47 protein-coding genes (1 of these 47 cut by a window edge) are annotated in these 44,691 nt (G+C 68.6%); 22 read left to right on the top strand and 25 right to left on the bottom strand.

Annotation, left to right across the window (positions count from 1 at the left end; all coding sequences use genetic code 11):
* Positions 1 to 111: 111 nt before the first annotated feature.
* Positions 112 to 969 (bottom strand): LysR substrate-binding domain-containing protein, encoded by an 858-nt coding sequence (locus ITJ49_RS16670; protein ID WP_055957417.1) that lies wholly within the window; start codon positions 967 to 969, stop codon positions 112 to 114.
* A 78-nt stretch (positions 970 to 1,047) separates the two neighbouring features.
* On the opposite strand from ITJ49_RS16670, the gene ITJ49_RS16665 reads away from it, so the two are divergent.
* Both ITJ49_RS16665 and ITJ49_RS16660 read left to right on the top strand, forming a co-directional pair.
* The gene (locus tag ITJ49_RS16665) at positions 1,048 to 2,394 is read left to right on the top strand and encodes an MFS transporter (protein WP_194606678.1); all 1,347 of its coding nucleotides are present in this window, start codon (positions 1,048 to 1,050) and stop codon (positions 2,392 to 2,394) included.
* 150 nt (positions 2,395 to 2,544) lie between these two features.
* The gene (locus ITJ49_RS16660) at positions 2,545 to 3,309 is read left to right on the top strand and encodes an HNH endonuclease family protein (protein WP_194606677.1); all 765 of its coding nucleotides are present in this window, start codon (positions 2,545 to 2,547) and stop codon (positions 3,307 to 3,309) included.
* Between the two features lie 9 nt (positions 3,310 to 3,318).
* Here ITJ49_RS16660 and ITJ49_RS16655 read toward each other — a convergent pair whose 3' ends face one another.
* Positions 3,319 to 3,735, bottom strand: a complete 417-nt coding sequence (locus ITJ49_RS16655; RefSeq protein WP_194606676.1) for a hypothetical protein — start codon at positions 3,733 to 3,735, stop codon at positions 3,319 to 3,321.
* 61 nt (positions 3,736 to 3,796) lie between these two features.
* On the opposite strand from ITJ49_RS16655, the gene ITJ49_RS16650 reads away from it, so the two are divergent.
* The gene (locus tag ITJ49_RS16650; RefSeq protein ID WP_194606675.1) at positions 3,797 to 4,288 is read left to right on the top strand and encodes a MarR family winged helix-turn-helix transcriptional regulator; all 492 of its coding nucleotides are present in this window, start codon (positions 3,797 to 3,799) and stop codon (positions 4,286 to 4,288) included.
* A gap of 8 nt (positions 4,289 to 4,296) precedes the next feature.
* A complete protein-coding gene (locus tag ITJ49_RS16645; RefSeq protein WP_194606674.1) occupies positions 4,297 to 5,310 on the top strand; it encodes an NADPH:quinone reductase in 1,014 nt (337 codons plus the stop codon).
* A 146-nt stretch (positions 5,311 to 5,456) separates the two neighbouring features.
* Here the strand turns inward: ITJ49_RS16645 and ITJ49_RS16640 are convergent, their stop codons facing one another.
* Positions 5,457 to 5,738, bottom strand: coding sequence for a hypothetical protein (locus ITJ49_RS16640; RefSeq protein ID WP_194606673.1), 282 nt, complete (start codon positions 5,736 to 5,738; stop codon positions 5,457 to 5,459).
* A 728-nt stretch (positions 5,739 to 6,466) separates the two neighbouring features.
* The gene (locus ITJ49_RS16635) at positions 6,467 to 7,861 is read right to left on the bottom strand and encodes a sensor histidine kinase (RefSeq protein ID WP_194606672.1); all 1,395 of its coding nucleotides are present in this window, start codon (positions 7,859 to 7,861) and stop codon (positions 6,467 to 6,469) included.
* A 58-nt stretch (positions 7,862 to 7,919) separates the two neighbouring features.
* Between ITJ49_RS16635 and ITJ49_RS16630 the strand changes: the two genes are divergently transcribed.
* Positions 7,920 to 8,420, top strand: coding sequence for a heme-binding protein (locus ITJ49_RS16630; RefSeq protein WP_194606671.1), 501 nt, complete (start codon positions 7,920 to 7,922; stop codon positions 8,418 to 8,420).
* Between the two features lie 301 nt (positions 8,421 to 8,721).
* Here the strand turns inward: ITJ49_RS16630 and ITJ49_RS16625 are convergent, their stop codons facing one another.
* Genes ITJ49_RS16625 through ITJ49_RS16610 form a run of 4 tightly spaced genes read right to left on the bottom strand, consistent with a single transcriptional unit; the run spans position 8,722 to position 12,503 of the window.
* Positions 8,722 to 9,186 (bottom strand): MaoC family dehydratase, encoded by a 465-nt coding sequence (locus ITJ49_RS16625; RefSeq protein ID WP_194606670.1) that lies wholly within the window; start codon positions 9,184 to 9,186, stop codon positions 8,722 to 8,724.
* Between the two features lie 20 nt (positions 9,187 to 9,206).
* Positions 9,207 to 10,052 carry a 3-oxoacyl-ACP reductase FabG gene (gene fabG, locus ITJ49_RS16620; protein ID WP_194606669.1) on the bottom strand — a complete coding sequence of 282 codons (846 nt, stop codon included), beginning with the start codon at positions 10,050 to 10,052 and terminating at the stop codon, positions 9,207 to 9,209.
* Between the two features lie 47 nt (positions 10,053 to 10,099).
* Entirely contained in the window at positions 10,100 to 11,302 is a 1,203-nt protein-coding gene (locus ITJ49_RS16615) for an acetyl-CoA C-acetyltransferase (RefSeq protein ID WP_194606668.1), read from the bottom strand.
* A gap of 10 nt (positions 11,303 to 11,312) precedes the next feature.
* A complete protein-coding gene (locus ITJ49_RS16610) occupies positions 11,313 to 12,503 on the bottom strand; it encodes an acyl-CoA dehydrogenase family protein (protein WP_055957391.1) in 1,191 nt (396 codons plus the stop codon).
* 106 nt (positions 12,504 to 12,609) lie between these two features.
* Between ITJ49_RS16610 and ITJ49_RS16605 the strand changes: the two genes are divergently transcribed.
* Genes ITJ49_RS16605 through ITJ49_RS16595 form a run of 3 tightly spaced genes read left to right on the top strand, consistent with a single transcriptional unit; the run spans position 12,610 to position 15,386 of the window.
* Positions 12,610 to 13,251, top strand: a complete 642-nt coding sequence (locus tag ITJ49_RS16605) for a QsdR family transcriptional regulator (RefSeq protein ID WP_194606667.1) — start codon at positions 12,610 to 12,612, stop codon at positions 13,249 to 13,251.
* A 4-nt stretch (positions 13,252 to 13,255) separates the two neighbouring features.
* Complete coding sequence (locus ITJ49_RS16600) at positions 13,256 to 13,714, top strand: acyl-CoA thioesterase (RefSeq protein WP_370544584.1); 459 nt, start codon at positions 13,256 to 13,258, stop codon at positions 13,712 to 13,714.
* 31 nt (positions 13,715 to 13,745) lie between these two features.
* The gene (locus ITJ49_RS16595; RefSeq protein ID WP_194606666.1) at positions 13,746 to 15,386 is read left to right on the top strand and encodes a long-chain fatty acid--CoA ligase; all 1,641 of its coding nucleotides are present in this window, start codon (positions 13,746 to 13,748) and stop codon (positions 15,384 to 15,386) included.
* An 83-nt stretch (positions 15,387 to 15,469) separates the two neighbouring features.
* Here ITJ49_RS16595 and ITJ49_RS16590 read toward each other — a convergent pair whose 3' ends face one another.
* From ITJ49_RS16590 to ITJ49_RS16580, 3 genes are all read right to left on the bottom strand, one after another.
* A complete protein-coding gene (locus tag ITJ49_RS16590; RefSeq protein WP_194606665.1) occupies positions 15,470 to 16,402 on the bottom strand; it encodes a hypothetical protein in 933 nt (310 codons plus the stop codon).
* 92 nt (positions 16,403 to 16,494) lie between these two features.
* Complete coding sequence (locus ITJ49_RS16585; protein ID WP_194606664.1) at positions 16,495 to 17,007, bottom strand: hypothetical protein; 513 nt, start codon at positions 17,005 to 17,007, stop codon at positions 16,495 to 16,497.
* A 50-nt stretch (positions 17,008 to 17,057) separates the two neighbouring features.
* Positions 17,058 to 17,558: a hypothetical protein gene (locus tag ITJ49_RS16580; protein WP_194606663.1), complete on the bottom strand. Its 501-nt coding sequence runs from the start codon at positions 17,556 to 17,558 to the stop codon at positions 17,058 to 17,060.
* 97 nt (positions 17,559 to 17,655) lie between these two features.
* On the opposite strand from ITJ49_RS16580, the gene ITJ49_RS16575 reads away from it, so the two are divergent.
* Both ITJ49_RS16575 and ITJ49_RS16570 read left to right on the top strand, forming a co-directional pair.
* Positions 17,656 to 18,606, top strand: coding sequence for a patatin-like phospholipase family protein (locus tag ITJ49_RS16575; RefSeq protein ID WP_194606662.1), 951 nt, complete (start codon positions 17,656 to 17,658; stop codon positions 18,604 to 18,606).
* A 111-nt stretch (positions 18,607 to 18,717) separates the two neighbouring features.
* Complete coding sequence (locus ITJ49_RS16570) at positions 18,718 to 19,275, top strand: hypothetical protein (protein ID WP_194606661.1); 558 nt, start codon at positions 18,718 to 18,720, stop codon at positions 19,273 to 19,275.
* 8 nt (positions 19,276 to 19,283) lie between these two features.
* Here ITJ49_RS16570 and ligD read toward each other — a convergent pair whose 3' ends face one another.
* The gene (gene ligD / locus ITJ49_RS16565; protein ID WP_194606660.1) at positions 19,284 to 20,306 is read right to left on the bottom strand and encodes a non-homologous end-joining DNA ligase; all 1,023 of its coding nucleotides are present in this window, start codon (positions 20,304 to 20,306) and stop codon (positions 19,284 to 19,286) included.
* A 169-nt stretch (positions 20,307 to 20,475) separates the two neighbouring features.
* Here ligD and ITJ49_RS16560 point away from each other — a divergent pair, with 169 nt between their 5' ends.
* Both ITJ49_RS16560 and ITJ49_RS16555 read left to right on the top strand, forming a co-directional pair.
* On the top strand, positions 20,476 to 21,543 hold the full coding sequence (locus ITJ49_RS16560) for an ATP-dependent DNA ligase (protein WP_194606659.1): 1,068 nt from the start codon (positions 20,476 to 20,478) through the stop codon (positions 21,541 to 21,543).
* Between the two features lie 51 nt (positions 21,544 to 21,594).
* Positions 21,595 to 22,119: a DoxX family protein gene (locus tag ITJ49_RS16555; RefSeq protein ID WP_084815839.1), complete on the top strand. Its 525-nt coding sequence runs from the start codon at positions 21,595 to 21,597 to the stop codon at positions 22,117 to 22,119.
* Positions 22,120 to 22,228: 109 nt separating this feature from the next.
* On the opposite strand, the gene ITJ49_RS16550 is transcribed toward ITJ49_RS16555, so the two are convergent.
* A complete protein-coding gene (locus ITJ49_RS16550) occupies positions 22,229 to 22,741 on the bottom strand; it encodes a DUF427 domain-containing protein (protein ID WP_055957359.1) in 513 nt (170 codons plus the stop codon).
* Between the two features lie 89 nt (positions 22,742 to 22,830).
* Here ITJ49_RS16550 and ITJ49_RS16545 point away from each other — a divergent pair, with 89 nt between their 5' ends.
* Positions 22,831 to 23,532 (top strand): hypothetical protein, encoded by a 702-nt coding sequence (locus ITJ49_RS16545; RefSeq protein WP_194606658.1) that lies wholly within the window; start codon positions 22,831 to 22,833, stop codon positions 23,530 to 23,532.
* Positions 23,533 to 23,557: 25 nt separating this feature from the next.
* Here ITJ49_RS16545 and ITJ49_RS16540 read toward each other — a convergent pair whose 3' ends face one another.
* Complete coding sequence (locus ITJ49_RS16540) at positions 23,558 to 23,899, bottom strand: DUF1294 domain-containing protein (protein ID WP_194606657.1); 342 nt, start codon at positions 23,897 to 23,899, stop codon at positions 23,558 to 23,560.
* An 86-nt stretch (positions 23,900 to 23,985) separates the two neighbouring features.
* On the opposite strand from ITJ49_RS16540, the gene ITJ49_RS16535 reads away from it, so the two are divergent.
* Both ITJ49_RS16535 and ITJ49_RS16530 read left to right on the top strand, forming a co-directional pair.
* On the top strand, positions 23,986 to 25,041 hold the full coding sequence (locus tag ITJ49_RS16535) for a DUF6177 family protein (RefSeq protein ID WP_194606656.1): 1,056 nt from the start codon (positions 23,986 to 23,988) through the stop codon (positions 25,039 to 25,041).
* 4 nt (positions 25,042 to 25,045) lie between these two features.
* Positions 25,046 to 25,423: a hypothetical protein gene (locus tag ITJ49_RS16530; RefSeq protein ID WP_194606655.1), complete on the top strand. Its 378-nt coding sequence runs from the start codon at positions 25,046 to 25,048 to the stop codon at positions 25,421 to 25,423.
* Between the two features lie 10 nt (positions 25,424 to 25,433).
* On the opposite strand, the gene ITJ49_RS16525 is transcribed toward ITJ49_RS16530, so the two are convergent.
* The 7 genes from ITJ49_RS16525 to ITJ49_RS16495 all read right to left on the bottom strand — a co-directional run bounded on the left by ITJ49_RS16525 (position 25,434) and on the right by ITJ49_RS16495 (position 31,556).
* Entirely contained in the window at positions 25,434 to 26,432 is a 999-nt protein-coding gene (locus ITJ49_RS16525; RefSeq protein ID WP_194606654.1) for a hypothetical protein, read from the bottom strand.
* A 51-nt stretch (positions 26,433 to 26,483) separates the two neighbouring features.
* Positions 26,484 to 27,179, bottom strand: coding sequence for a hypothetical protein (locus ITJ49_RS16520; RefSeq protein ID WP_194606653.1), 696 nt, complete (start codon positions 27,177 to 27,179; stop codon positions 26,484 to 26,486).
* Between the two features lie 230 nt (positions 27,180 to 27,409).
* Positions 27,410 to 27,853, bottom strand: a complete 444-nt coding sequence (locus tag ITJ49_RS16515; RefSeq protein WP_194606652.1) for a hypothetical protein — start codon at positions 27,851 to 27,853, stop codon at positions 27,410 to 27,412.
* Positions 27,850 to 30,495 carry a hypothetical protein gene (locus tag ITJ49_RS16510; protein ID WP_194606651.1) on the bottom strand — a complete coding sequence of 882 codons (2,646 nt, stop codon included), beginning with the start codon at positions 30,493 to 30,495 and terminating at the stop codon, positions 27,850 to 27,852. Before ITJ49_RS16510 ends, ITJ49_RS16515 begins: the two co-directional genes overlap by 4 nt.
* The gene (locus ITJ49_RS16505; RefSeq protein WP_194606650.1) at positions 30,492 to 30,869 is read right to left on the bottom strand and encodes a DUF6507 family protein; all 378 of its coding nucleotides are present in this window, start codon (positions 30,867 to 30,869) and stop codon (positions 30,492 to 30,494) included. The genes ITJ49_RS16510 and ITJ49_RS16505 overlap by 4 nt, the downstream gene beginning before the upstream one ends.
* Positions 30,870 to 30,895: 26 nt before the next feature.
* The gene (locus ITJ49_RS16500) at positions 30,896 to 31,210 is read right to left on the bottom strand and encodes a pore-forming ESAT-6 family protein (protein WP_194606649.1); all 315 of its coding nucleotides are present in this window, start codon (positions 31,208 to 31,210) and stop codon (positions 30,896 to 30,898) included.
* A 10-nt stretch (positions 31,211 to 31,220) separates the two neighbouring features.
* Positions 31,221 to 31,556, bottom strand: a complete 336-nt coding sequence (locus ITJ49_RS16495) for a hypothetical protein (protein ID WP_194606648.1) — start codon at positions 31,554 to 31,556, stop codon at positions 31,221 to 31,223.
* A 221-nt stretch (positions 31,557 to 31,777) separates the two neighbouring features.
* Between ITJ49_RS16495 and ITJ49_RS16490 the strand changes: the two genes are divergently transcribed.
* The 6 genes from ITJ49_RS16490 to ITJ49_RS16465 are packed head-to-tail and all read left to right on the top strand — an operon-like array spanning position 31,778 to position 39,960.
* Positions 31,778 to 32,797 (top strand): FHA domain-containing protein, encoded by a 1,020-nt coding sequence (locus tag ITJ49_RS16490; protein ID WP_194606647.1) that lies wholly within the window; start codon positions 31,778 to 31,780, stop codon positions 32,795 to 32,797.
* 58 nt (positions 32,798 to 32,855) lie between these two features.
* A complete protein-coding gene (locus ITJ49_RS18320; protein ID WP_194606646.1) occupies positions 32,856 to 33,149 on the top strand; it encodes a hypothetical protein in 294 nt (97 codons plus the stop codon).
* Entirely contained in the window at positions 33,146 to 34,504 is a 1,359-nt protein-coding gene (locus ITJ49_RS16480) for an EsaB/YukD family protein (RefSeq protein WP_194606645.1), read from the top strand. The genes ITJ49_RS18320 and ITJ49_RS16480 overlap by 4 nt, the downstream gene beginning before the upstream one ends.
* Positions 34,504 to 35,337 carry a hypothetical protein gene (locus ITJ49_RS16475; protein WP_194606644.1) on the top strand — a complete coding sequence of 278 codons (834 nt, stop codon included), beginning with the start codon at positions 34,504 to 34,506 and terminating at the stop codon, positions 35,335 to 35,337. Before ITJ49_RS16480 ends, ITJ49_RS16475 begins: the two co-directional genes overlap by 1 nt.
* Positions 35,334 to 39,290, top strand: coding sequence for a type VII secretion protein EccCa (gene eccCa, locus ITJ49_RS16470; RefSeq protein ID WP_194606643.1), 3,957 nt, complete (start codon positions 35,334 to 35,336; stop codon positions 39,288 to 39,290). The genes ITJ49_RS16475 and eccCa overlap by 4 nt, the downstream gene beginning before the upstream one ends.
* Positions 39,283 to 39,960 (top strand): hypothetical protein, encoded by a 678-nt coding sequence (locus tag ITJ49_RS16465; protein ID WP_194606642.1) that lies wholly within the window; start codon positions 39,283 to 39,285, stop codon positions 39,958 to 39,960. Before eccCa ends, ITJ49_RS16465 begins: the two co-directional genes overlap by 8 nt.
* 106 nt (positions 39,961 to 40,066) lie before the next feature.
* Here the strand turns inward: ITJ49_RS16465 and ITJ49_RS16460 are convergent, their stop codons facing one another.
* Positions 40,067 to 40,462: a hypothetical protein gene (locus ITJ49_RS16460; RefSeq protein WP_194606641.1), complete on the bottom strand. Its 396-nt coding sequence runs from the start codon at positions 40,460 to 40,462 to the stop codon at positions 40,067 to 40,069.
* Between the two features lie 63 nt (positions 40,463 to 40,525).
* On the bottom strand, positions 40,526 to 41,074 hold the full coding sequence (locus ITJ49_RS16455) for a CGNR zinc finger domain-containing protein (RefSeq protein ID WP_194606640.1): 549 nt from the start codon (positions 41,072 to 41,074) through the stop codon (positions 40,526 to 40,528).
* A gap of 71 nt (positions 41,075 to 41,145) precedes the next feature.
* On the opposite strand from ITJ49_RS16455, the gene ITJ49_RS16450 reads away from it, so the two are divergent.
* On the top strand, positions 41,146 to 42,138 hold the full coding sequence (locus ITJ49_RS16450) for a DMT family transporter (RefSeq protein WP_194606639.1): 993 nt from the start codon (positions 41,146 to 41,148) through the stop codon (positions 42,136 to 42,138).
* Between the two features lie 104 nt (positions 42,139 to 42,242).
* On the opposite strand, the gene ITJ49_RS18315 is transcribed toward ITJ49_RS16450, so the two are convergent.
* Complete coding sequence (locus ITJ49_RS18315) at positions 42,243 to 44,225, bottom strand: prolyl oligopeptidase family serine peptidase (protein ID WP_370544583.1); 1,983 nt, start codon at positions 44,223 to 44,225, stop codon at positions 42,243 to 42,245.
* Positions 44,195 to 44,691: the 3' portion of an N-acetylglutaminylglutamine amidotransferase gene (locus ITJ49_RS16440; protein WP_194606638.1), read on the bottom strand. The gene runs 1,291 nt beyond the window's last position; the window shows 497 of its 1,788 coding nt (coding positions 1,292-1,788); the start codon falls outside the window, past its right edge; it ends in the stop codon at positions 44,195 to 44,197. Before ITJ49_RS16440 ends, ITJ49_RS18315 begins: the two co-directional genes overlap by 31 nt.

The raw sequence follows: 44,691 nt of genomic DNA, 5'->3' as shown, positions 1-44,691 counted from the left end.
GGCCGGGCCCGCCCCCCCCCCCCCCCCCCCCCTGGAGACGTTTTGCGGCGGATCGGAGGCCAACGGCGACGGACGCCCCTGATGACAAGGCGCACGGATCGCGACACGGCGCTACTCCGCCCGCGACACGCCGCGACTCAGGATCGCCGACGTCAGCGCATCGACAGGCTCGCGCGGCGACGACGGATTGGCGACGAGCACGTAGTCGACGTCGCCGAGCCCGGGAAGCGAAAAGCGCACCGAGACCTTGACGAGGTCGGCGGGGATCAACGAGTACGGAAACACTGCGACCCCGATGCCAGCACGGACGGCCGCGAGGATGCCGTTCACGTCACGCGTGTTGCAGGTGATCCGCCAGGTGCGCCCCGCGGCCTCGAGCGCATCGATCGCCATCTGCCGCGACAGGCTCGGCGCCTGATACGTGATCAGCGGTACCGGCTGGTCGGCGTCGAGCTGTAGGCGCTCCTGTGCCATCCACACCATCGGGTCGCCGGCCACCCGTGTGCCGTCTTCGTACTCCCCCGCGCTCTGCTTGACGAAAATGAGATCGAGGTGCCCCGAGGCGAGACGGCGCCGAAGGGGCATCGACTGGTTCACGGTCAGCTCGAGGTTGATCTGGGGGTAGAGCTGGCGGAAGTGCCGAAGGATCCGCGGCAACTGAGTGATTGCCAGATCGTCTGCCGCACCGAAGCGCAGCCGACCCCGCATGGCCGAACCCGAGAAGTAGCTTTCGGCGGAGGCGTGCGCCGCGAGGATCGTCCGGGCGAATCCGGCCATCGCGTCGCCGTTGTCGGTGAGCGCCACCTCGCGGGTGTCGCGGGCGACGAGGAGACGACCCGCCGCCTTCTCGAGCCGGGAGACGTGCTGGCTCACTGTCGGCTGGCTGATGCCGAGCCGCGCCGCGGCCTGAGTGAAGCTGTGCGTCTCGGCGACGACGAGGAACGTGCGAAGCAGCGTGGGGTCGTACATCACCCCACTATTGCAGAATCCAATGACCTTGATAAGAGGCATTCGGGATCAAAATGCCCCGATCGGCCCTACCGTCGAATGGTGTCCACGTCGACGACGACAAAACCGTCTACTCTCGCCTTCCCCCCGACCGAACCTCTCACCATCGCCACTGAGCGTCCTCCGTGGCGGCACACCTTCATCGCCCTCTCGGTGCCGAACTTCCGCATCTGGACGGCCGGCAACCTCGTCGCCATGACCGCCGGGTGGATGCAGCGGGTCGCCCAAGACTGGCTGGTGCTCGAACTCACCGGCAGCGCCACCGCCGTCGGCATCACCGTCGCCATGCAGTTCGCGCCGATGCTGATGTTCGGTCTGCTGGGCGGGGTACTCGTCGACCGCTTCTCGAAGCGGATGCTGATGATGATCACGCAATCGACCTTCGCCGTGCTGTCGCTCGGCCTCGCGGCCCTCACCCTCTCGGGCGGCGTCGAGGCCTGGATGGTGTGGGCCATAGCGTTCGCCACCGGCCTCGTCACCGTCATCGACAACCCGGCGCGCCAGGTGATCGTGACCGAGCTCGTCGGCCCGAGAAACCTCCGCAACGCAATCAGCGTCAACTCCTCAGTGTTCCAGCTCGGCGGCATGATCGGCCCCGCGATCGCCGGCGTGCTCCTCCTCGCGGTCGGCGCCGGGTGGGCATTCGTCATCAACGGCATCGCCTGCGTGCTCGTGGTCGTGATGCTCTCGATGCTGCGCACGGCCGACATGCACCGGTCGGCGCCGGCACCTCGCCAGAAGGGCGCGCTAAGAGCGGGTCTCCGCTACGCGGCGGGCAAGCCGACGATCATCTGGCCAGTCTTTCTCGTCGCGGTGTTCGCGGTGTTCGGTCTCACGATGCCCGTTCTGCTGGCGACCTACGCGTCGGAGGTGTTCCACGTCGGCGCCGGCGGCTACGGTCTCTTCAACTCGATGGTCGCGGTCGGTGCGCTCGTCGGCGCGCTGCTCTCAACTCGCAGGGCCAACATCCGGCTGCGCACCGTCGTGATCGGCGTCGGGGTCACCGGCATCGTGCAGGCGGCGACCGGCCTGATGCCGTCGATCGCGACCTTCGCCGTGCTGCTCGTCGGCGTCGGGCTCTCCGCCCTCCTCTTCCAGACGGCGTCCAACTCACTGGTGCAGATGTCGAGCAACATCGGAGTGCGGGGCCGGGTTATGTCGCTCTACGTGCTCGTGCTGCTCGGTGGTCAGGCGATCGGCGGGCCGCTCATGGGCTGGATCGTGCAGACGTTCGGCGTGCACATCGGAATGCTCGTGTCGGGAGGTATGCCGGCGCTCGCCGCGCTCATCGCGGCGGTCGCACTCGCGCGACGTGGGCAGCTCTCGCTCCACGTTCGGGTTCGGCACCACGTTCCGATGCTGAGCATCGACCACCGGGTCGCTTAGTTCCCCTGCATGTTGCCCCGTGCCACGCTGGGCACCGCGTGGCCGGGTGTCGCGAGATGGCCCGACCGACGCCGTCTCGACCCGCATGCGGCCGAATGGGCCATCTCGCCCGGTGACTTCGAGCGGCGTCGAGCTTGCGAGAATAGACGGATGCCCCGCACGCCCAGACGCCGCCGCCAGCAGAACACCCCGCTCCTCGGCCTGGTCGTGCTCGGTGCCGTGCTCGTCATCGGAGCACTGGCGACCTCCGGCGCACTCAAGCCTCTCGGGTACGACCCCGCTGGCAGCAGCAGCACGTCCGACGCCGGCAGCAGCGGAACGGCGGGTACGACCGATGCCGCCGCCACGCCCGCCGCTATTCCGGCCGCGGCCGCGCGAAAGAGCCTCGCGGGGCTCACCGTCAGGCCCTGGGCGACCGGCGTCCGCTACGACCGCGAGCGTGACTTCGGCGACGCCTGGCGAGACGTCGACCACAACGGCTGCGACACCCGCAACGACATTCTGGCTCGCGACCTGACATCGATCACCCGGTCGGCCGACTGCAAGGTGCGGTCGGGAACCCTCCGGTCGCTCTACTCGGGCGAAAAGGTGGCTTTCGTGCGCGGGCCCGAGTCGTCCGAGGAGGTGCAGATCGACCACCTAGTGCCGCTGAGCGACGCCTGGCGGACGGGCGGGCAGAACCTCACTCAGGCCCAGCGCGAAGCCCTCGCCAACGACCCCCTCGAACTCCAGGCGGTCGACGGCCACTCGAACAACTCGAAGGGCAACAAGAATGCCGCCGAGTGGCTGCCTAGCGACACCGGGTCGCGCTGCGTGTACGTGACCCGCCAGATCCAGGTCAAGGCGAAGTACGGCTTGTGGGTCACCTCGTCGGAGCGAGCGGCGATGTCGCGGATCCTGAGTTCCTGCCCGTAAAAGGCCTCTCTAGATCGACGCTCTCCGGCGGCCGCCGAAGGCGAGCGAGACGTCGATCCGCCACGGCTCCGGCGACCACGGCGTGGCAGCCGTTACGACGAGCCGTACGCGATCACCGGCGTGGATCGTCACGCGACCGAAAAGGTCGAACCGCGCGCTGAGCACGAGCACCGCTTCGCCGTCGCCGAGGGCGAAGTCGTCGTGGCGCGCCTGGTCGAGAGTCGCACCGAAGCCCTCGTCGTCGAAGCGGACCGGCAAACCCGAGACGAGGATCCGAGGCGGCACCGTCGCCCACTCGGCCACGGTTTCGGGAACGTGCGCGCTCTGGATCCTGAGGTACAGCTCGCCGTCGGTGCCCAGTGTGGCCACCGACGCGGCCCGGTCGATGCCGAGGTCGGTGCCGTCGAGGCGGAAGCGGTCGTCCATGCCAGAAGCGTAGAGGCGCCCGCTTAGTTGTCGACACAAGCAACTCGCTACGATCGAGGTCATGACGACTGACGGCACTCCCCGCTGGCTGAGCGACTCCGAGCGTGCGTCGTGGGTGCGCTTCGCGGCCGTCGTCGAGCTGCTGCCCGGGGTGCTCGACTCGCAGTTGCAGCGCGACGACGGTCTGACCCACTTCGACTACTTCACCCTGGCCATGCTCTCGGAGGCGCCCGACCGCACCCTGCGCATGACCGCACTCGCGGCACGCACCAACGCCACGCTCCCCCGCCTGTCGCGGGTCGTCTCCCGGCTGGAGGAGCAGGGGCTCGTGGCGCGCAGCCCCTGCGCCGAGGATCGCCGCGCGACCAATGCGACGCTCACCGCCGCCGGTTGGAGCGCCGTGCAGGCGGCCGCCCCCGGGCATGTGGCGACCGTCCGCGAATCGGTGATCGGCGCGCTGACGCCGGAGCAGGTGACGCAGCTCGGAGAGATCAGTTCGGCGATTCTCGGGCGGCTGGATCCTTCGGGAAGGCTTTTCGCTCGGGAGAGTTGACTACGGGTATGAGATCCATCGTCTATACGCACACCGGTTCCCCCGACGTCCTGCAGCTCGTTGAGCGCCCGATCCCCGAGCCCGGGCCGGGCGAGGTGCGGATCCGCGTCGCTGTCTCAGCGGTCAACCCGACCGACTGGAAATCGAGGGCGCAGGGCGAGCTCGACTTCGACGAGGTGACGCCGAACCAGGACGGCGCCGGCACGGTCGACGCGGTCGGCGACGGCGTGACACTGTTGGCAGTCGGCGACCGGGTGTGGACCTACCTCTCGGCCCGCAACCGCCCCACCGGCACCGCGCAGGAATACACGGTGCTGCCCGAGGCGCGCGTCGTCAAGCTGCCCGTCGGAGTGAGCTTCGACGTCGGCGCGACAATGGGTGTGCCGGCCATGACCGCCCACCGCGCCCTCACCGTGCTCGAAGGCGGGCCGTCGCGCCTGGCCCCGGGGGCACTCGAGGGCAAGGTCGTGCTCGTCCAGGGCGGCGCCGGAGCCGTCGGCCACGCCGCGATCCAACTGGCCCGCTGGGCCGGAGCGACCGTGATCACGACCATCTCGTCCGACGAGAAGGCCGCACTCGCCCGCACGGCCGGGGCCCACCACATCGTCAACTACAAGACCGAAGACGCCGCAACCGTCATCCAGTCGATCGCACCCGACGGTGTCGACATCATCGTCGAGGTCTCGATCGTGAAGAACGCCGAGCTCGACGCCGCCGTCACCGGACAACGGTCGGTCGTGTCGATGTACGCCGACGACGGCGGCGACACGGCAGAGCTCGCCGTGCGCCCCAACATGACGAAGAACACGCGCTACCAGTTCGTGCTGCTCTACACGATCGGCGAGGAGGCGATGCGGGCCGCCGTCGAAGACGTGACGGAGGCGCTAATCGCCGGCGTGTTGCCGGTCGGCGAGGCGGCGGGCCTGCCCCTGGTGCGGTTCCCGCTCGCATCCACCGCTGCCGCGCACCAGGCCGTGCAGGATGCGGTGACCGGAAAGGTCCTGATCGACGTCTCCGAGTAGCTGCGGCCTGCCCTCCTGTCTCCCTCCCTCCCCGCTTACCCTCCCTCCCCGCCCCCGCGGCGGCGAGACTCCACAAATGGCCCATGGTGGTTCTCCGCATGGGCCACTTGTGGAGTCTCGCGTCGCGGAGAGAGAAAAGAGGGGCATCACGCGGGTGGGATGTAGCGAGATAACCGGCGGAGGAGACTAGCGGGCTCGGACAGGTCGAGCTCGGTGACACGGATCCCACGCCAGCCCTCATCGGCGAGACGCTCTCGCTTGACGATGTCGAGGCGGAAGGTCTCCTTATTCGTTCGATGATGGTCACCCTCGTACTCGACGTAGACCCGGGCGTCTTTGTACTGCATATCCGGTCGCCCGATTGCTGAACCATCCGCCGCGTGCACCTTCTCGTTGAGAGCGTCGGGCTCCCTCAGGCCCGACCTCATAATCAGAAGCCTCAACTCTGATTCCTTCGGCGACCACGACTTGGGCCGCATGAGCTCGATAGCCTCGCGGAGCCTCCGAATCCCCCGGCGTCCAGAGCAGCGATCGAGAAGTCGTCGGAGATCACCGATGCGGTGAAACCGAGCAGCCGCAAAGGGCGACCATTTGGAGAGCAGCGCATCACCCATGATCACCAGATCGTCCACCTCGAGCAGCTCGGCGCACTGGATCCAAGCCCGAACCGGCCCGACGACGTTGACACCGAGATGACGAACTGACCTGATCCCCGACCCGGTGTGCCCGACGACACCGGGGCGACGGGGCTCGCGCACGGCTGCCGTCGCGGTGACATGGAGAGCGTAAATCTGTCCCCGGGGGTCGAGCGGTAGCGGTAGTCCCCAAAGTTCAGCGGCTGTCAGGTGACTGAAAAGGTGCCCCTCGGCGAGAAGCGGCGCGTAGTCGCGACACCTGTCAATCAGCGCCGGACCTTCTCCTCCGACGGCCCTGACTCCGTGATGCGGTGACCGGAGGTCTTGGGCTCGAAGTCGCTTGCGACCCGCACCCGAGACGAGGGCGCGGCTGACGAGAAACCGACGGGAGGGCAGGGAGGAGGGCAGAGGCTGACGGCGCATCCGACAGGGTGGCCTCGGGGGCGAGCCGCCGGATCCTCGGGGTCACAGGTGAGGGTGGATACGCGACGTACAGACCGCTGGGGAGACGAAGACGCCCGTCACGGCAGGCGAAGGCGCACGCGCACTCCCTGGGCTGGGGCGGTGCGGATGGAGAGGGAGGCTCCGGAGGTGTGGGCGGCGTCGACCAGGATCCGCAAGCCAGATCGGCGCCGCTCGGGATCCTGAAGCGCAGAGCCCTCGAGTACCGGCCCACCCAGCTCCGAACCGAGCTCGAAGCCGACCCCGTCGTCGACGATCTCGAGGAGGCGCCCGTGCAGCGTCAGCGTGAGGTGGCCGGCGTGTGCGTGCGCCACGGTGTTGGCAAAGCACTCCCGGGCCACGCGGAAGACGAGCCGCTCCTCGTCGGCGTCGAGGCCGGTTCTGTCGGGCACATCGATGCGCACCGTCAGCCCACGGTTGCGCGCCCGGGCAGCGAGATCGTCGAGGGCCGGGGCCAGGGCTCCGACAGAAAACGTCGCCGGATGCAGGTCGATGAGGAGGGTGCGGAGGCCGCCCAGCCCATCGCGGACGTGACGGGCCGACGTGGCGAGCAGGCGGGATCGCACCGGATCGGTCTGTGAGAGTTCCTGCGACGCGGCCGAGAGGGCGCGGGCCGTGCCGGTCAGCTCGTGCACGACGCCGTCGCGGAGGGATTCGGCGAGACGTCGACGGTCGTCGGCGGCATCACCGAGAGCCAACTGGAGCTCTGCGCGGAGTTCCTCTCGTCGGGCGGCGTCCTCCCGTGCCAGCCGCGAGAGCAACCAGCCGATAAGAGACCCGAGCAGCACGACGAGCACGGCGATCACTCCGATCGTGACACCCGCGAACCGCAGCCAGACCTGACCGGAACGCTCGGTGAGCCGGTCGTAGTCGAACAGGACCTCGACGAGCAGCTTCGTCCCGCCGGGCGTCTCGACTCCCCGGTATGCCACCAGAAGCGTTCCCAAATCGTCGTCGAACCGCTCGCCCGCTGCGTCGGAATCAACGACGTGCGCGTCCAGCCCTCCCGCACGGAGAGTCGCACGATCGTGCCGATCGAGCGGAGACGTACGCCCGATCAGGTCGGCCTCGTCGGAGTAGACGATCACCCCGGCCTCGGTCGACAGCTTCACTCGGACCACGCCGTCCGTACCGACAATCCAGCCCCGGACGACCTCGTCGAGCGCCTCCCGGGCGGACTGTGTCTGACCGACGGTGCCGCGAACGAGCGAGTCCGACAGCACGGGAACGATCACCGCGGTCGACAGCAGACTGGTGGTCGACGCAGCGGTGGCAGCGGCTTCCTCCTCGGCGAGTTGGCGGGCGGCGACGAGTCCGCCGATCGTGACAAGGGCGACGAGGAAAAGGGCGAGAAGAGCGGCACCGACGAGGATCCGGCGGCGGCGCACCGGCCAACCCGCGTCTCGGGGCGCGCTCGCCGGAGCCAGCTCGACCCAGCCGCCGTCGTCTTGCATAGGCCGACCCTACTGTGCGCGCCTCCCACACCGACGGGAGGGCTGACAGGATGGGGGCATGACCGACGCCCCGCTGCCCGAGAGCCCCCTCACCGAGACCGCCCTGCCGGAGTTCACGCCCGACGAGGTCCGCGCCCAGCTGGCCGAGCTCACTTTCGATTCCGTCGGATCCTTCGATCAGGAAGCGGCGTACTCACTCGGCACCCTCGCCGCCGAAATCGTGCGCGAGCGCGGTTTCGCGCTTGCCGTTCAGGTCGTGCTCGGCGAGCACATCGTCTACAAGGCGGCGCTCGGCGGCGTCTCGGCTGACACCACGAGCTGGCTGCGTCGCAAGTCGAACGTCGCCCTCCGCGATGCACAGCCGTCGCTGCTGACCCGGCTCGAGGCCGATGCCTCGGGCACCCCGCACCAGATCGACGACGAGTTCGCCGTGTCGGGCGGGTCGTTCCCGATCGTCGTCGACGGATCGATCGTGGGCACCATCACGGCGTCGGGCCTCAAAGACGTGATCGACCACGACCTCGTGGTCACTGCAATTCGTTCGTACCTCGCAAATTGAACCCCGACTGACTCGACTGCCCAGGCACGACTGGTTCAGTTCTAGACGGGCGATCCATCCGGAACCCTCCCGTGTCTAGCGAAAGAGCCCCCCATGATCCGCCTTCTCAAATACCTGCCCGTCGTCTTGACCGTCATTCGCAAGATCCGTCAGCGCCGAGGTGCTGCTGGCGGTTCAGCAACGGGCGGTTCAGGATCCGGCCGCCGCCGCTGACATTCGGCCGCAACCGCCTGCAACGGGTGGGACGGGCCCGCCGGGATCGCTCTCGAATTTGCACCGGGGCGGGCAGAACGCCGCTAGGTCAGGCGGACCCCGGCACGAAGAGCGTCACCGTGTCGACGACGAGCGCCGGCCGCTCCACGCCCTCGATCTCGATGGTGAGCCGGTAACCGAGCCGCACGCCGCTCGCGCCGGACGCAGCTGACGTGATCTCGCCGACCGCGCGCACGCGACTGCCGACCAGCACCGGCTGCAGAAACCGCAGCTTGTCGGCCCCGTAGTTGATCACCTGGGCTGTGCCGTCGACGCGAAGCAACTCCTCCGCGAAGGCGGCGGTAAGCGAGAGCGTCAAGAAGCCGTGGGCGATCGTCGCTCCGAACGGACCGTCAGCCGCGCGCGCCGGGTCGGTGTGAATCCACTGCTGGTCGCCGGTGGCATCAGCGAACGCCTGAATCCGCCCCTGTTCGATGGTCACCCACGACGACGGGCCAAGGATCCTGCCCTCTGCTCCGACGAGGTCGGCCGGACTCGCGAAGACAGCCGGCACCGACGTCTCAGTCGCCCCGCTCAATCGAGCGGCCCGCCCGCCACATAAAGCACCTGGCCCGAAACGTAGCCCGCCTCTTCCGAGCAGAAGTACGCCGCCGCCGCCGCGATGTCGTCGGGCTGACCGACCCGGCGAACGGCGATCTGCTTCGCCGCCTCTTCGAGGAACGTGTCGAGCGACACCTTCATGCGCCTGGCCGTCTCCTCGATCATCGCGGTCTCGATGAACCCGGGAGCAATCGCGTTGGCGGTGACCCCGAACGGCCCGAGCTCGATCGCCAGCGTCTTCGTAAAGCCCTGCATGCCGGCCTTCGCGGCCGAGTAATTCGCCTGCCCGCGGTTGCCCAGCGCCGACGACGACGACAGGTTGACGATGCGCCCCCACTTCGCCTCGACCTGGTACTTCTGCACCTCGCGGCTCATCAGGAAGGCGCCGCGCAGGTGCACTCCGAGCACGGCGTCCCAGTCGTCGACGCTCATCTTGAAGAGCAGGTTGTCGCGAAGGATCCCGGCGTTGTTGATCAGCACGGTCGGCGGGCCGAGCTTCTCGACGACCGTCTCCACGGCCGCTTTCACCGACGCCTCGTCCGAGACATCGGCCGCAACACCGATCGCCGTCCCGCCCGCGGCAGTGATGGCGGTGGCCGATGCATCGGCATCCTCCTGCCGCAGGTCGATCAGGGCGACGGCCATTCCGTCGCGTGCGAGTCGGGCTCCGACGGCGGCGCCGATGCCGCGCGCTCCCCCGGTCACGATCGCGATGCGCTGGTCTGAAGAGCTGTGCTGGTCAGAAGCGCGGTGCTGGTCAGAAGCGCCGTGCTGGTCAGAAGCCTGGTGCTGCGCAGAGACGCTGTGTTGGTCGGTCATGGTGGTTCCTTTCGTGTTCGTATGCGCGAGGGTCGACGGGCGGTGCTCTACGACAGCCGCTCGACCACCATCGCCATCCCCTGGCCGCCGCCGACGCACATCGTCTCGAGGCCGAAGGTGGCGTCGCGCGTCTGCAGCCCGTTCAGCAGCGTTCCGGTGATGCGGGCGCCGGTCATGCCGAACGGGTGCCCGACGGCGATCGCCCCGCCGTGCACGTTGAGCTTGTCGTGCGAGACGCCAAGCTCGCGGGCCGACGGGATGACCTGGGCGGCGAATGCCTCGTTGATCTCGACGAGGTCGATGTCGTCGATGGTCATGCCGGCGCGGGCGAGGGCCTGCCTCGACGCCTCGACCGGACCGAGGCCCATGATCTCGGGCGAGAGCCCGGTGACGCCGGTCGACACGATGCGCGCCAGCGGTGTGATGCCGAGTTGCGCAGCGCGGGTGTCGCTCATGATGACGAGCGCTGCGGCCCCGTCGTTGAGCGGGCAGGCATTGCCCGCCGTCACGGTGCCTTCCTGGCGGAAGACCGGCTTAAGTCCCGAGAGCGTCTCTATGGTGACTCCGGCGCGAGGGCCGTCGTCGACCGAGACGACCGTGCCGTCGGGCAGGGTGAACGGTGTGATCTCGCGCTGCCAGAACCCGTCGCGAATGGCCTGTTCGGCTCGGTTCTGCGAGAGTGCCGCGAACTCGTCCTGCTCGTGGCGCGAGATGCCGAGCAGGCCGGCGACGTTCTCCGCGGTCTCGCCCATCGAGATGTAGGGGTCGGGCAGGTCGCCCCGGGAGCGAGGATCGACCCAGACGCCCGCGGGATCCTGGAATGTCGGGAAGAGCGGGTTGCGAAGATCTTCGCCGGGGATGTAGTCGCTCGACCCTCGTGCCGCGCTCGACACCGACTCGACACCGGCCGAGATGAACACGTCGCCTTCGCCCGCCTTGATGGCATGGAACGCCATGCGGGTGGTCTGCAGGCTCGACGAGCAGTAGCGATTCACGGTGGTGCCGGGCAGGCGGTCGTAGCCGAGGGCGACCGCGACGATGCGGGCGATATTCATGCCCTGCTCACCGCCCGGCATGCCGCAGCCCATCAGCAGATCGTCGATGGATTCAGGATCCAACTCGGGCACCTTCGAGAGGACGTCGCGCACCGCGAACGCGACCAGGTCGTCCGGGCGGATATCGCGGAGGGACCCCTTCATGGCACGCCCGATCGGGGTGCGGGAGACGGCGACGATGACAGCATCGGTCATGATCGGCGCCCTACGAGACGAAGGCGCTCGTGCCGGTGATGGCGCGCCCGACGATCAGGGAGTTCATCTCACGAGTGCCCTCGAACGAGTAGATGGCCTCGGCGTCGGCGAACCGACGGGCGACACCGTAGTCGAGCACGATGCCATTGCCCCCCATCACCTCGCGGCACCAGCCCACCGTCTCGCGCATCTTCGACGTGGCGAACGACTTGGCCATCGACGCGTGGGCATCGGTCTGGCGCCCCTGGTCGAGGAGGTCGGAGGTCTGCATGCACAGCGCGATCGACGCCGAGATGTTCGAGAGGCAGCGCGACAGGAGGTCTTGCACGAGCTGGAACGACGACAGCTTCTTGCCGAACTGCTCGCGTTCGGTGACGTAGGCGACGGCTGACTCGTAGGCGCCGATCGAGTTGCCGATCGCCTGCCATGCCACGTCGGCCCGGGTCAGCAGCAGCACCTTGGCCGTGTCGCGGAACGAATTGGCGAGCTGAAGGCGACGCTCTTCGGGCACGACGACGTCGGTCATCGTGATGTCGGCGTTCTGCACGATACGGAGGCTCTGCTTGCGCTCGATCTTGGTGGCGGTGAAACCGGGGGTGTCGGTGGTGACGAGGAATCCCTTGACCTGGCCGTCGGCGGTGTCGCGGGCCCAGATGACGACGACGTCGGCGAAGGTGGCGTTGCCGATCCAGCGCTTCTGGCCGTTCAGCGTCCAGCTGTCGCCGTGACGCGTGGCAGTGGTGCGGAGGCCGCCGGCCGCGTCGGATCCTGAGAGCGGTTCTGTCAGACCGAATGCACCGATCACTTCGCCGGTGGCCATCTTGGGCAGCCACTCCGCGCGCTGCTCCGGGCTGCCGGCGAGGCCGATAGAACCCATCGCGAGACCGGAGGTGACGCCGATGAACGTCGACACGCTGCCGTCGACGCGCCCCGACTCGAGGGCGGCCCAGCCGCGGTACTTCGCGGTGTTCTCGAACTGGCGCGACTCCTCCCAGATGGGCCCGTAGGCGCCGAGCTCGGCCAGGGGCTTGATCACCTGGTGCGGAAACTCGGCGCGCTCCCAGAAGTCGTCGGCGATCGGGGCGACCTCGGATTCGAGGTAGGCCCGGAGGTCGTGGATGTTGTCGTTCTCGCGGGCGGTCAACGCGTCTTGCGCGAAGTAGAAGTCGCTCGAGAGGTAGTTCGTCTTCGACGTGGTCACAGTCACGGTTCAGCTCCATTGCTTGACGATCGATCAGGTGTGACACCATCATGCATCGTTTTGCAAAATGTTGCACGAGCTTCTTAGGAGACCTAGAGTCGGGGTCATGTCGACGCCGACCCAAGCACCCGTGGCCTTCGCGGCACTCGCCGCGCAGCGGGTGCCCTCCGAGCTCGCGGCACGACTCGCCCGCGGCGACCACCCCGACACCATCCGTGCGTTCGTCTTCGCCCGCCGCACCTTCCTCGCCGGCGAGCGGGTCGATATGAACGATCTCGCAGCGCGTCTCGGCGTCGACCGCACGTCGCTCTTCCGCTGGCTCGGCAACCGCGACGCCCTGCTGAACGAGGTGCTGTGGTCGCTTGCCGAGCCGACCCTCGTGCGGCTCGAACGCGCCTGTGATCTCACCGGAGCGGCTCGGCTCACCTCAATCCTTGGCGACTTCGTCGAGACTCTGATCGCGGCCCCGTACTTCCAGGGCTTTTTGAAGAAGGAGCCGACTCGGGCCCTGCGCGTGCTGACGACGAAAGACAGCCAGGTGCAGCGCCGCTACCTCGCCACGGTCGAGGCCATGCTCGAGGCCGAAGTGGCTGCCGGGAGCATGGCGTTCGACCTCGAGACGCACGACCTGGCCTACCTGCTGGTGCGGGTGTCGGAGTCGTTCACCTACGCCGACCTGATCACCGGCGAAATGCCGAGCGCGTCCCGCGCCCGGGCCGCCTTCGCCTACGTTCTCCGGGAGGGATGACACCGTGACCACCACGACCCCGTCGAGCACGCCCACCGCGACCGACCCGTATCGCCAGAGGATCGCGACCCGGTGGGCCGACAACGACATGTACGGCCACCTCAACAACACGATCTACTACCAGGCGATGGACACCGCCATCAACACCTGGTTCATGAGCAGAACCGGCCTCGACCCGCTGCACGACGAGGTGATCGGGTTCTGCGTGTCGTCGTCGTGCCAGTTCAGAGCGGCGGCGGGGTTTCCGGAGGAGCTGGTGGTCGAGCTGCGATCGGTGCGGATCGGAACGACGAGCCTGGCGTGGTCGCCGCGGATCCTGCGCTCCTCTGACGACTCGCTGCTCGCCGACGGCACCTTCGTCACTGTCTTCGTCGACTCGGTGAATCGGCGCCCGGTGCCTGTTCCCGAGCGCATCCGCACCGCTCTCGAGGCGGCGTTCGAGCTCGTCCCCGCCTCTCACTAGCTCTTCCCTCGTTCTTCGAAAGGACCGAACAATGACGTTCACCACCTCCTCCCCCTCGACCGCCGACCTCCTCGGCGGTCCGGGCCTCGGCACCCTGTCGATCGCGGCGATCCTGTCGGAGACAGCCGCGCGGCATCCCGAGAGCCCCGCCGTGCACTTCCGCGGGCAGACGACAACGTACGGGCAACTCTGGAACGAGACCCGCGCCTACGCCGGAGCCCTCCGTGCCCGAGGTGTGGGGCGGGGCGACCGGGTGGCGTTGATCCTGCCGAACGTGCCCGACTTCTGCCGCGCCTACTACGCGGTGCTCTCGCTCGGGGCTATCGTGGTGCCGATCCACCTGCTGTTCAAGCAGGAGGAGATCGAATACGTGCTGCGCGACTCGGGTGCCGTCCTGGCTATCGTCGCCGCGCCGCAGCTCGGCGAGGCACTTCCCGCCGCAGCGGCCGCCGGTGTGCCCATCGTGTCGGTGCTGCTTCCCCTCGACGCGCCGACGCCCGTGCCCGTCGATCGCCTGGAGGTTCTGGCCGCCACAGCCACTCCCATCGACCGCTACGAGTCGGTCAACCCTCTGGCGGCTGCGACGATCCTCTACACCTCGGGAACGACCGGTCACCCGAAGGGCGCCGTCGGCTCGCACCTCGCGATGATCGAACAGGTCAGCACCGAGCTGATCGACTGCACCGACATGGCCGCGACCGACGTCGTCTTCGGCGGACTCCCGTTCTTCCATGCCTTCGGTCAGACCACGGTGCTCAACACGGTGTTCCGGCGCGGGGCCTCCATCGTGCTGCTGCCGAAGTTCGACCCGGCCGAGGCGCTCCAGTTGATGGTCGACACCCGCACGACCATCTTCACCGCCGTACCCACGATGTACATCGGCCTTCTCGCCGCTGCCTCTTCCCCCGCCGCGAGCCACCTGCGCCCACCGCTCCGCTATGCCGTCTCGGGCGGCTCCGCTCTTCCGGTCGCGGTGCTCGAACGCTTCGAAGAGACGTTCGGCGCCGTCATCCAGGAGGGCTACGGGCTCACCGAGACCTCTCCGGTCGCGACCGTCAACGACCTCAAGGATCCGCGCCCCGGCACGATCGGACGCGCCATCTGGGGCGTCGATGTCGAGATCGTCCAGCCCGACGTCGAAGACCACGTCGTCTTCTTGCCCGACGGCGAGCTCGGCGAGATCGTGATCCGCGGCCACAACCTGATGAAGGGCTATCTCGGCAACCCGGAGGCGACCGATGCCGCCATGGTCGACGGGTGGTTCCACACCGGCGACCTCGGCACGAAGGACGCCGACGGCATCGTCACGATCGTCGATCGCAAGAAAGACATGATCGTGCGCAACGGCTACAACGTCTATCCGAGCGAGGTCGAAGACTGCCTGATGCGGCACCCCCTCGTCGCCAACGCGGCCGTGTTCGGCGTGCCCGACGACGTGCACGGGCAGGAGGTGCACGCGGCGGTGATCGCGCGCCCCGGTGTGTCGCTCGACTGCGAGTCGGTGATCGCGTTCGTGCGTGAGCACCTCGCGGCCTACAAGTTCCCGCGCGAGGTGCACGTGGTCGAGGCCCTGCCGATCGGTGCGAGCGGCAAGGTGCTGAAGCGAGAGCTGCAGCGCGAGTTCGCTGCTGCTGCGCTTGCGGTTCCTGCTGCTCGGCCCCCGCGCCGCTAGCCCCGCCCCACCAGCCGGGAGGCACCCCGAGTTGGCCAAATATGGGGTGGCATCCGGGGGTTGTTTGGCCATCCGGGGGTGCCTCACCTCCTGCGAGAGTCACGGAGGGGAATGCCTGCCCGAACGAGGATCTCCTGGAGGCGGCTCGGGTTCCTGGCGACCGCATAGCGCCATCTGACGATGTTGCGCACCTCAGGGAGGGCCAGCAGCGCGTCGGTGCGATCCTTCTCGTCGAAGAGCACCTGCTCCATCGTCCGGCCACCTCGCATCCGTTCGTCGAGATACTTCTGCCCGCCGTCGAACTCACCGATCTGGCCCACCGTCTTCCACCAGAAGTCTCCGTAGTAGGTGCGACCCCCGGGGCAGGTGAACTTCTTCTGCAGCTCAGGAGTCTCGAAACCCAGGAGATGGATCTGCCCTTTGCTGATGGATTCGCCCGCTGATTTCGACCCCGGGTGGGCGATCTCGAGGGCCGCACGCACGGCGGCGATGCCGCGGAAGCCTGACCTCAGAGCGATCTCATCGTGCAGCTCCTGGCGAGTAACGAGTCCTGTCGCCAGCACGTAATCGAACGCGAGGAGTGCCGAGAGGAATCCGCCGGCCAAACCCATGTCGACCGCGGTTCGGCTTGCCGACGTGCATGGGATGCCCCGCACGATGCCGACCTCCACCGCGAGTCTCGAGGGATGCAGCACCACACGCGAGGTCACTTTGCCCGTCGTCCGACGGGGTGAAATGACCTGCACGCGCTGGGGCCACTCGTCGAGAACGGGAAAGCCCCAGACCGCCCCGGCCGAGGCGTGACTCACCACAACGTGCGGGCCCGCACGCACGAGGAATGCCCGCACCGCGGTGACGTGCCGTTCCCTCGCCGAGAACTGCTGCCAGTCTTCGGCCGGGAGGTACAGCCCCGGCCGCACCCGCATGAAAGTGCCCCGAGAAGCCTCCCGCCGAAGCCGCCGACCGGGATCACCGCCGGCAGCGAACTGGGCGGGGGTGACGAAGCGCGGGTCCATCCCCCAAGCGTGGCCGAACCGTCACCGGCCCCAGCCGCCACGACGTGCCGACGGTGGAGAACAGCGCCAGCGACGCGAGGGTGGAGACGAGGTCAGCCGCAGTACGTCGTGATCGCCGCCACGTCTTTCTGCACGGCAGCGAAGGCCCGCTGGACTCGGGGCGCACCCGTGAGGGGGTGCTCAGCGGCATTCTGCACGGCGGTGGTGAGCGTGCCGAGGTCGTCGGAGACGTCGCGCACGAGCGTCTTGGCACGCGGATCCTGGATTTCTGAGACGACGCCCTGCACCGTCGTCGTCGCCGATTCGAGGGCCGAGACGGCTGACGACGGATCGGCGGCGAACCTGCTCGCGGTCGACGACAGCTTCGAGGTCACGTCGTCGAGCGACGAGTTGAGCGCCTTGCACGTCGCCGCCTTCACCGCAGCCGAGGCCGTCGCCGTGCCGGTGGCCGAGCCACCCGAAGAACCAGAACCGGACCCAGACCCAGACCCAGACCCAGCAGGATCCGACACCCCGGCCCCCGGCCCGATCGGCGAGCAGGCAGCGGCCACGACGAGCACCGCGGCGGCGAGGGCGGTCGATCCGAGGGCGCGGTGGAGAGGCATGCACTACCTCTACCAAACGAATCCGGGAGAACAACCCGGCGGAGAGAACCCTAGGAGCAGTAGGTGCCGACGGCGGCGAAGTCTTTCTGCATGGTCGGCGAGAGGTCCTGGAGCTTCTTCAGGGTGCCCTGCGGGTCGCTCTCGATCGTCTGCGCGGCCTTTGCGAAGGCCTTGAGGTCTTCGCCGGCCGGCTTGACCACGTCCGCGGCGCCGGGTTCGGTCACCTGCGATTCCGTCTTCTGGAAAGCGGTCGACAACTTCTGGATGGCCGCGATGGCCGCTTCCGGGTCGGTCGAGATCTTGGTCGTCGACGCCGTCATCTCAGACGAAGCTTTCTGCACGGAGTCTTTGATCAGCGAGCAGGCCTCGGACTTCGTCTGCGTCGACGATCCGGACGCCTCGCTCGATTTTGGGGTGCTCGTGCTGTCGCCGGCCGCCTTGTTCGAGCCCGAGCCCCCGCCGGACGACGAGCACCCGGCGACGGAGACGACGAGCATCCCGGCGAGCAGAGCGGCAGGAGCAGCGGTACGGAGGCGTGCTGACAGATTCATCGGATGGCTTCTCTCGGTTCGGGACACGGAGAGGCGTCTGATCGGTTCCCCCCGGAAAGTGAAAGCCTAGCCAGGATGACGCGAATAGGCTCGGATCATGACAGGAACGACATCTGAGTCCCCTCGCCGCGCACTCGTCCTCGGAGGGGGTGGCATTGCCGGCATCGCCTGGCATCTCGGTGTTCTCGCTGAACTGCAGTCCCAGGGCATCGATGTGGGCGCCGCCGATCTGGTCGTCGGAACGAGCGCAGGATCCGTGGCGGGAGCCATTCTCCGCTTCGGCCACGTCGACGCCGTGTACGACGCCCAGGCCACCTCGGCCGCTCCGTTCGGCGCCGCGGATGCTGCCGCCGCCGGTATCCCCCCGGAGGGCACCGGAACCTCGCCCGACAGCGCGGCCGCACCCGCACCCGCCCTCGACATGGCCACGTTCGGTCAGCGCCTCGCCGAGGTCGTCGCCGGCGCGACCGGCCCGGAAGACGCCCGTGCCCGCCTCGGCCGTGCGTCGATCGCCTTCTCGCAGGGGGCCGAGTCGCCGCTGCTGGCGCAGGTCGGCGCCCAGTTCCCCGAGGCCGCCGGCTGGCCGTCCGCCCCGCTCGGCGTCTGCGTCGTGAATGCCGAAGACGGCGAATTCCGGGTCATCGACTCCTCCGACGGCATCCCGCTAGCGCGCGCCGTCGCCGCGAGCTGCTCCGTGCCCCTCGTCTTCCCGACCGTCGAGATCGACGGCGTGCACTACATCGACGGCGGCGCCCGCTCGGCGACGAACGCCGATATCGCGGCCGGTTACGACCGGGTGCTCGTGCTGTCGTGCGGCGCCGAAGACGCTCGGAGCCCCATGGGCCCGCAGCTCGACGCGGCAGTTGCCGGGCTCCGCGATGACGCCGACAGCCCGAGCGCCGTGCTCGTGGTGTCGGCCGACGCTTCGAGCCTCCAGGCGTTCGGCGGCAACTCGCTCGACGACGCGTCGCGCGTTCCGTCGGCTCTCGCCGGTCGAGCTCAGGGGGCATCCGTCGCCGAGTCCGTCCGCGCGTTCTGGCAGGCGTGAGCTCGTCAGCGTGAACGCCGTGCACCGAGATCGCAGTTCTCGTCGGGTGCTCCCGACCCGAACTGCGATCTCGGCGGCCGTCTCGTCCGACCCGACCGCTCACCCCGGCGCATGACCGACGCACCCGACGACTCCGACTACTCCGACGACTCGGCCCAGCCCGCAACCGACCCCGCGCAGGCTGCCGCTGACCTCGAGCGGCTCTTGCGGGCGACGGTCGAGCGGCTCGACGCCTCGGGCGCTCGCGACGAGGCTCTCGGCGAGGTGCGGTTGCCACGCGGCTTCGGCCCATTCAAGACCAGTGTCCAGATCGCGCCGGTCGGCCGGGCCTGGCGCCTCGGCATCCTGCTGGTCACGAGCGACGCACGCCTCTTTCGCGTCGGCCGCATCACGCGCGCGACCGAGACCGGCCGACCGCAGAGCCTGTCGCTGTCGGTGGAGCAGCGCCGTGCCGAGCGGGTCGCCGCGACCAAGGGGCACTTCGCCGAGGGCGAGGTCGTGAACTTCGAGTACGAGGCGATCGCCCTGGATCCTGAGTCTCTCGCCCGCGGCGACGGCTCACTGTCCATCGACGGCTCGCGAGTCGTCCTCGCCTGGAACTCCCCCGGAGACCGCCGCGACCTGGCGGCGTATCTCGACGAGATGTTCGTGCTCCTCTTCGACTCCTAGCCCGCAGCTCACCCTTTCTTGGCGCGCGACGGCTGCACCCGCGGGGGCTCGCCTGGCATCTTCGGAAAATCGGGCGGGAACGGCAGCTCACCGAGACCGGCCTCGACGTCGCGGGCCCACCACTCGAGCAGCGGGGCGATCGAGGCACCCGGCGCCTCGTGCATTCCGTGCCACGGGTCGCCGGTCGACGCCAGCCGCGAGGGCACGCTGAGCACGGTGAAGAGCGCAGGATCCGCGGATCCTAGTTCGTCCCATCCGAGTGGCGCCGACACGGTGGCCCCGGCCAGGGCTCTCGGGCTGTAGGCGCCGGCCATGGTCCGGTCGCGATTCGCCTGGTTGAAGTCGACGAAGATTCGTCTGCCTCGTTCTTCCTTCCACCAGTTCGTCGTCACCCGCTCGGGCATCCGCCGCTCGAGCTCGCGCGCGGCAGCGATCACGGCGTGCCTCACCTCGAGGAACTCGTGCTCGGCCGCGATGGGAGCAAACACGTGCAGACCGCGGTTACCGCTCGTCTTGATGAACGCGGTGAGTCCGGCGTCGGCCAGCACGTCACGCAGCGCGAGAGCGACCGGGATGGCATCGCCGAAGTCGGTGCCGGGTTGCGGGTCGAGGTCGATGCGGAGTTGATCCGGGAAGTCCGGGGCGTCGGCGCGGGAGGCCCACGGGTGGAACACGACCGTGTTCATCTGCGCGCCCCAGACAGCGGCGGCGGGTTCGTCGATCACGAGTTGCGGGTGCACGCGGCCGCTCGGGTAGGTGACGTCGGGCGCTCGGATGTACGACGGTGCGCCCTTCGGCGGGTTCTTCGAGAAGAACTGCTCCCCGTCTATGCCGCCCGAGAAGCGTTGCAGCGAGATCGGCCGCCCACCGTTGTGCTCGACGAACAGCTCGCCGACCGCGACGAGGTACTTCGCGAGATCGAGCTTCGTGATGCCGACCTCGGGGTAGAGGATGCGGCCCGGCGACGAAATGCGTACCTCGCGCGTCCCGTCGGGGCCGGGTACTTCGAGGACCACTGCGTCGGATGCCATGCGTCACGCTACCGCTCTCGCCGGGGGCCGGTGAAGTCGGCGGGCGTTGTGTGGTGTGGGCGGGTGCTGCAGCACCCGCCCACACCACACGACACCCGCCCATTCACGGGGAACGCCCGCCCACCCGGCACAGGAACACCCGCCGACGGACGAGAGCACACTGGCACGCATGATCCCCAGCGCGGAGAACCCGGTCACGCCGATGCTCGCCAAGGCCGTGCCGACGGTGCCCGAACCCGACTCGGTGGAGGGCGGCCTCGTCTACGAGCCGAAGTGGGACGGCTTCCGCGGCCTGATCTACGTCGAAGAGCAGGAGAACGGGCCGAGCAGGGTCGAGATCGGAAGCCGCGGATCGAAGATGCTGACGCGGTACTTTCCCGAGCTGGTGGCCGAGATCGCGAGCCAGGTCTCCGGATCCTGCGTTCTCGACGGCGAGATCGTCGTGCGCCGCGGAGAACCGGGCGCGGAGCGGCTCGACTGGGAGGCCCTGTCGGCCCGGATCCACCCGGCCGCCTCGCGCATCGCGGCCCTGTCGAGCGAGACTCCCGCGTCGTTCATCGCGTTCGACCTGCTGGCCTGCAGCGATCTCGATCTCACCGGAGTTCCGTTCGCCGAGCGGCGAGCCGCCCTGGTCGACCTCTCGGCGTCGTTCCGCGCGCCGCTCCACCTCAGCCGCACAACCGACGACGTCGAGGTCGCGAGGCGCTGGCTCGACGAGTTCGAGGGAGCGGGCCTCGACGGCGTCGTCGCCAAGCCCCTGAGCTCGGTCTACGAACCGGGCAAGCGCCGCATGCTCAAGATCAAGCACCACCGCACGGCGGATGTCGTCGTGCTCGGCTATCGAGTCCACACCTCAGGATCCGGCGTGGGGTCGCTCCTGGTCGGCCTGTACGACGCCGACGGCGCCCTGCAAAACGTCGGCGGCATCTCGGCATTCACCGACAAGCGTCGGGCCGAGCTGGTCGACGAGCTCGCACCCGATGTCGTGCGCGACGACGACGGTGAGGCGGTCACGGGCGAGACCGAGCGGAGCCGTTTCTCGTCGGGCAAAGACGTCTCGTTCGTGCGCCTCGCCCCGACCCGCGTGGTGGAGGTGCGCTACGACCAGATGGAGGGGCGCCGCTTTCGGCACACCGTGCAGTTCGACCGCTGGCGGCCCGACCGGGACGCGCCGTCGTGCACCTACGACCAACTCGAGATCCCGGCCGCCTACGACTTCGGCGACGTGGTGGCCTGAACCGGCGGGGCGAGCCAACGTTCCGCCCTACCAGGGAGTAGAACAACCCTTATGACTCTCGGCACAACTCTTCTTCGCATCACCGTCGGCGGCTTCTTCGTGGGCCACGGCCTCCAGAAGCTCAACGGATCGTTCGGCGGCCCCGGGTTGGAGGGCGTGACCGGCATGATGGGCAGCCTCGGCATCCATCCCGCCAAGCGCAACGCCCTTCTCGCGGCAGCAACCGAGACCGCGGGCGGCGCCGCCGTCGTGCTCGGCGCCGCCACTCCCCTGGCCGCGGCAGGACTCATCGGCACGATGGTCACCGCGGTTCGCAAGGTGCACCTGAGCAACGGACCGTGGAACGCCGACGGCGGCTACGAATACAACGCCGTGCTGGTCGCCGCGCTCGGAGCGATCGCGGCCGGGCCCGGCCGTGCCTCGTTCGACGGGCTCATCGGTAAGAAGAAGTGGGGAGCCGGCGGCACCCTGTTCGCCCTCGTCGCCGGGTTCGCCGCGTCAGCCGCCGTCATCGAGCTCGGCAAGCGGAACGCCCCGCCCGCCGAGCCCGAGGCGCCGTCGCCCGACGCCGTCTAGTTCGGCGCTGCGCCGCCAATTTGAGAGCGATCTGGGTCGGCAGGCACTCCCGCGGGTGCGGCTGAGGCAGAATCGCTCTTAAATTGGTGGCGCGTACGTGCCGACCCAGCTACCAACCGAGCGTGCCCGGCGCCCCCTTGAACGGCCCGACGATCTTCGACGTGATCCAGCCGCCGTAGAAGTCGCCTTCCTGTGCCTGCACTACCTCGCCGCCGACCTCGCATGACTCCATTGCCGACGGGTAGACCGCGACGTGGTCGCGCAGCATCTCGTAGCCAGCCCACGGCTCCCGATACGTCCAGGCCGAGCGCTCCGCGGTCACGCCACCACCCGTCACGCTGAGGTACGACGCCTGGCCTTTGAATTCGCAGAGCGAGCGACCGGGCGCAGGATCCAGCGCCCCGGCCACGAAAGCGGCCCGCGGCAGGTAGTACACGGGTGGGTGACTCGTCTCGAGCACTCGGAACGCTTCGCGCGTCTCGGCCACCGCCACCCCGCCGAGGCGCACGACGACCCTCTCGGTCACGGGCTCCACTCGTGGCGGGCGCGGGTAGTCCCACACCGACTCCTGGCCGGGCCCGGGCTCGATCGGCTTCACGGGCGCGCGTCTCACGTGTCTCATGCCTCCATCGTGCTCTCTCCTCCCGCAGATCCCCCCAATTCGTCCTCGAGGCGGAAAGCACCGTCGTGGGCATCGCCTACCCTCGAATGGTGCCCACCCGACGCCGACCTGCGACCCGCCGCGGCGCGGGGTCCGGGCGGCGCGGCAGCTCCGGGCGTCGAACCGGTGGTGCGGCTGTGCCAGGGGCGTCGTCGCGGATCCTCGGATTCGGAGTCGCTCTTGGTGGCGGCCTGGTGATCGCCCTCGCGATCGCGATCGTGATTGCGGCTCGGTCGGCGCTGCTCGGGGGTTTCGAGCCGTCGGCGGCGGCACCCACTGCGGCGAGCGTCTCGTGCCCCGCCGCTGCGCCCAAACAGATCGGCACGGTGCACGTGCCGGCTGGTCCGGTCGCCGGGTACTGCCAGGATCAGCTGATCAACGCCGCGCACATCATCAACGCCGCGCGCGCCCTCGGCATCGGCACGCACACGCAGGCGGTCGGCGTGATGACGGCGATGGGCGAATCCAGCCTGGTCAACGTCGACCACGGCGATGCGGTCGGACCCGACAGCCGCGGTCTGTTCCAGCAACGCGACAACGGCGCGTGGGGCAGCTACACCGACCGGATGACGCCGTTCACCGCGGCGACGAGTTTCTTCACCAAGCTCGTGAAGGTGCCGGGCTGGCAGACCATGCAGCCGACGCTGCTCGCGCACACGGTGCAGGTCAACGCTGATCCGCAGCACTATGCGTCGTACTGGCCCGCCGCCGTCGCTGTGGTCGAGGAGCTGTCGGGGCCCGTGCCGAATTAGCAGCCGGCGTTACGCCGGCGGCGGGTCAGACGAAGGCGAGCACCACGACCGCGTTCACCGTCACGGTCGCCCAGAACGCCCACTGGAACGACGATTTGCGGGTCTTGTGCCGGAACACCTGCTGCGCGATCACCGCGCCGGGCCACCCGCCGAGCACGCCGACGATGAGCAGGTTGCGCTCCGAAATTCGCCAAGAACCGCGCCGCGCCGCCCGCTTATCGACGCCGTAGACGACGAACAGCAGCACGCTCAGCACGAGGTAGATCCACGGCGCTCCCCACGGGAACTCCCGCCACGACGCGCGCCAGACGAAAAGCGCCGCGAAGGCCGGGACCGAGAGGAGGGGCAGCAGGGTTCTCAGGCGCACCCCGTGATGCTACCGGCGCCGCGCCGATTCGATCCCCGAGCCTACCGATACACCGACGCGACCGACCCTGCGGCTAGGCTCGAATCGTGCCCGCGCTTACCCATCCCCTCGTCGACGGCAGCGGCCCCGGCTTCGTCCACAGCGAGACCCGTGCTCGCGTGGTGGCACTGACCCCGTTACGCGCCGACCTCTTCCTCCGAGCGGGAGCCGCCGGTCTCCGCGTCGTTCTGGTCAGCGACGAGCAGACGAGGCTCACCGACGCCTATCGCGACATCATGACGATCGCGGGCGGCGTCTGGGTGGTCCGCTCGACGAGCGGCCTCCGCGACGGGATCAGCGGACGCGCGCTGTCGTCCCTCGAGAGCATCCTTGAGACGCCGAATGCGGGTGATGTGGTCGCGCCGCGCTTCGCCAACCTCGAGCAGCCCGACCAAGTGCAGTTCGCAGTGTCGGCGTCGATCCGGCACCGCGCTGACGAGGGCACCCGGCTGGGACGAGCCGCCGAGGTCCTCGCTGCGCTCGGCGGAGCCAGCAGCCCTCGCTGGTGGGGCACCTCCGAACCCTGCGACAAGACCTGGAACAAAGACACCCTGACCACGGCCATCCGCGACCGCATGCCGGCTGACACTCGACTCATCATCACCGGCGACGACGAGCACCCGATGCTCGCGAGCCTCCTCGGGCGGCGCACGAATCGAGGCGTCGAAGAGGTGTTCACCGGGCTAATCGGAGTCGGCGAGCCCGGCTCCCCCGAGGTCGCCCAGGCTTTCGAGGCGGCGCCGAGTGTGCTGGCCTCCCTTACCGCAGAGGCGTTGCCGCTGGTGGCGACGGTGTTCACTCGTGTCGGGCGCAAAGACCTCACGACGAGACCATTCGTGCGCCAGGATCCCGAGCCCGTCGCGCTCCTCCTCGGCGCTCCGGCCGTCCGCGACCTGGGGCTCGACCCTGCGGCCATGCAATCCCGTTTCGGGGCGATTACGGCCGGGCGACCGCGCGTGCCGGCCCTGGTGTTCCCGTTTCGCGACGACCCGGCCGATCGCACCGGCGGGTGGCCGCGCGCGGCCGCCGTCATCGACGACCTGGGACCGGACCGACTCGAGAAACTGACGGGTGTCACCTACCGACGTGCCGGGGAGGCCTGACTCGATGCCTCGCGAATACGTTCTTCTCTCCCCCGAGATGCCGAGTGACGCGGTCTTCCGCGCCGCTGCGATGTCTCTCGCCGTCGATGGCGGGCCGGTGTCGCTCACGCTGGACGCCGGCGGTCTCCTCGCCCGCTTCCACACAGAGGCGCTCGACCCGGTGCTTACGGTGCTCCACCCGCGGAAGGTGCCCGGGCTGAGCGAGCTTTCGCGGATCCTGCCCGGTCTTGAACAGCTCCCATTGCCCGCTGAGTCGCTTTGGTGGTCGGATGTCGTCGTTCCGTGGGGCGGCGCGCAGGATCCCGGTGCCCTCCTCGCCGAGGCGATCGCCCGCGAGCTCGGTGGTCGCCTCGTGGACAGTTCGGCGCTGCCCGGCGACTAAAGGTGCGTCCTCAGGCCTCGGGCCGGACGCCGAATCGGTCGAACAGCTGCTGGTCGATGATGTCGGTCAGCGCATCCATGACATCGTCGAGGAGCCTCTGCACAAGCTCGGGCCGTACAGAGCTGATCGGGCCGATGGGAGCATTCGGGTCAAGCTCGTCCACCCCCGACCGTTCCGGAACCGCACCTACTTCGACCAATGAACGCCAGAACCGAAGGAGGATCGACACATCACGCCGCAACAACACCTCGGCATAGACGTCGCCGAACACATCCTGAGCCAGGCTGTCCAGCCAACCCGCCCACTCCGACCGACGATCCGCGTCAGCAAGAACAGCGACATAGTCGGCATCACTTTTCAACCGAGCCACCGTGTGATCAGAGGCCGACGCGAAGACGTCGGGCCAACCCCACCGACCATCGAGACCGGCCAACTGTTCCGGCCAGGTGGGGGCTGCTGCGAGGGCCGCTGACAGCGAAGGCGACCCCTGAAACACATCATGAGACGGAGCTTCGCGTGAGGCGGGTGACCCGGCTCCGTCGCCGACGAGCGCAGCCAGCCACGGCGGTGTGAATTCGGGTTTTCTCGGATACACCGCGAAATCGTCCCGCCAGGCGTCATCCGTCGGAAGCTGAACCCGCCCGGGAGGCTCAGGCTCGAGGAGGTCATCCGCCTGCGTGTTGGGGCGACGATCGTACTCGAAGGTGAAGCGGAAGGATCCTTTGGGGCTGAGCCTCAAGATCGACGCCAGCCAGGCGCCCTTCTCGGGGTCGGCCATGGCTTGGCGCATGTCTCGCCAAGGATCCGAGATGGTCCGGCCCAGGGAAAGGCCGTCTTCACGGCCAGAATCCAAGACAAAAAAGACTGAGGTGCTGGTCATTCGCCCTGCTTGGACGAAATAACCCGTCGCTTCCGACCAACCCCCGGCCGGCAGCGCAGAAAAAATGGTCTGCGCGATCTGCTTCTGAAATTCAGCGGCGGCACGCACGTCGTCAAATGTGTCACTCATCGCGCTCGTGCCCGCTTCCGGGAGGACCTCACCAGTGTTCTGAAACGCCACCTAGGAGGCGTCGACGGATGTCCGTGAGATCTCGACGCCTGCCGTCTGCGTGAGCTCGTCCATCGGAACAAAGGCCTGGTAGAAACCGGCATCGATCTTCTGAAGGCCGACTGCTTCCGCCTCCAACGCGTTTCGACCGACGTAGACGATTCGTGCAGCAATTTGGCCGCCGCTGGCGCTCCGACTCACCACCTGAAAGTCGAGCCCCCTCCACTTGGCTGTGAGTCGGAGAGATGAGACACTTTCGATCTCGGAGATGGGTACTGTCTTCGACCACACCCCTCGACGTGTCTCAATGAAGTCGGCAGACGGAACGGGCACGGACGATCCGAGGACGGCAAGACCCTCGCCGATGAGATCGACGAGGAGGCGATTTCCTCGCCACGTGCCCATCGTGCCGAGCAAGTCCGACGGCGGCAGCGAGTGATCTTGCCGAACAGCAAGACCGTCGACGGGAACCCACCCCTGCGCCACATCAGGGTAAGTGGCCAGTCGCATCTGACGACCGTCGGCGTGAAAACGCCAGAGTTTGGCGCCAGGTGGGAACCGGACCGGGTCGAGCCACCAGACCGGCGCCACGTTGTCGCCCGCGGGTGTAAAGCCGAGCCCGCGGAAGGGAGGGTGATCGACGAACGGTCCCTGGGCGTTGTCGACGTCGACGTCGCTCGGGCGCCCAAGAGGCACTGTCAGAGACATATCTGACGCTTCGGAAAACCGGATGACGTCTATGAACGGTGCCTCCGCTGTCAGCGGCGAACCAGGGAACCCGAGCCCGTGAACGTCAAAAAGTTGACGGGGTGAAGACGCCCACTCGACGTCCTCCACACGGACGACGTAGCCACCCACGATGTCACCCCCGTGGACAAGCCATTCCGTCTCTCGACCGGGCAGTGCAGCAATCTGGAGCATGGTCTACTTTCGCAAATCTAGGGGGTGATACTTATCGGCGAAATTTTCTCACGAACGTTCGTCACCCGGGAAAGGTCGACGGTACCAAGCACATCCCCTCCCTCCTGGTACGCGTCTCCGGTGCTGAGACCGGGTAGAAGAGCGGCTGCATCGCGATCAGTTCCCCGATAGACCACGTGAACCTGGGGCAGGCTGACAGCCGTAATTGCGAACGGCCCGAGGCCATCGATAGAAGCAGTGACCACAATTTTGGCAAATTGCGTGATTTCATCAGGCGCGACCTTTCTCAGATAGACGCCCGGCCTCGAACCCGCCGAGAAACCCTTCGCGGGTGGCCCGTCGGTTTCTTGGAGGAGTACTGCGTCCTCGCCGTCGATGGGCCGACTACTCGACCACCAGACGCCGTCCACGAGTGCGTATCCGCCCGACGACCGAAGCACATCCGACTGAGGAAGACTCATGGAGCCACCTTAAACCAGGTCTTGGCTTGGTCAGTTAGGACAGCATGAAGGGTCTGATGACCGTTTTTGTCGATACGCCACATCTCGGCGCCGTCAGGGAGACGTCCAGCCTCATCCGTAACCTTCAATTCTGGTAAAACTTTATGCCCGGTGCCAGCAAAGCCATTCCCGAGGAACGGATCACCAGGGTAGCCGTGGTTAGGGTCGATATAACCCGGCCTGCCTATCTCGGCGGCGAGTTGGCCGTCGGGGATCGACATCTCGGTCAAACCATCATTCTTGTACCGAATGGCATAAACCGCATCGTCGGCCTTAGAGAAATCTGTACCTTTGTAGCCGAGACCGAGACCGTCGAACGCCTCCGCAGGAGTGTGCAGTGCCGCGCCGTCAGACGCCTTGCTCACAAAGCCTCGGAGGGAGCCCCCGTCGGAGAAGTGCCCGTTAAAATACTTCTCCATGGTCGTCTGCGAGATGATCTTCTGCATCTCCTCGCCGATCTTCGGCTCGGGCAACGAGTGCCGTATGTCATGGAGAAGCTGCGCATCCCCCAGACTCATCTTGTCGATCGGCGTGTGGTAGGCGAGTTCGTTGAATTCCTTCATGCTGAGACCGTGCGATGCCACGGTCGATTCGAGCGATGCATGAGCCTCTTGCGCCGAGGCGGCCAGGTTGTCCGGCGAGCCGTGGATGGCGTGGGTTTCCCCTGTAGGCAGCAGCATCGAGTTCTCGGGAACGGGCCCCTGGTGGACTCCGGGATCACCCGGAGTCAATCCGTCAGGTCCACCTGGCTCGACGACGCCATCACCGTCGCCACCACCGTGGCCACCGCCGGATGAGCCGCCCCCGTCATGCCCGGCGCCGGAGCCGCCGTGGGAGGCGGAGCCGCCGGATTCGCCGGTGCCCGAGGACGTGTGCGAGGATCCTTCGCCCCCGGTCGACGTCTCGGCCGGACGAGGGGAATCGACGGGGCCGTCGGCTGAGTTCAACTCGGACCTGGGGCCGTGCGCAGCGTCGCCGGCCGAATCGGCGGCGGCGGCATCGTGCGAGGCGCCGACGAGTGCTGGCTCACGCTCAGGGAGCGGGACGTGCTCGGTCGGGGCGTCGGATCCTGCCCAGTCGCGTTGCAGGCCTGCCACATCGTCGGGAATCTTGACGTCGTTGACCGGAATGTCGGCGGGGTCGAAGTCGAGGTGGTCGATTCCCTTGAGAGTGCCGTCGTCGATGCCCTTGACGACAGTGCCGAGGTCGGCCTCGGTCACCCCGTGAGCGGCGTCGACGAACGCGTCGGCTTTGCTGGCACCTCGCGCAGCGGCTTCCGCGCCCTCGGTGCCGACGCGGGCGGCGTCGCCGACGGCCTCGGCACCGTGCGCGGCGGCTCCGGCCGCTCCGGCTCCGTGCGCGGCGGCGCTGGCCTCGCCGGCCCCCGGAATGAAGAAGGATCCGATGTTGAACGCCGACTCACCGGTGGCGCCGCCGGGATTGTCGACCCAGGCCTGCGCAATGTTGTAGCCGTCCCACGACTTCGCATCCCACCATTCGTCGGGGAGCTTCAGCCCGACCAGACCACCGACGGTGTCGGCAAGGGCAGTGACGTCCTCGCGCGCGTCGTCGACGATCGGCTCGCGGATACCTTTGGGAAGCAGATCGCCGACGGGCGAGAGGACGACGGCGTCCCAACCCTGTTTGACGGGGTTGATGGCATTCGCAAGGTGCCCGAGGCCAAGCCATGCACTGCTGTACGTGGCGCCAGCACGACTCCAGGCGTCGTCCGTGACGTCCTTGCGGCCCATGATCGCGCCGGCCGCGAGCTCGGCGTACCAGGGCACCCCGGTACCGTCGTAGCCGGTGAGCAGGGTGTTGACACCCTGAATCATCTTGTAGGCCCCGGTGACGACACCCCCGACGAGGTGCGCTGGGAATCCGAGCGTTTTCTCGCCGCAGGATTCCTGACGACTGCCGGTCAAGCCCCAAGGCGTCGAGATGTCTTTCTCGCCTTCCCAGGGGAGCTTAGGCATCATCTCTTCGGCGGCTGCCATCAGCTGGGCGGGAGTCTGTTGACCCCGTGTCGAGTCGGGACTCTGCCCGGCCGCGCCGAGGATCGCGGCGGCGCACTTCTGCTGTGCCTGGAGCCACTGCTCGGCGAGATCGGCGCCCCTCCGGATAAGGTCGTTGTTCTTATCGACCATTGCCTGGTCTTGATCCCACGAGTCGATGGTGACTTTCGGGGGCGCTATGAAACCCATCACGCCGTTGGAGGCCTTGACCCAGATGTCGGTGGTCGCCTGGTCGTGCGGCTGATAATTGTTCGCCTGGTACACGAAGGTCTGGGCCTCCGCCTTCAGGGCGGAGAGCTCTTGCTGGATGGGAGTGGTCTCGGCGGCGTAGGTCGTAAGCGCGGCGGAAACCGTGGCGAAGCCGTCGCCGATGGCGGTGGTCGCCTGACCCACCGGCGTCATCACGTCGTAAAGCCCCTCGGCCCCGTCGGACTGGTACGAGGCGGAGATGGCCTGCCACGCCCGGAGCGTTGCGGCACCGCCGTCGCTGATGTCGGAGCCGAGACCCTTCAGGGTGGTGGCCTCAGCGTCGACCACCCAGGGCCGCAGACCCTCTCCGGGGAGGGCGTTCGGATCGATGAGACTCACTTGGGGCTCTCCGTCTCTCCGAGACTGGTGACGGCGGCGGACGAGAAGTAGTCGAAATTACCCGTGGCCGCGCTGCTCGCAGCATTCGCCTCCGCGGTCGCGGCCATCTCCTCGTCACCGTGGAGGATCGCGTTCGTCGCCGCGGCGGCGCCGTCGATGGAGGCGGGAATCCGGTTCTGAATCGCCTGGAACGACTTCTCCAACGAGGTGAAGAACTCGGTCAGCGCTTGCCCGATCACCTCGGACTGCGCCGACGAGCCCGCGCTCTGCACGCAGGCGTCCACTTTTCCGACGGCATCGTAGATGGTTTTGCTCTCGGTCTGTACGGTGCCGAGAACCGACTTCACGCCGGCCGGATCGACTTTCCACGCCATGGTGTTCCCCCCTTGCGAACTACTCCTCAGCCGATGTTGTCGACGGCCGACTTAGCCTTCTGCAGCGTCGAGGACGCGGTGTCGTCGTTGGTCTGGAGAGAGGTGCGCAGCGTGCGGATGATCTGCTTGACCTCGGCCGCAGCGTTCTTCCAGCGGAGCTCCTTGGCCTGATACTCGTCCGAGACGCCGTCGGCCTGGTAGTCGCTCATGGCCGCGCGGACGTCGCCGTCGCGCTGATCGATGAGCGCCTCGAGCTGCGACGCGACCGTGTTGAAGTTGTCCTGCGCGCTCTGGGATGCGGCGACGTCGTAGTCGCGACGGTCTGACTGGTTGCCTGACATGGGATTCCCCTCAGTGGCCCGCGCCGAAGCGCGCGGAGTCGAAATTGACGGAGCCTGCTGCCTGCGACTGCTCGTCGGCCATCTGCTGGTCGCCGGTGCCGAATGCAGTGTTCATACCGCCGATACCCTGGAGCACAGCGGCGAGCGAGGCGTTCAGTTCGCCAGCGACCTCGTCGGACTGGCCCTTGAATCGGTCGAATGCGGCCCGGCCCTGACCGTTGAACTTGCCCTGCAGCGGTTCGGCGGCGGCGAGCAGTGCCTTGACCTGCGAGCCGAGGTCCTGCGACGCACCGCCGGTCTTCTTTCCCAGAACGCCGAGCGTATCGGCTCCCATTGCGAACTTCATCGAGCTCCCCCTTGTTCGATCTCGCCCGGAGTCCGGGCTAACTTCTGACTTTGAACTCATACCACTGTGAGCCCCTCGTGTGCAGACTGCAACCCTCCTCGGCAAATGTCCCCCGGCCTGCTGTCGGCACTTCGTCGCCCGGTCGGGAAGCAGCGGTTCGCCGGGCGCTTCGGGGTCGATACGATGAGTTCTCAAAGTCGAGCTACCGGGGGGAGAGTCGGATGAGCGGTGCGTTGCTCGGGTCGTTGAGCTGTGCGCGGTGCGCACGGATCCTGCCCGGAGACGACCTCTTCTGCACGACTTGTGGGGCGCGGCAGCTGCCGGCCACGGAGGGTGGGGCCCTGTCGCAGACCGGCGGCCTGCTCGCCGGGGTGGTGCCTTCGGCTCCCGCCCGACGACGCTCCGCAGACGCCATCGACATCGGTCTTCTCGTCGTCGTCGCGGCACTCGTCGGTCTCTGCGGTGTCGCCGCCAATTCTCATGCCGCCGTGATCGCCGTCGCCGGTGGTGTCGCCGTTCTCGCAACCGTCATCGTGCAGGTGATGGTGCTGTCGCGAACGGGCCGCACTCTCGGTCTCCGCCTCCTCGGGTTGCGGCGCGTCGACAACCTGACCGCGCTTCCGCCGTCGGTGGTCGACGCCGTCGTCCCATCGATAGTCACCCGGAGGCCCCGCTCCCTTCTCACGGCCGACCTGACCAGAGGACGCGACCCGCTCGAGCCTGCACGCGCCCTCGCCATCCTGGCCGAGCATGCGGTGGCCGGCGCCGAGCCGAGTCCGTCTGAAAGACCTCAGGGGCAGAGAGCCGAGGATCCAGGGACCGACGCCGCCCACCCCGGCGCCGCACCCCGACGGAGCCGCCACGGGTCCCGCGCCACAGCCCCCGCCGAGTCAGGTGGCCCGGCCTATGCGTCGGTGCGACTCGTCTTCGACTCCGGCGACGAGATTCCCCTGCGCGGCTCCCTCCTCGTCGGCCGGAATCCCGAGACCGACGGCGGTGGCACCCCCGTGCACGCACTCCCCGACCTCTCGCGCAGTCTGTCTCGCACTCATGCGCTCCTCGACTGGCGCGACGGCCTTCTTTGGGTAACCGACCTCAACTCGGCCAGCGGCAGCGCAATCGTCGATTCGTCCGGAGGCTACCGTCCGCTGGTGCCGGGGCTCAAGACGGCCGCCTCCCTCGGGTGGCGGGTCGAGATCGGTCGACGCTCTATCGAAATCCTCCCGGGAGATCCGGCCTGAACCGGCGACGGCGCAAGCCGCACTCCTCCTCATCCCGCGCAATGAACGGACATCTCTCGTGAACAACGACGCGATCCTCCTGGAATCGGTCAAGACGCACCGGGCGCGCCTCCGCGGCGCGTTCCTCGTGGGCGAGCTCGCCGAACGGCGCGACGTCAACGACAACGTGAAGCGGCTGATCGGCAGCGTCGTCCTTGCTGCGGTGATCTCGGCGGGATGCGTCGGCACCGCGTTCGTGCTCTCGGCGATCGCGAACCAGTCAGCGAGCAGCACCACGAGCGTCGGCACCAGCCCGAGCAGCATCGGCGTCGGCGGCAGCACGGCCGCCCCGCAGACGACGAGCGCCCCGTGACCGATTTCACTCGCGTCACCATCGTCGGCTCCGTCAAAAGGGCCACCCTCGTCGTGCCGAGCGACGAGTCGCTCGGCCAGCTCATCCCCCGCCTCATGGAGCTGCTCGAAGAGCGCGTCACGAGCGTCGCTCGACCGCTCACGCTCGTCCGCCTCACCGGCGAGCAGCTGGACGCGACCCAGACGGCCGCCGAGCAGGGCGTCTCCGACGGCGAGGTGCTCCGCCTGCTCCGGCTCGACGAGGCGCCGCCGCCGCCCGAGGTGAGCGATGTGACCGACACTGTGAGCGAAACGCTTGCGACCCGGCAGGGGCTGTGGTCGGCCGCGCACCGCACCGTTCTCGGATCCTTGGCTCTGGGAGTCCTCGCTCTGGTCGCCGGTCTCGAGGTGCCGGAGAACGATGGGGTGAGAATCCTGCCCCTCGTCGTCTGGGCCGCGGCCGCACTGGCGGGCTTCGGTCTGGCTCTCGGTCGACGCGGCACGGCGGCCCGAGCGCTCCTCGGCGTGGCCCTTGGCCTCTCGCTGCCCTCGGGCATGCTGGTCGCGCCGGCGCTTCAATACGGACTGGGCGCAAGCGGCGACGTCATCACGACGAAGAGCCAGTACCTTTTCGATCTGTTCGCCTTCACCGTGCCGCCGACCCTTCTCTTCGGCTGGCTGTCGCTGCTGCTCGTCGCGGGCCTCGGTCAAAGATCTCGTCCTGCCACTCTCGGCTCGGGTATCGGGGTGGTGTCGGCGGCGGTCCTCATCGTCCTCCTTGCGGCCGGGCTTCCCGGAGTGGAGGTCGCGGCGATCATGACGACGCTCGCGGTGGTCGGCTGCGGGCTCGTGCCCTGGTACGCCATGAGCGCGTCTGGGCTAACCGGACTCGACGACCAGGTAATGGCTGGGCGTCTCGCGGAGCGGACCGCCGTCCTCCGAACTGTCGACGACGCCTACTCCGCCCTCACCTGGACGACCTTCGCCGTCGCGACCGCCCTGGTGACTGGCCTCGCCGGGCTGGCCGTGTCGCAGGAGCCGTGGTCAAACGCGCTCGCCGGCCTCGCCGTCCTGATCGCGGCACTCCGTACCCGCGCATTCCCTCTGGCGGCGCAATCCTGGGCGCTGTGGGTAGCCGTGCTAATCCCGGTTGTGCTGTTCACCCTGTCGAGCTATCGGGTTGGCGCGCTCGCGCCGGCCGTGCTCCTCGGGTTCGGCCTTCTGGCAGCGGCGCTCGTGATCGCACAGCCCGCGGTTCACCAGCGGGCCTCTCTCCGGCGCGTCGGCAACCTCCTGGAGACCCTCGCCATGATCGCGCTGATCCCCGTCCTGCTGGGGTCATTCGGCGTATTCGCCGAGCTGCTGGGGTCGTTCTGATGTCGCGACTCGGTGGAGCCCTCGCCGCAACGCCCGCCTTGCTCTTCGGTTCGACGGCGTCGAGCCTCCGCGAACTCCGGGGCGCCGACCACATCATCCGCGCACCTCTCGCCCTCAGCCACCGAATCGCCTTCGTGCAGCTCTCCGGCGGCACAGGAACGTCGACCGTCGCGGCCGCCGTCGCCTCGACGTTGGCGCATCGCCGGGTTGGCCCCGTGCTCGGCGTAAATGCGTCCGGGGGCGGGCGCACTCTGATGTGGCACGCGGGCGGCGACGATGCCGGACCCGGTGGGGCGGCGGATCCTCGTCGTCTTCGGCCACAGTCCTTCGCCGACGCCTCGGCGGGCCTCCCGCTCTCCCCAGGCGGCGTTCACCTCGTCGACGTCCGCCCCGGGCCGGACGCTATCGCGGCCACCGAGGCCGACTGGGCCCGGCCCATCGCCCCCATCACGCGGTTCTTCGACGTCGTCTGCACCGATTGGGGCATCCGCCGACCCGAGCTCGACCTCGGTGGGGTCGCGGCCGGCAGCCACGCTGTGTGCGTGGTCGCCCGCGCGGATCGCTCCGGGCTGGAAGACGCTGTCGCCGTCGGGCGCGCTCTGGCGCAGCTCGCGAGCCAGCCCCGCGTCGTCGTCGCCGCGGTCGACCTCGGCGGCACCGGGCGCGGAGCCGCAGGGGCGGTCCGCTGGGAGCCCGGCACCCGCATCGTGACAATTCCGTTTGACGCCGTCCGTTCGAGTGCCGCGCCCGCGGCCGGCGCCGACCTCTCGACTGCCTCCCGGCTGGCAACGACGCGACTCGCCGCGGCTCTTATGCCCGAGGTCGTCCGATGACCCGCCGTCTCGTCCACCGCCCCACGCGGGTGAGCCGTCCGCTCCGCCCGGAGGAGGAGGAACAGCTCGCTCCGCCGCCGGCCCTTACCGAAGGGCCAGTCGGCGGCATTCCAATCCAGACGCTTCTGCCCGTGGTCGGCTCGTTCTCGTCGATCATCATGATCGTCGTGCTCCGCAACGCGAACCCGGTCTTCATGGTGGTCGGAGCACTCGTGCTTGTCGTCGCCCTAGTCGGCGGCCTCGGCATGGCAGTGTCGCAGCGGGGTAACGCCGCCCGCACCCGTCGTACCCAGCGCGAACGGTATCTCGACTTCCTCGAGCGGACCAGGGGCGAGCTGCGCCGCCGGGCTCGTGAGGTCCGCTCAAAGGCGACAACACTCAATCCCGACCCAACGTCAATGACGGAGCTGGTCCAGGATCCCGCGCGCCTCTGGGAGCGCCGCCGTTTCGACGGCGACTTCCTCGACGTCCGTCTCGGGACGGGCGACGTCCGCTGGTTCGACGTGACCCTGCCGCACGACGACAATCCGGTGCAGCCGTTCGACCCGATCATGCAGGCCGAGGCCCAGTCGGTGGCCCGCCACTACTCGACTGTCGCAGGCCTTCCGGTCACGGTCGATCTCGATCGCGCCGGGCACGTCGCTCTCATCGGTGACCGCGACGGTGTCGTCCGGGCCGCCCGCGCCCTTCTCTGCCAGCTTGCGGCGCTGCACTCTCCCGACGACCTGCACTTGGCCGCCGCCTTCCCCGCCGACTCGGCTGCCGACTGGGAGGGGTTCGATCTCCTGCCGCACGCAGTCGACGATCAGCTCCTCGACGGGCCGGTCTCCGCTCGCCGGATCGCGGCCGACACGACGGCGCTCCTCCGCGTCATCGGCGGCGAGCTCGCCGACCGCGCCCAGTTCGCGGCGACCGCCAAACGAAGCTCGGGATCCCGGGAGCCCGCCTCCGGCTCCCGCCTCGTCGTCTTCATCGACGACTACGGTCACGTGGCCAGCGCGCTTCCGGTCCCCGACGCCGATCTCGATCTCGCCGATCTGCAGGTCACCGCAATACATCTGCTGAGCGACCGGATGCACGAGCCGTCCGACGTCACCGTCCGCATCACGGTCGACGGCGGCGACGCCGTCGTGACCGATGCCCGGGTGGAGCGCGCCGGCGAGGTCGTCACCTCGACCCTCCGGGTCGACCCGGTGGAGCTCGCGACCTTCACCACTCTCGCCCGCGAGCTTGCGCCGCTGCGGCTCAGCCTCACCGCCCAGGACGAGGCCGAGTCGGTCGAGGGCATCAGCGTGACCGACCTCCTCGGCATCCGCGACGTCACGCAGGTCTCCCCCGAGACGGCCTGGACGGAACGCTCACCACGCGACTTCTTGCGCGTCCCGATCGGCCTGGACGACTTCGGCACCCCGATCCTCCTTGATCTGAAGGAGTCAGCACAGCTCGGCATGGGTCCACACGGCATCTGCATCGGCGCGACCGGTTCCGGAAAGAGCGAGATGCTCCGCACCCTCGTGCTGGGCCTCGGACTTTCGCACTCGCCGGAAGACCTCAGCATGGTGCTCGTCGACTACAAGGGCGGCGCCGCATTCGCAGCATTCGCGGGACTCCCCCATGTCGCGGGCATCATCGACAACCTTCAGGACGACGCCGGGCTCACCGAGCGCGCAAGGGCATCGATCGCCGGCGAGGTCGTGCGCCGGCAGAAGGTGCTGCGCGACGCCGATAGCTCGCCGTCGATCACCCACTACCGCGAGCTCCGACTTCGCCGCCCCGAGCTGCCGCCGCTACCGCATTTGCTGCTCGTCATCGATGAGTTCGGGGAGCTGCTCACCGCCGAACCCGAATTCATCGACCTTCTCATGACCATCGGCCGCATCGGCCGTTCGATCGGTGTGCACTTGCTCCTGTCGAGTCAGCGGATCGAGGCCGGCAAGCTCCGCGGGCTCGACACCTATCTGTCGTACCGGATCGGCCTGCGCACCTTCTCGGAGGCTGAGTCGACCACAATCCTCGACCGCCCCGATGCCTTCCACCTCCCCGCGATCCCCGGATACGGCTACCTCAAGGTCGACACGTCGATCTACAAGCGATTCCGTGCGGGCTATGTCTCCGGGCCGATTGAGCAGACGCTGGCCAGCGCGAACGACGCCGACCGGAGGCCGGAGCCGCGGATCCTGCCCCTCTTCAACACTCTCGCCGCCGACGAGTCAGCCGCGACCGGCGCGGACGGCGAGCCCACCGAGGAGGAACTCGAACGGCCCGCCGTGGGTCGCGCCCTCGTCGACGAGGCCGTCGACCGGCTCCGCATCGCCGGGCGGACCGTCGACCCGGTGTGGCTGCCTCCTTTGCCCGACCGCCTCGCCCTCTCGCGGGTGGTAAGCGGTCGCCGCGAACGCGACGAGGCGATGAGGATCCCGCTGGGTCTCGTCGACGACCCGACCAGCCAGTCGCAGGGATCCTGGTTCCTGGATCTGACGCGCTCCGGCGGGCATGCCGCGGTCATTGGCGCCCCGCAGACCGGGCGCTCGACGTTCCTCCGCTCGATCGCCGCGGCGACGGCGCTGACGACAACGCCCCGGCAGATCTCGGTCTATGGCCTCGACCTCTCGGGAGGTGGGCTCTCCCGCATCGAGGGGTTCCCTCACGTGGGGGGTGTCGCGACCCGCGCGGATCCCGACCGCATCCAGCGTCTTCTCGAGGAGCTCCAGCTCATGCTCGTGGCTCGCGAGCGGCTGTTCCGAGAGGCCGGCATCGACTCGTTGCAGTCGCTCCGGTCGCGCCACGACGCGGGCGAGCTGCCCGGTCTGCCGTCCGCCGACGTGGTGCTCCTCGTCGACGGTTACGGGGCCGTGCGCGACGAGTTCGAGCGTTTCGACGCGCCCCTCGCCGAGCTACTGCAGCGCGGTTCCAGCTTCGGGATCCACGTTGTGCTGGCCCTGACTCGCTGGAACGAGGTGCGCATGAACCTGCAGCCGCTGATCGGCACGCGACTCGAACTGCGTTTGAACGACGCCTCCGACTCGGTGATCGACCGCAAGCTCGCCCAGACCCTGCAGCCGACGCAGAAGGGGCGCATTATCACCGAGGAGCGCCGCTTCGCCCAGGTAGCCCTGCCCGTGCTCGACGATGTGGACGACGACGGCGTTGCCGAGGCGATGTCGATTCTGGCCCGCCGTGCCACTGAGAGCTGGACGGGGCCGGGCGCCGCGCCGATCCGACTGCTCCCGGCCGACTACCCGCCGTCCGAGCTCCCGGATGTGTTCGACGAGCCCGACCGACTTCCGTTCGGCCTGCGTCAAGACACGATGCGGCCAGCCCTTCTCGACCTCGCCCACACCGACCAGCATCTGACGGTCTTCGGAGATGCCGCGTCGGGGAAGACGACCCTCCTGCGCGGTCTCGTCGAGGCGCTCGTCGAGCGGTACACCGCCGACGAACTGGTGATCGCCGTCATGGATGCCCGAGGAACGTTGCAGGATGTCGTCCCCGACGACTACCTCGGCGGCTACGCATCGTCGGCCATCGAGGCTCGGCAGCTGTCGACGGCGATCTCGGAGGAGCTCGCAAAGCGCGCCGCCTCGGCAGACCGCCAGGCCGGTCCCCGCATCGTCGTCGTCGCCGACGACTTCGACATCCTCGCGTCCGGTGGTACCGAGCCGCTCCGACCGCTGCTACCACACTTCCCGTCGGCACGCGATCTCCGGCTCAGCGTACTGCTCGCGCGTCCGGTCGCCGGCCTGCAGCGGGCTCTGTTCGACCCATCGCTGCAAGCGCTCCGCGACACGGGCGGGTCGACCTTCCTCATGTCCGGCGAACGCAGCGAGGGTCAGATCCTCCCTCGCCTCTACGCGGAGCAGATGGTAGCCGGACGCGGACGCTTCATCCGCCGCGGCGAGCGTCCCTTCGTCGCGCAGGTCGCGCATTTCGAGGCGGTGAAAACCAATGCCTGAGCAGCGCTTCCGCCCCAATCAACGCGACCGGGCCGTTCCCGCCGACTTCGGTGTCGGCGAGTTCGAGCGGCGTCGCGAGACGCGAGGTGTCCGGGTCGTCTTGGCCGGGACTGCTGGCGGGACGGGTACGACAACTCTCGCCGCCCTCGTATTCGAGAGCGTCCGCCACTCGCTGGAGGGGTCACCGGTGCTGTACGACCACTCCGGCGGAGACCTTGGGGCGCGACTCACGAACGGCGACGATGTGGCGCAGCTCGACGACTCGCTTGCGCTCCACGACATCGGACCGCACGCAGCCACCGGGGGCATCGACGCCCTCGAGGCGCCGCACGATCTGCTCATCGCCGTCACCGCGGCATCCCCCGCCGGGCTCGCGCTGGCCGACGAACTGCTCACGGCCGTGTCGGAGCGGTTCGGCTCGGCCGGGCTATCGCGCGTCGTCGTCGTCGCCAACGGAGCCACCGGCTACTCCCGCTCGGCGGCGCGACTCGCGGGAGCCCTTCGCGATCGGTTCGGCCAGGGTTGTGTGGCGGAGTTCCCGAGCGATACTGCTCTGGCGATGGACGGCAGGATCCCCCTTACGCGCCTCGGCCTCCCGGCCCGGCGGGCTCAGGCTGCCCTCGCGAAGCGCACCGGCGAGCTGCTCGCGATGCACCGGCGGGCACGCTGACCGACGCTTCCGTCAAGGCGAAGTGACGCGTTTCGGCCAATTGCACTCGGCGCGCCGCGTCGCTTTGGCCGGACCGCGTCACATCGGGCGGGCCGGCCCCGAAGCGCTACCCGAACGCCGGCGACGGCACACGCACCGGCGGCCTCGACACCCGCGGCGGCCGCACGAGGGCCTTCAGCCGCTTCTTCACACCGCCCCAGATCTTCTTCTTGCGGCCCTTGAACCAGTCGTCGTCATCGCCGTGATTCTTGAGTTCTTGCGAGAGCAGGTAGGCGGCCATCAACAGGCTGAGGTACGAAAACGGCTCACCCGCGAGACCACCGACGATGCCCGAGACCGCGAACCCGACGATGACAGCCCAGCTCAGAAGGCGCCGCTGCGTCAGGGCGACGTAGCGCTCGCGCGACCCCCGCACCGCTTTCGAGGCGCGCACGCTGACCATCGTCTCTGCCAGGATCGCGGCGAAGAGAACGATCGAGATGCTGTAGCTGATGGTCTGCATGAGGTGTCTGCTCCTGCGCTCATTCTCCGCCTCGGATCCTGAACCGGCGCTATCGAATTCCGATCAGTCGGCTGCGCGGGCGCGGAACGCCACCATGTTCATGCGGTTGCCGCACCGAACGCTGCAAAACCGCTTCGACGAGTTGCGGGAGAGGTCGGCAAGCACGCCCTCGCAGTCGGGGGCGGCGCACTCTCGCAGGCGGTCGAACTCGTCGGTCCGCAGCACGTCGACGAGCGCGAGGGCGACCTCGACGCGCATGCGCTCGGCCAGGGGCGCGGTCGGCTCGGTCGCGTGCAGGTGCCAGTCGAACTCGTCGTGCCGTACGAGCTGGGGCAGCGCCGAGGCGTCGCGCAGCAGCCGGTTGACGAGGGCGACCGCGTCGCCCCGATCGAGCGCGAACAGCCGGCGAAACAGGTCTCGGGCGTCGAGCACCTCGGCGAGCTCGGCCGGGTCGCGATCGAACCGCCCCGAGTAGCGGTACTCGTCGAGCAGAGCGGTCAGGGCGGCAGGATCCGGCAGCCCGTCCTCTCCCGACCGGGTGGCGCCCGGGGCGGTATTCACGAGCGCCACAACGAACTCCAGCGTCTCGGTTGTGTCAGGGGCAAAATGCAAGTTGACTCCTTACTCGCGACAACACTAGCGTGTGGATCACCCACCCCGCCACCCTCCCGCCAGGAGTCGCCATGCCCCGCTCCACCACCTCGACCGGCCTCGTCATCGCCGTCGTCGCCGCCCTCACCTTCGGCCTCTCGGGCGCCTTCGCCAAGCCGCTGCTCGAGGCGGGCTGGAGTCCGGCCGCCGCCGTCACCGTGCGGTCGCTCGTCGGCGGGCTCGTGCTGACACCGTTCGCCGCCGTCGCTCTGCGCGGGCGCTGGAGCGCCCTCTGGCGCAACCGCTGGCGGGTCGTCGCGACCGGCGCGATCGGCGTCGCAGCCACACAGCTCACCTACTTCGCCGCCCTGGAGCGTGTGCCCGTCGGCACGGCGATCCTGCTCGAATACATGGCGCCGCTTCTGCTCGTGGCCGTCGCCTGGGCCCGCAGCCGCCGTCGCCCGCAGTCGCTGGTGCTCATCGGCAGCGTGGTCGCGCTGGTCGGTCTCGTTCTCGTCGTGGCCCCAGGATCCGGCGTGGCGCTCGATCCGATCGGCCTCCTCTTCGCCGTCGGCGCCATGATCGGCTGCGCCATCTACTACGTCGTGGCCGCCGCCCCGCCGAACGGGCTCCCCGCGGTGGCACTCGCCGCCTTCGGCCTGCTGCTCGGGGCCGCGTCGCTCGCTCTGGCCGGTGTGGTGCGCCTGGTCCCCTTCAAGGCACCCCTCGGCGATGTCGCGCTGTTCGGGTCACCCGTCGCCTGGTGGGTACCCGTCGTCGTGATCGGCGTCGTCGCGACCGCGATCGCCTACACCGCGAACATCGCCGCCGCCGAGCGACTCGGATCACGCCTCGCCTCCTTTGCCGGCCTGCTCGAAGTGGTCGCCGCGACCTTCTACGCCTGGCTCCTCCTCGGCGAGCGGCTCACCGTGCCGCAGCTGCTCGGCGGCGGCGCCATCCTGGTCGGGATCGCGTGCGTCCGAGCGGCGCGGAGCGACGCCCTGACAGCCACGCTTCCGACGACGCTCGACCAGACGCCGACGGGATCGGTGCCCATCGTGCCGACGCCGGCCCAGCCGGCCTGAGCCGACCGCGTGGGCACGGTCGTGTTCAGCGGCGTCGCGCGGATCCTTCGCTTACCGTTTTACGCAAGACTCACCGTCGTCTCGGTTGGCGATGCGTGATTCGGTTAGCGACGCTCCGCGCCGATGCCGACGCCGAGAGCGCCGGTCACGAACTCCACCATGCGCGCGACCAGCGCCCGCCGCGACTCGAGCCGGCGGTACTCGTGCCCTTCACCCGCGAGCTCGAGGTAGTCGACCGGTGCCGAACGCGCTCGCAGAGCGGCGACGACCTGGTGGGCCTCGCCGATCGGCACGTTCGTGTCTAGCTCGCCGTGCACCACGAGCAGCGGCACGGCGATGTCATCGACCGCCCGCATCGGAGACAGCGCGGTGAGCAGTGCCGCGTCGTCGACCGGGTGGCCGTACTTGGTGGTGGCGGCGGACGCGATCCAGGGCTCGGTGTCGCGATAAAAGGTGTGGAGGTCGCTCATTCCGCAGACGCTGACCCCGGCCGCGAACACGTCGGGCGTGAACGCGAGGGAGGCGAGGGTCGCGTAGCCGCCGTACGAGCGGCCCTCGACGGCGATGCGCGCGGCATCGGCGAGGCCCCGCGCGACGAGGTGGTGCGCGGCGTCGACAACATCGGCCAGTGCCGACCAGCGCAGTTCGAGGTCGTCAGCGTGCACGAACTCCTTGCCGAAGCCGGACGATCCGCGGATGTTCGGGGCGAACACGGTGATGCCGGCCGCGGCCAGAGCCTGGTGCTGGGCCGAGAATGTGGGGCGCTCCTGCGATTCGGGGCCCCCGTGGAGGTGGATGAGGGCGGCGCCGCCGGATCCTGCGCCCGCGACACCCGAGCCGGATGACACAGCCGAACCGGACGGCCCAGCCGAACCGGACGAGACAGCCGGGTACAGCCACCCCGTCAGCGTGAGCCCGTCGCGCGCCGTGAACGTCTCGAGCGTGGGCTCGACGAGACCGTCCGGCAGCGCCGGCCCGTCGGTCACGCGCGTCCAGGTCAGCGCCGCGGTATCGAGCCGCCACAGCGCGCGCGGTCGCGTGGGCCCCTCGACCGTCGCGAGCACGCTGCGCCCGTCGCGCGAGAGCACCGGGTGCGTCACCACCTGGCCGGGAAGTCCGGGCACGGGCGAGAAGGATCCGGCAGCCGTATCGTAGAGATCGAGCTCGCTGCGCCCGGCCACGTTCCAGACGAGCAGCAGCAAACGCCCGGCATCGTCGGCGTCGAGTTCTTCGAGTTCGGCGTCGTCGCGCCCCGCGAGCACACGGGCTGTGCCCCGCCAGCCGTGTGGGCCGATCGGCATGGCGACGAGCTGTCGGCGCGGGAGTCCCGCTTCGGTCGACAGATACGCGATGAGTGGGCTGGATTCGCTCTCTGGCGAGGGGCGGATCAGTGCCGTCTCGGCCGAACCGGCCCACGGCGAGGTGAGCAGGGGGTGGTCTTCGTCAGTGAGCCGGTCGACGATCACGACGAACTCGTGTCCGCGGCCGCCGTCGCGGAGCACGACGAGCCGCTCTTCGACCGAGAGGTCGAGGATGTGGATGAGGTCGCCCGAGGCGAGATCGACGCGGTTCCCGTCGGAGGGGTCGACGAGATACGAGCGGGCCGGCTGCTCGGGTTCGGTCGACGGAAGCGTCACGACGACGCGGTGCCCGCTGCGCGACCAGGGGCCGAGCTCGGCATGCTGGTCGCGCGAGCCCGCGATCCGCTGCGCGTCGGAGCCGTCGGGGCGCACGACCCAGACCTGCTGCCGCACTCCCCCGTCGGTGGCGACGGCCACGGCGAGCCAGTCGCTGTCGGCCGACCACGAGACCGCGATCACAGGGTCGTCCGAGAGCCAGATCCGGGTCGGCGTCGGCAGTGAGCCCGCGACGACGACGTCTTGTACGAAGACCTCGGGTGTGCCGAAGCGATCACTGACGAAGGCGACACGGCGGGCGTTCCGAGTCATCGTCGGACCCCACGATCCCCACGCGCCGACGAGCGACTCGACGAACGGGTCGGCGAGCACAGGATCCGCCACGGCCGACCCCGACGAAACCCCGCCCGCGGGGGCGCTCACGACGTCACGCCCTGCGCCTGCAGCCACATCTCGAGCGTGGCGAGCTGCCAGAGCGCGTTCGATCCGAGGGTCGTCCGGGCGGAGTTCGGGTTCGCGAGCATCGATTCGACGGTAGCCGGATGGAACAGTCCGCGCGACTTCGCGGCAGGGTCGAGCAGAGCTTTGCGGACCTTCTCGAGGTAGGGGCCTTCGAGCTGACGGATGGCCGGCACCGGAAAGTAGCCCTTGGTCCGGTCGATGACCGCGTCGGGCACGATGCCTCGGGAGGCGCGCTTCAGCACTCCCTTGCCCCCGTCGGCGAGTTTCAGATCGGGTGGGATCGCCCCCGCAAGTTCGACGAATTCGTGGTCGAGAAAGGGGACGCGCGCTTCGAGCCCCCAGGCCATAGTCATGTTGTCGACGCGTTTGACCGGATCGTCGGTGAGCATGATCGTCGTGTCGAGACGAAGGGCCGCGTCGACAGACGTGTCGGCGCCGGGGCGAGCGAAGTGAG

Source organism: Frondihabitans sp. VKM Ac-2883 (assembly GCF_015350875.1).
Lineage (GTDB): Bacteria > Actinomycetota > Actinomycetes > Actinomycetales > Microbacteriaceae > Frondihabitans.
The sequence above is the reverse complement of the archived record's forward strand: the minus strand, read 5'-3'. Positions and strand labels throughout refer to the sequence as shown.

Coding starts and splice junctions, on each gene's coding strand:
- ITJ49_RS16585 (WP_194606664.1), bottom strand. CDS start 17,007: ATGCCTCTCCACCGCGCCCTCGGATCGACCGCCCTCGCCGCCGCGGTG.
- ITJ49_RS16500 (WP_194606649.1), bottom strand. CDS start 31,210: ATGTCAGGCAACCAGTCAGACCGTCGCGACTACGACGTCGCCGCATCC.
- ITJ49_RS16605 (WP_194606667.1), top strand. CDS start 12,610: ATGTCGACGCCGACCCAAGCACCCGTGGCCTTCGCGGCACTCGCCGCG.
- ITJ49_RS16450 (WP_194606639.1), top strand. CDS start 41,146: ATGCCCCGCTCCACCACCTCGACCGGCCTCGTCATCGCCGTCGTCGCC.
- ITJ49_RS16550 (WP_055957359.1), bottom strand. CDS start 22,741: ATGAGACACGTGAGACGCGCGCCCGTGAAGCCGATCGAGCCCGGGCCC.
- ITJ49_RS16670 (WP_055957417.1), bottom strand. CDS start 969: ATGTACGACCCCACGCTGCTTCGCACGTTCCTCGTCGTCGCCGAGACG.
- ITJ49_RS16530 (WP_194606655.1), top strand. CDS start 25,046: ATGCCTCGCGAATACGTTCTTCTCTCCCCCGAGATGCCGAGTGACGCG.
- ITJ49_RS16650 (WP_194606675.1), top strand. CDS start 3,797: ATGACGACTGACGGCACTCCCCGCTGGCTGAGCGACTCCGAGCGTGCG.
- fabG (WP_194606669.1), bottom strand. CDS start 10,052: ATGACCGACCAACACAGCGTCTCTGCGCAGCACCAGGCTTCTGACCAG.
- ITJ49_RS16475 (WP_194606644.1), top strand. CDS start 34,504: ATGTCGCGACTCGGTGGAGCCCTCGCCGCAACGCCCGCCTTGCTCTTC.
- ITJ49_RS16640 (WP_194606673.1), bottom strand. CDS start 5,738: ATGAGGTCGGGCCTGAGGGAGCCCGACGCTCTCAACGAGAAGGTGCAC.
- ITJ49_RS16655 (WP_194606676.1), bottom strand. CDS start 3,735: ATGGACGACCGCTTCCGCCTCGACGGCACCGACCTCGGCATCGACCGG.
- ITJ49_RS16615 (WP_194606668.1), bottom strand. CDS start 11,302: ATGACCGATGCTGTCATCGTCGCCGTCTCCCGCACCCCGATCGGGCGT.
- ITJ49_RS16570 (WP_194606661.1), top strand. CDS start 18,718: ATGACCGACGCACCCGACGACTCCGACTACTCCGACGACTCGGCCCAG.
- ITJ49_RS16555 (WP_084815839.1), top strand. CDS start 21,595: ATGACTCTCGGCACAACTCTTCTTCGCATCACCGTCGGCGGCTTCTTC.
- ITJ49_RS16495 (WP_194606648.1), bottom strand. CDS start 31,556: ATGAAGTTCGCAATGGGAGCCGATACGCTCGGCGTTCTGGGAAAGAAG.
- ITJ49_RS16575 (WP_194606662.1), top strand. CDS start 17,656: ATGACAGGAACGACATCTGAGTCCCCTCGCCGCGCACTCGTCCTCGGA.
- eccCa (WP_194606643.1), top strand. CDS start 35,334: ATGACCCGCCGTCTCGTCCACCGCCCCACGCGGGTGAGCCGTCCGCTC.
- ITJ49_RS16595 (WP_194606666.1), top strand. CDS start 13,746: ATGACGTTCACCACCTCCTCCCCCTCGACCGCCGACCTCCTCGGCGGT.
- ITJ49_RS16660 (WP_194606677.1), top strand. CDS start 2,545: ATGCCCCGCACGCCCAGACGCCGCCGCCAGCAGAACACCCCGCTCCTC.
- ITJ49_RS16490 (WP_194606647.1), top strand. CDS start 31,778: ATGAGCGGTGCGTTGCTCGGGTCGTTGAGCTGTGCGCGGTGCGCACGG.
- ITJ49_RS16590 (WP_194606665.1), bottom strand. CDS start 16,402: ATGGACCCGCGCTTCGTCACCCCCGCCCAGTTCGCTGCCGGCGGTGAT.
- ITJ49_RS16635 (WP_194606672.1), bottom strand. CDS start 7,861: ATGCAAGACGACGGCGGCTGGGTCGAGCTGGCTCCGGCGAGCGCGCCC.
- ITJ49_RS16465 (WP_194606642.1), top strand. CDS start 39,283: ATGCCTGAGCAGCGCTTCCGCCCCAATCAACGCGACCGGGCCGTTCCC.
- ITJ49_RS16645 (WP_194606674.1), top strand. CDS start 4,297: ATGAGATCCATCGTCTATACGCACACCGGTTCCCCCGACGTCCTGCAG.
- ITJ49_RS16515 (WP_194606652.1), bottom strand. CDS start 27,853: ATGAGTCTTCCTCAGTCGGATGTGCTTCGGTCGTCGGGCGGATACGCA.
- ITJ49_RS16560 (WP_194606659.1), top strand. CDS start 20,476: ATGATCCCCAGCGCGGAGAACCCGGTCACGCCGATGCTCGCCAAGGCC.
- ITJ49_RS16520 (WP_194606653.1), bottom strand. CDS start 27,179: ATGTCTCTGACAGTGCCTCTTGGGCGCCCGAGCGACGTCGACGTCGAC.
- ITJ49_RS16505 (WP_194606650.1), bottom strand. CDS start 30,869: ATGGCGTGGAAAGTCGATCCGGCCGGCGTGAAGTCGGTTCTCGGCACC.
- ITJ49_RS16630 (WP_194606671.1), top strand. CDS start 7,920: ATGACCGACGCCCCGCTGCCCGAGAGCCCCCTCACCGAGACCGCCCTG.
- ligD (WP_194606660.1), bottom strand. CDS start 20,306: ATGGCATCCGACGCAGTGGTCCTCGAAGTACCCGGCCCCGACGGGACG.
- ITJ49_RS16525 (WP_194606654.1), bottom strand. CDS start 26,432: ATGAGTGACACATTTGACGACGTGCGTGCCGCCGCTGAATTTCAGAAG.
- ITJ49_RS16665 (WP_194606678.1), top strand. CDS start 1,048: ATGGTGTCCACGTCGACGACGACAAAACCGTCTACTCTCGCCTTCCCC.
- ITJ49_RS16460 (WP_194606641.1), bottom strand. CDS start 40,462: ATGCAGACCATCAGCTACAGCATCTCGATCGTTCTCTTCGCCGCGATC.
- ITJ49_RS16580 (WP_194606663.1), bottom strand. CDS start 17,558: ATGAATCTGTCAGCACGCCTCCGTACCGCTGCTCCTGCCGCTCTGCTC.